Source organism: Rhizobium sp. Rhizsp82 (assembly GCF_047325115.1).
In the GTDB taxonomy this organism is placed as follows: Bacteria; Pseudomonadota; Alphaproteobacteria; order Rhizobiales; family Rhizobiaceae; genus Rhizobium.
Genome location: NZ_CP168571.1, coordinates 1,002,436 through 1,059,021, shown reverse-complemented (window position 1 = coordinate 1,059,021; position 56,586 = coordinate 1,002,436). Strand labels below are relative to the sequence as shown.

Genomic DNA, 56,586 nt, shown 5'->3' with positions numbered 1-56,586 from the left:
CAATCCGGCGATCGAAATCGCTGTCTTCCTGTGCGCAAGCAGTCGTTAACCATCGCCGGTCTAACGATTGTGCTGACAAAACGGGATGATTCGATGGATGCCTCTCCTGCGGCGCTTCTGGCCGCTCTCAAGAACAGCGAACTTTTGATCGTGCGCGACGTGACCAAGGCGGGCGATGTCGATCGCTGTGCCGAGACGCTCGATAACCTGCATGGCGAGGCAGCCGTGACATTCTGGAAGGCCGAATGCCGCCGTCTGGCAGACGAGCTCGGCCAGTGCGGCCTGTCGGAAGACGCCGTGCGCGATCGCGTTCTCGATTTCCAGGCAACGGTGCAGACGGCGCTCGTCCAGCGCCATCAGGCACGGGCTCTCTCGGCAACGCGCGCCGAGCAGCAGAAGAAGCGCCGCACAGCCTGAGCCATCACTGCCGGCGCAGGCTGATCTCGCTTGTGGTCACCGACTTGCCCGACGCCGGATCCTTGTCGATCGTCTGGATCAGCAGCTGGCTATTGCCGCGCTTGCGGATCGTCATGTTGGCATTGCGGTCGCCGTTGACGAGCCGCGCCCAGCGCACAGCGAGATTGATGACATCACCCTGGCGGCTGCCCGAGAGCTGCGACGGCGAGCCGGACGGGCCGGTATAGTTGCCGGAATAGCGCGTGCCGCGCGCCGAGAGGTCGGCGGAGATCGCCCGGTTGACCACCAGAAGGCCCCGGCAATTGCCTCGCATCGAGATCGAGGCTCCCGGCGCATCTATATTGAATTTGCAGGAAACATTGATCGGCGAGCTGCCGATCTTTCTGAGCACCTTGCCGGTGCCTGTCCAGCTGCCGCTGAGCGGCTGCAGGAACCCCGCCTCGTCGGCGGTGGCCGGAGCGGCGGCACAGAGACCGGCAAGAACTGCAATAAGACGTGCTTGACGACGCATTATCTCAATCCCCCTGAGCGGAATTGGGACAGAACGCTGTCCATCACCCACCGGTTCCGCGCCCGGCACTCAAAGCCAGTTGATGCGCTTCAGCACGTAGAGCGTCGCCACCGAAGTCGCCGCCACGAAGGCGACGATGATGATGAAGGCCCAGGTGTCGTTGACCCCTGGAATGCCGCCGACATTCATGCCGAAGAGGCCAGCCACGACGCTCGGCGGCAGGAGCAGCGCCGCAAGGGCGGCAAGCCTGTTGGAATTGCGGGCGATGCGCTCGCTGATGACGGTCGAAAGGTCGTCATGCAGGATGCCGGTGCGGTCGCGGATCGCGTCGAGATATTCGATGAAGCGCATCAGCTTGTCGATGACCTCGCGCATCCGGAGCTTGTCGCGCTCGGCAAGCCAGGGCGCATCGTCGTGCTCGATACGGTTCAGCGCGTCACGCTGCGGAGCGAGGTAGCGGCGCAGCTGAACGGCGCGGCGGCGCAGCAGCTTGAGACGCTCGCGCACTTCGGCGGCTTCGCCGTGAAAGATCAACTCGTCGAGCTCATCGACTTCCTCGTCCATCTGGTCAAGAACAGGCTCCAAGTCTCTGACAAGCTTGTCGCTGACGAGTGCCAGAAGTTCGCCGGTGCGCTTCGGCCCCTTGCCCTTTTCCAGCGCCTGGCGGATGTCGCGCAGCGCCGTGATATAGTGCCCGCTGTCGCGCAGGGTGACGACACGGTTTTCATCCACCCAGGCATGCAGCGGGACGAGATCGAGATCGACGGACGCGTCTTCGGCCTCTTCGGGTGGTGCCGCGCAGACGCCGCGCAGGATGATCAGCAAACCGTCGTCGACAGGCTCGACACGCGGGCGGGATTCGTCTTCCAGCAGGGCATCCGTCACCAGCGGATCTAGGCCGCCACGCTCGGCAACCCAGGCGGCCGCGGCAACGTGATCGCGTTCCAGGTGAACCCAGAGAATACCATCGGCAGGCTTCCAGTCGCGCAGACCGGTCGCACCGATCTCGCGACAGCCGCCCTTGCCGTCGAGTAGCACCGCAAAGCGAATGCCCGGCTCGGCGCCGTAATTCAGCTGGATCTTCGGGGCCGCAATTTCCATCCGCTCGCCATCCTCCCGTGGAATGCAAAAAGAAAGCGAAATCATACGCCTATATGCGCATGGTTTAGCACTTCGCGAGGGCAGACGGAACTACAGTTTCTGATCGGTGATTGCCCGCCCGCTACTCGGCGGCCGCAGCAAGGCAGCTGTCGATGATGGTGCGGATTTCGGCGCGGCAGGAACCGCAATTGGTGCCGGCATTGAGCGCCTTGCCGATCGCCTCGACCGAATGACAGCCATTGCGGATCGCGCCGCTGATCTGGTTGACGCCGACGCCGAAGCACGAGCAGACGGTGGCGCCGGGATCCGGCTGATCCGCTCCCGGCCGCCCGGCCGCGATCGCAAAGCGCTTGCGTAGATCGCCGTGCGAGGCGGTTAGCTGCTGCACGGCCCAGGCCCGGGCAACGGCGACCGGTTCGGGAGCGACGAAGAGGGCGGCGAGCAGCCGGGTGCCGTCAAAGAAGGCGAGCCGCGTTTCGCCGGTCGCCCCGTCGCAATAGCCGAGCGGCTCGACACCAGCAGGGATGCCGAGATGCTTGCGGCACCAGTTCGCCCAGTCGGAAATCCCGGTGCAGGATGCGAATTCCAGCCGCCATCCGCCTTCGGCCTTCGCGAGAGCCCAGTAATCGCAATCAAGGTTCTCGGGCCTCGCGGCGGAAACGGCAAAGCCGTAGTGCTCTGCCTTGAGCGGTCGTGCCCTGACGGCGACGTTTTTCGAAGCAGGCTGGCCGGAGACAGGATCGACAACCGGTGCCACGGCCGTATCGATGCGGGCGCGAGCCGAGAACTGGCCGTTCCAATGCATGGGCACGAAGATACTGCCGCGTGCCTGGCGCTCGCTGATCAGCGCGCGAACGACCGCCGTGCCATGAGGGCTCTCGATCTCGACCAGACCGGCGCCACGGATACCGAGTTCCATGGCGTCTCGCGGATGGATTTCAGCGAAGGGTTCGGCGATATGGGCGGAAAGGCGGGCGCTCTTTCCGGTGCGCGTCATGGTGTGCCACTGGTCGCGGATGCGGCCGGTGTTCAGTGTCAGCGGATAGTCCGCGCTCGTCCTGTCCGTTTCCGGAAGGTTTACGGCGATGAAGCAGGCCCGCTGGTCGGGATGGAAGAAGCCACCATCGGCGAAGAAGCGTTTGCCGCCGGGCGGAACTGGAGCATCCGCCAGCGGTGCCGGCCATTGGAAAGGGTGCAGCGCGTGATAGGCTGCGTCATCGATGCCGGCATAGGCGCCGATATCGAAATCACGGTTGCCGCTATTTTCGAAGGCCGAGAGGGCGGCATGCTCGGCAAAGATCGCTGCCGGATCGGCAAAACCGAACGCCGCCTCGTGGCCCATGCGCCGTGCGACTTCGGCAAGCTGCCACCAGTCGGCGCGCGCTTCGCCGGGAGCCGGCAGGAAGGGGCGTTGGCGCGAGATGCGGCGCTCGGAATTCGTCACCGTGCCATCCTTTTCGCCCCATCCGAGCGAGGGGAGGAGGACATCGGCATGGCGCGTCGTGTCCGTGTTCCCAACGATATCCGATACGACGACGAAGGGGCAGGCGGCGATCGCCGCCTCGACGGCATCGGCGTCGGGCATGGAAACAACGGGATTGGTCGCCATGATCCAGAGCGCCTTGATGCGGCCCTCGGCGACCGCCTTGAACATATCGACCGCCTTCAGGCCGGGCTTCGCGGCAATGGCGGGCGAAGACCAGAAACGCTGCACGCGGTCGCGATCCCCAGCGTTCTCGATTGCCATATGCGCGGCCAGCATATTGGCAAGCCCGCCGACTTCGCGCCCGCCCATGGCGTTCGGCTGACCGGTCAGCGAGAACGGTCCCATGCCGGGCCGGCCGATCCGCCCGGTCGCCAGATGGCAGTTCAGGATGGCATTGACCTTGTCGGTGCCCGATGCCGACTGATTGACTCCTTGGCTGTAGCAGGTGACGGTCTTCTCCATCGTCTCGAACAGCCGGAAGAATTCGCGCAGCTGCATGGCGGGAAGGCCGGTACGCTCCAGAAGCTCATCCCAGCTGAGAGCCGCCGCGGCTGCAAAGGCTTCGGCGAAGCCCGCCGTATAGGCGCCGATGTAATTCTGATCGATCGCCGGGCTGGTTGCCAGATGCGCGAGCAGGCCGGTAAACAGCGCCACATCGCCATCCGGACGGATCGCCAGATGCAGGTCGGCTATGTCCGATGTCATCGTCCGGCGCGGATCGATGACGACGATCTTCAGGCCGGGCCGGGCCGCCTTCGCGACGGCGAGCCGCTGGTAGAGAACGGGATGGCACCAGGCGAGGTTCGAGCCGGTCAGGATGACGAGATCGGCAAGCTCGAGATCCTCATAGGTGCCGGGAACAGTATCCGATCCGAAGGCGCGGCGATGGCCGGCGACTGAGGACGACATGCAGAGGCGGGAATTAGTGTCGATATTGCCGGAGCCGATAAAGCCCTTCATCAGCTTGTTGGCGACGTAGTAGTCCTCTGTCAGCAGCTGGCCGGAGACGTAGAAGGCCACGGCATCAGGGCCATGTTCGGCGATGGCTTCCGAGAATTTCGTTGCGACTAGGTCGAGGGCGGTGTTCCAGCTGGCGCGCGCGCCATCGACTTCAGGATAGAGCAGGCGGCCGTCGAGATCGATGGTCTCGGCGAGCGCCGAGCCCTTGGAACAGAGGCGGCCGAAGTTGGCGGGATGATCGGGGTCGCCCTTGACGGATACCGATCCGGTGTCGTCGACCTTGGCGATGACGCCGCAACCGACGCCGCAATAGGGGCAGGTGGTTTTGGTTTCAGTGGGCATGGGGGTTGGCCCTCAGTTCGCCGAGTGTGTGGCTACCCCCCTCTGTCCTGCCGGACGGCCGGGGTCGAGCCACGGGTCTCGACCCGCTCTGCGAGCCCCCCACAAGGGGGGAGATCGACTCGTGGCACGTGTCTCCCCAAACAATGAAGGTTGAGGCGAGCGGGTCCGCCCAGCCAATCTCCCCCCTTGTGGGGGAGATGCCTGGCAAGGCAGAGGGGGGTAGCTCCGAACGCATCCGTCTGATCACTCCGCCGCCATCATCAAACTTTCGAACGCAATAAACAGCGCCCCATCCTCATTCCGGACAGGGATCGTCCGCACCACCCCGTCATCGGCCCCAAGCGCCTTGCCGGTTTCCAGCGAGATCACCCAGTTGTGCAGCGGGCAGGTGACCGCCTTGCCGTGAACGATACCCTGGGAGAGTGGTCCACCCTTGTGCGGGCAGTGGTCTTCGATTGCGAAGACCTCGTTCTCGGCCGTCCGGAAGACAGCGATCTTGCCTTGCGGGGTCTTCACGCAGCGCGCGCCGCGCAGCGGGATGTCGGAGATATCGCCGATCGAGATCCAGTTCATGTCCATCTCCTCACCCCGCCGCTTCGCTGAAGCCGACGGTCGCCATCGGCTTGAACTCGTGCTTGTCCTTGCCGGAGACGCGCTCCGACCAGGGGTCGACCTGGGCAAATTTCTGCGAGAAGACGAAGCGCTCATAGTAGCCGGTGCGCTTCTCGGTATCCTCCATGATCTGCCGGCGGATTTCGTCGAGGCCGATTCGCTTGGCCCATTTGTAGATGCGCTCAAGATAGCGGCCTTGCTCGCGATACATCTGCGTCAGCGCCACGATATACTCCAGCGCTTCGTCCTCTGTCCTGACAAGGCCGAGCACCTCGGTGCCCTTGATGTCGAGACCGGCAGCACCGGCGAAATGGATCTCGAAACCGCTGTCGACGCAGATCACGCCGATATCCTTGCAGGTCGCCTCGGCGCAGTTGCGCGGACACCCTGAAACCGCCAGCTTCAGCTTTGCCGGCGTCCAGGAGCCCCACATGAATTTCTCGATGCGGATGCCGAGGCCGGTCGAATCCTGCGTGCCGAAGCGGCACCAGTCGGAACCGACACAGGTCTTCACGGTGCGCAGCCCCTTGGCATAGGCCTGGCCGGAGATGAAGCCGGCCTTGCCGAGATCGGCCCAGACGGCGGGAAGGTCTTCCTTCTCGATGCCGAGCAGATCGATGCGCTGGCCGCCGGTGACCTTGACCATCGGTATCTCGAACTTGTCGACGACATCGGCGATGGCCCGCAGCTCGTTTGCGTTCGTCACGCCGCCCCACATGCGCGGCACGACCGAATAGGTGCCGTCCTTCTGGATGTTGGCGTGGACACGCTCGTTGATGAACCGCGACTGATAGTCGTCGGCATATTCATCCGGCCAGTCGGCGACCAGATAGTAGTTCAGCGCCGGGCGGCACTTGGCGCAGCCGCAGGAGGTCTTCCATTCCAGCTCCTGCATGACAGCAGGAATGGTCTTCAGCTTCTTTGCCTTGATCAGGCGGCGCACATCGTCATGGCCGAGCTCCGTGCACGTGCACATCGGCGTGACGGCGGCTGGGTTATAGGCATCGCCGAGCGTCAGCGACATCAGCTGCTCGACGAGGCCGGTGCAGGAGCCGCAGGAGGCCGACGCCTTCGTGTGTGCGCGCACATCATCCAGTGAGGTCAGTCCCTTGGCACTGATCGTCGATGTGATCTTTCCCTTGCAGACGCCGTTGCAGCCGCAGATTTCCGCATCATCCGGCAAGGCTGCAACGGCCGCCATAGGGTCCAGCGGCGACCCTCCCTGATAGGCCTGGCCGAAGATCAGCGTATCGCGCATCTGCGAGATGTCGGTCGCCTTCTTCTTCAGGTCGTTGAACCAGGCGCCATCGGCCGTCTCGCCGTAGAGCACGGTGCCGATGATCCGGTTTTCCTTGATGACGAGGCGTTTGTAGACCCCTGCAGTCGCGTCGCGCAGGACGATTTCTTCGCGGTCGTCGCCATCGGCAAAGTCACCGAGCGAGAAGAGCTCGATGCCGGTCACCTTCAGCTTGGTCGGCGTATCAGAATGGACGAAGGCAGGCTTGCTGTCGCCCGCCAGATGCGAGGCGGCGACCCGCGCCATCTCGTAGAGCGGCGCGACAAGGCCATAGACCATGCCGCCCACTTCGGCGCATTCGCCGACGGAATAGATGTCGCCGTCCGATGTCTGCATCCCGGCATCGACGACGATGCCGCGATTGACCGCGAGGCCGGCATCCTTGGCGAGACTGACATTCGGACGGATGCCGACCGCCATGACCGCGAGCGTCGCCGGAATGATCGTGCCGTTGTCGAGCTCGATGCCCTCCACCTTGCCGTCGCCGACGATCGCCTTGGTATTGGCCTTGCAGATGACCTTGATGCCGCGTTCCTCGACGGCCTTCTGCAGCAGGTAAGCGGCCGCCGGATCGAGCTGGCGCTCCATCAGCGTCGGCATGACGTGGAGAACGGTGACGTCCATGCCGCGCTGGGCAAGACCGGCAGCCGCCTCGAGACCGAGCAGGCCGCCGCCGATGACGACCGCCTTTTCACGCGACTGGGCGGCAAGCAGCATGGCCTGCACGTCGTCGAGATCGCGATAGGTGATGACACCCGGCAGGTCCTTGCCGGGAACGGGAATGATGAAGGGCACGGAGCCGGTGGCGATGACCAGCTTGTCGTAGCTTTCGGTGACGCCATGATCCGAGGTCACGGTCTTCGCGTCGCGGTCGATGGCGACGATCTTGTGGCCTTTGTAGAGAGTGATGCCGTGGTCGATGTACCAGCCGTCGCCGTGGATGACGATCTGCTCGTAGGTCTTCTCGCCGGAGAGAACCGGCGAGAGCATGATGCGGTCGTAATTGACGCGCGGTTCGGCGTTGAAGATCGTGACTTGATAGCGGCCGGGCGCCTGTTCGAAGAGATGCTCCAGCATGCGCCCCGGCGCCATGCCATTGCCGATGATGACGAGTTTCTCGGTCATGGTGTTACTCCGCAGCTTCGACGAAGCGGTGACGTTCGTAGAGGAACTTCAGCACGGCCTCGCGGCATTTGAGGTAGGTTCGGTCGGAGGCGAGCTCGATGCGGTTGCGCGGGCGCGGGATCGGCACGTCGAGGACTTCGCCGATCTTCGCCGCCGGGCCGTTGGTCATCATCACGATCCGGTCCGAGAGAAGCACCGCTTCGTCGACATCGTGGGTGATCATCACCATCGTGTTGCCGAGCCGGGCATGGATTTCCATGACGGCATCCTGCAGATGGGCGCGGGTCAGCGCGTCGAGCGCGCCGAAGGGCTCGTCGAGCAGTAGGATCTTCGGCTCCATGGCAAGCGCCCTAGCGATGCCGACGCGCTGTTTCATGCCGCCGGAAATCTCGGCAGGGCGCTTGTCCTTCGCGTGAGCCATCTGCACGAGGTCCAGATTGGCCATCACCCAGTCATGGCGCTCCGCCTTCGTCTTGCTGCCGCCGAAGACCTTGGAGACGGCGAGGTTGACGTTCTCGTAGACCGAGAGCCAGGGAAGCAGCGAATGGTTCTGGAAGACGACGGCGCGCTCCGGCCCCGGCGCGTTCACTTCGCGGTTTTCCAGCAGGACGGCGCCCGAGGAGACGGGCGTCAGCCCGGCGATCAGGTTGAGCAGCGTGGACTTGCCGCAGCCGGAATGGCCGATGATCGAGACGAATTCGCCCTTGGCGATCGTCAGGTTGATCCCCTTCAGGACTTCGGCACGAACGCCGCCGCGATCGAAATGCTTGTCGATGTGGTCGAGCTTCAAATAAGCGGTCATCTCTGATCTCCTCAATTTGCCGAAGCGCCGCGGGTGATCAGCCGGCCGGCTGCCGCCACGAGCTTGTCGAGGGCGAAGCCGACGACGCCGATATAGGCGAGCGCGACGATGATGTCGGGCAGGCGCGACGAGTTCCACGCATCCCAGATGAAGAAGCCGATGCCGACACCGCCGGTCAGCATCTCGGCGGCGACGATCGCCAGCCACGAGAGACCGACGCCGATGCGCAGGCCGGTGAAGATGTAGGGGGCGGCCGAAGGCAGCATGATCTTGAAGAAGAACTCGATCTGGTTCAGCCGCAGCACCTGCGCCACGTTGCGGTAATCCTGCGGGATGTTACGCACGCCGACGGCGGTATTGATGATGACGGGCCAGATCGAGGTGATGAAGATCACGAAGATCGCCGAGGGATTGCTGTCCTGGAAGGCGGCTAGCGACAGCGGCAGCCACGCAAGCGGCGGCACGGTGCGCAGCACCTGGAAGATCGGGTCTAGGCCGCGCATTGCCCAGACCGACTGGCCGATGATCGCGCCGATGACGATACCGCCGACGGCGGCAAGTCCGAAGCCGTAGGCGACCCGCTGCAGCGAAACCAGCACGCGCCAGCCGAGGCCGATATCCTGCGAACCGTAGTTGAAGAACGGGAAGGCGATCAGATCGTAGCTTTCCTGCCAGACCTGATGCGGCGAGGGCAGCGAGGCCGTCGGCGACGAACAGAGGATCTGCCAGACGCCGAGCATTAATGCGAGCACGATGAGCGGCGGCACGACATTGCGGGCGGCGGCTGTCGCAAGCTGCCGGACATTGACGCGGCGCGAAGGCGCTTTGGTCAGGCGCACCACGTTTGCCGTCTTGGGTGCAGGCTGCGCTGGGGTAATCGGTTCATTCTTTGCGAGGGCTGACATGCGATCGCTCCTTAGGGCAAGAAAAGGCCGGCGCGCCCGTCACGCGCCGGAGGCGGGGAACTAGGACGCGGCCTTGATGGCAAGGCTGTCGAGATAGGCGGAGGGGTTCTCGGGATCGAAGACCTTGCCGTCGAAGAAGGTCTCCTTGCCGCGCGAGGAAGAGGCCGGAATATCGGCGGCGGCGACGCCGAGATCCTTGGCGGCCTGGCGCCAGATATCTTCGCGGTTGACCTTGTCGACCAGCGCCTTGATGTCTGTGTCGGGCGCGAACTTGCCCCAGCGGATGTTCTCGGCCATGAACCAGGTGTCGTGGCTCTTGAACGGGTAGGAAACGCCGCCCGCCCAGAATTTCATGTAGAGATCGGTGCCGTGGGCGACGCGGCCATTGCCGTAGTTGATGTCGCCCTTCAGACGGCCGAGCACGTCCTTCGGCGGCACGTTGAACCACTGGCGCTTGCCGAGGATCGTCGCCATCTCTTCCTTGTTGTCCATGCTGTCGCACCATTGCTGGGCTTCCATCACGGCCATCAGCAGGGCCTTGGCGGCGTTCGGGTTCTTCTCGATCCATTCGGTGCGCATGGCGAGCGCCTTTTCCGGGTGGCCCTTCCAAAGCTCGCCGGTGGTCGCCGCGGTGAAGCCGATGCCCTGATTGACGAGCTGCTCGTTCCAGGGCTCGCCGACACAGAAGACGTCCATGTTGCCGACCTTCATGTTCGCCACCATCTGCGGCGGTGGGACAACGATGGTCGAGACGTCCTTGTCGGGATCAATGCCACCGGCGGCGAGCCAGTAGCGGACCCAGAGATCGTGCGTGCCGCCGGGGAAGGTCATCGCCACCTTCACTTCGCCGCCCGCAGCCTTCTTCTTCTCGAAGGCCGCCTTCAGCTTGGAAGCGTCGAGTTGCACGCCGGTTTCGGCATATTCCTTGGCAACCGAGATGCCCTGGCTGTCGTAGTTCAGCCGCGCCAGGATCGACATCGCCACCGGCTGGTTGTTCTGCGTCACCTTGCCGGCCTGCATCAGGTAGGGCAGCGGCGAGAGGATGTGGGCGCCATCGATGCCGTTCGCCGCGCCGCCGAGCACGAGATTGTCGCGGGTGGCGCCCCAGGATGCCTGCTTGGCGACGTCAACATCGGGCATGCCGTGCTTTTCGAAGAGGCCCTTTTCCTTGGCGACGATCAGCGGCGCGGCATCCGTCAGTGCGATGAAGCCGAGCTTGGCGCCCGTGACTTCAGGCGTGGCAGCCGCCGCAAAGGCGCCGGATGGGAAGGCCGAGCGGACCGCGCCGATCAGGGCTGCCGTCGCTGTCGTCTTCAGAAGATTGCGGCGGTTGAAGCTGCCGGTGAGGATCTTGGTCATGCGCAGTTCCCCTTATTGTCGAGTGGTCGCCGGATTTTGGGCACAAAAAAACGCCGCTCGGAGATTGCGTCTGCGGGAAGGGAGGGTCCCGGACAGCAAAAACCTTGCGACGTCGATGTCTCTTGCAAGCGCCTATTGCGCGCTCATCTGCCTGGATCGCCGTTGATCCGGGCGCTATTAGCCTTGCAAAGGCCGTGCCAGTTTCAGATATATGCCGTCAATTGATTGAAAGCGTTTGGTATTCTGTCTGGAAATGATGGCAGGTGAATTTTTATGCGTTCTAAAATTCTGCGCATCTTTTATGCGAATGCCTGGATGGAGGCGGACCGCGCTGCTAGCAATTTGTGCAGCGCGGCAGACCCTCAGCCCTCGTCCGGTTGCCGGATGGCGATTGATGCGCTCTTCACTTCGAAGCCGTTGATGTAGGCAGCGAAGTCGCCCGGATCGAAGATGCGGCCGTCCATGAAGCGCTCGCCATCGCGGTCCCCCTCGATGCGAACATCGGCATCCTCAGGCGTGCAATCGTCGCCGAGTGCGGCGCGGTAGAGGTCCGGCCGATAGGCGGAAGCGGCGGCGCGCGCCAGCGTCAGGCTGGGCTCGGCCTGGCCCCAGCGGATCATCTGGCTGTAGATCCAGAGCGCCTGGCTCGGGCGCGGATAATTGGCGAACTGGCCGTGGAACTGGAAATAGTTCTCGATGACGCGGCGGTTGCCCTTGGCGTCGAGGCTGAACTCACCGGCAAGAACGTGGCGGATGATCTCAACGGGCGCCGCGATGTAACGTGCATCGGCGAGGACATCGGCGAGTGCGTCATGGTTTGCCGCGTCGTCGCACCAGCGCGCGGCCGCATCGAGCGCAACGATCAGCCGCGAGACCGTCTCCGGATGGCTTTCTGCCCAATCCGGCCGCATGCCGATGACCTTTTCTGGAGCCGACGGCCAGATATCCTGCTTGGCGGCGACGATGCGGCCGACGCCGCGCTCGGAGGCGACCATGTTCCAGGGCGCGCCAACGCAAAAGCCGTCGATCGCGCCCGCAGCCAGCGCATCCGATGTCAGCGGCGGCGGGACGACGACGAGCTTGACGTCATGATCGGGATCGATGCCGCCGGCGGCGAGCCAGTAGCGGAACTCGTAATTATGCGAGGAGAAGGGATAGGTCATGCCGAGCGTCGGCATGGGTTCGCCGCGTGCCCGCATATCGGCAAGCACGGCGGCAAGCGCCTTGGCATTCTCCATCGCGCTCGCGGTTTCCCCGGTGCCCGCGATCTGCTGCATGCGTTCGAAAAGCCGCGTCGAAAGCGTGATCGCATTGCCGCCGCGGCCGAGCGAGAAGGGCGTGATGGTCGGCGATGGATTGGAGCCGAGGCCGAGCATGGCGGCAACCGGCATCGGCGAGAGCATGTGGGCAATGTCGAACTGCCGGAAAGCCAGGCGATCGCGGACGTTCGCCCAGGACACATCCTTCACCAGTTCGAGTGCGATGCCCTCCCTGGCGGCAAAGCCGAACTCGGCGGCGGCGATCAGCACCGATGCATCGACAAGCGGGATGAAACCGGCGCGCAGAACTCTCGGTCCCTCGCCGTTCGACAGGGCGGGAGAGGCGATGCGGGCGCTGCCGCTGGCAATCTTGGTCAAGGCATTCACTCCAGCGTCCTCCAGGCGCTTATTGCATCGCGGGCCGGGCTCACATCAGCAGCCCCGCAGCCGTCACGACACTTTGCGCGATTTCGGACATTTTCTTTTTCTCGTTCATTGCCGTCTGGCGAAGCAACGCAAAGGCTTCCTCTTCCGAAAGGCCCCGCATCCGCATCATGATGCCCTTGGCCCGCTCGATCACCTTTCGCTCCTCCAGCGCTGATTTGGCGTCGGCGAGTTCCCGTTGCAAGCGGCTGAAGGCATTGAAGCGGCTGACGGCCATGTCGAGGATCGGCTTGACGCGCTCCTTTTTCAGCCCGTCGACGATGTAGGCGGAGACTCCGGCTTCCACGGCGGCCTCGATCGAGGCGGTATCGGAGCGATCGACGAACATGGCGATCGGGCGGCTGATCGAGCGGGTCAGCTGGAAGAGATGTTCCATCATGTCCCGGTTCGGATTCTCGATGTCGATGATGATGACATCGGGTTTCAGCGTCTCGATGATCCGCGCCACGCCCTGCACCTCATGGATGACGGTGACGCGCATATGCCCCGCCTCCCGCAATCCCTCTTCGATGATCGAGGAGCGGATCGCGTTTTCATCGATGACAAGGATCGTCAGGTCGAAGTGGCTCATGCAGCATTTATGACGCAGTGCAGCAATGCTGGCAAGCGGATGGCTATAAAAATGGGCAGTATCAACAAAAGCCTACGAAATAGGCTCTTGTTGATGCAGGAGCCAATCAGGCGATGGCGAGGCCGCCTTCATCGAACAATCGGATATCCGCCGGAGCGGCGCTGAGAAAAATCCGGTCTCCGGTGTTGATCTCCGCCGCCGAGCGATATTCGACTGTGACCGGCTGGCCGTCGGGCAGCTGGCAATAGAGATACTGCGTGCCGCCGAGATATTCGGCGAAGTCGACCGTTGCCTCCAGTCCATTCGTGCCGGTGGTGCTGACGGTCAGATGCTCGGGCCGGATCCCCAATTTCACTTTGGCGCCCGATACCAGTGCGCTCCCGGCGAGACCTGATTGGACCGCCTGTCCACCAGCCGCAACCCGGCCTGCTCCCTGCCACATGGCATCGAGCAGGTTCATCCGCGGCGAGCCGATGAAGCCGGCGACGAAGGTGTTGGCCGGACGCTCGTAGATCTCGCGCGGCGTACCCGATTGTTCGATGCGCCCGTCGCGCAGCACGACGATCTGGTCGGCCAGCGTCATCGCCTCGGTCTGGTCGTGGGTCACGTAGATCATAGTGTTGCCGAGCTCGCGATGCAGACGGGCGATCTCGATGCGCATGGAGACGCGCAGCTCGGCATCGAGGTTCGACAGCGGTTCGTCGAACAGGAAGACATCGGGCTTGCGCACGATCGCCCGGCCGATCGCCACGCGCTGCCGCTGGCCGCCAGACAGCTGGCCGGGGCGGCGTTCGAGAAGATGGTCGATCTTCAGGATCGCCGAGGCGGCCTTGACGCGCGCCTCGATCTCACCCGCCTGCGTGCGCGCCATCTTCAGCCCGAAGGCGAGGTTCTCGCGCACGCTCATATGTGGATAGAGCGCATAGGACTGAAAGACCATGGCGATGCCGCGGTCCGAAGGATCGAGATCGGTGACGTTGCGCCCCTTGATCTCGATCTCACCATCGGTGACGTCTTCCAGCCCGGCGATCATTCGCAGCAGCGTCGACTTTCCGCAGCCCGAGGGGCCGACGAAGACCACGAAGGATCCCTCGGATATCGTCAGGTCGATGCCATGGATCACATCCAGGCTGCCGAAGCTCTTGCGAACTCCGGCCAGTACGACGCCTGTATCCCCCATCTTATTCACCGCGGGCCTCGCCGGCACGAACCCAGACGAGCATCTCGCCCGGCTCGCGATTGTCCCAGAAGGGGTAGGGCACGAAGCGGGCGGTGCCCGGTTTCGCGGAGGGCGGCGCGGTCCGGTAGAGATCGGCGCCCCAATCCGAAGCATCGCGGCTGACGGGCAGGTCGAGGGCGACGGCACCGCGCAACCCCGCAATCTCGGAAACCTTCGCCTTCGACGGATCTGCCGAAAGCGAAATACCGTTCAGCCCGGCGCCATTGTCCGTTTCTTCGACGCAATAGACCAGCGGCCCGCGCATCAGTGCGGTGCGGCCGGCATCCTGGCGGACGAGCGGGTTGGCGAAGAGCTTGCGCGCTGCAAGCGGAATGACGAGATCGACGGCGTCGCCACTCTTCCAGTCGCGCTCGATCCGCGCATAACCATCCGTTGAGACGGATTCGACGTTGACGCTCTCGCCATTGACCGAAAGCGTGGCGCCGTCGGCCCATTCCGGAATACGCAGCGACAAGGCAAAGCGCGCCGGGCGGTCGAGATCGAGGTCGAAATGGATCGCTCCATCCCAGGGGTAGCGGGTCGTTTGCGCCAGCTCAACCTTCGCGCCCGAGAGCTCGAAGCGGGCCTTGCTTTCTCCATAGAGATGCACGGCGATTTCGTCTTCCGCCACCGCATACATATAGGAACCGACGGAGGCCAGCAGGCGGGCGATATTCGGCGGGCAGCAGGGGCAATGGTGCCAGACCCAGCGGTGATGCTTGCCGGCGCTTTCCAGCGGGTTCTCGTAGAAGAAGGTCTTGCCATCGAGCGAAAGGCCGGCCATGGCGCCGTTATAGAGCGCCTGCTCCATGATATCGGCATAGCGCCGGTTCGGGCCGCGGCCGAGCATCCGGTTGGCCCAGAAGACCAGACCGACGGAGGCGCAGGTCTCGGCATAGGCGCTTTCGTTCGGCAGGTCGTAATAGTCGGTGAAGCCTTCGTTGGACGCTGCCGGGCCGATGCCGCCCGTCACATACATCTGTTTGGTCGTCAGGTCGTCCCAGAGCGTTTCGAGCGCCGAGGTCAGCGTATCGTCATTATACTCGGTGGCGATGTCGGCCATGCCGGCATAGAGATACATGGCACGCACGGCATGACCGACGACCTTTTTCTGATCGCGCACCGGCACATGCGCCTGGCCATATTCATAGGTCTTCTGGTGGAAATCGGCCGCACTGCGGCCGTCGCGCACCGCTTCTTCGGTGAAGAAATGCGGCTCCTGTCCGCGCTCGTCGACGAAGAATTTCGAGAGGTCGAGATATTTCTTCTCGCCGGTGACACGCGCCAGCTTTACCAGCGCCAGTTCGACTTCCTCATGTCCGCAATAGCCGGCAAGCTTGCCCGGGCCATGGCCGAAAACGGTGATCAGGTAGTCGGCATAGCGGCACATGATATCGAGCAGCTTGCGCTTGCCGGTCGCCTGGTAATAGGCGACTGCGCCCTCGATCAAATGTCCGGCGCAATAGAGCTCGTGGTGGTCGCGGAGGTTCGTCCAGCGGCGGCCGGGCTGCACGCGCTGAAACCAGGCGTTCAGATAGCCGTCCTTGTCCTGCAGCTTCTCGTACATATCGATGATTTCGTCGACGCGTGCCTCAAGCTTCGGATTGGCGCGGCGATAGAGCGAATAGGCAACGGTCTCGATCGATTTGCCGAGATCGCTGTCCCAGAACATCTGCGTTGAGCCACCCCAGGGGCCGATCGGGATGACGACGCCGGGGCTTGGCTGGCTGACGTCGATCGCCTGGATCATGCCGGCCTCGACGCAGCGGTCGAGCAGCGTTTCGGCCGTTGAATCGCAGATCGCATCCTGGCGATCGCCGAAAAGGCCGGCGAGCTCGACGCTCGGGACGGGCAGGGGGCGGAACTGGCGGTCTCTCTTCAGCTTGTTCATGGCTTCATCCATTTCGTTGAAAGATCATCATTTCACCGCGCCGGCCATCAGCCCGCGCATGTAGTAGCGTTGCAGAAGCAGGAAGACGATCAGGCAGGGGATCGTCATGACGACGACACCGGCCTGGACCGCACCCCAGTTGATGGCGCCGAGGCGCCCGGCGCGCACCGCCGTCATCAGGACGGGCAGCGTGTATTTCTCGTTGCTGGAAAGCAGCACGAGGGCGGCAAGGAACTCGTTCCAGGCGTTCAGGAAGGCAAAGATCGCGACGGTCGCGACGCCGGGCAGGACGAGCGGCAAGAGCACCCGGATCAGCAGCTTCAGATCCCGCGCGCCATCGATCCGCGCGGCTTCCTCGATCTCCTTCGGCACGGCGTCGAAGGCATTGCGCATCATGAAGACCGAGAAGGGCAGCTGTAGCGTCACATAGACGAGCGTCAGCCCGAGCAGCGAATTGTTGAGGCCGAGCTTGGCGAGAATAATGAAGAGCGGCGTCAGGATCGACTGGAACGGGATCATCAGCGTGGCGATGATCAGCACGAAGAGCACGTTCTTCAGCGGGAAGCGGTAGCGCGAGAAGCCGTAGCCGGCCAGCAGGCTGACGGCGACCGTCAGCACGACGGTGGCGAGCGACACGAAGAGCGAGTTGATCATGTGCTGCCAAATGCCGGCGCCGAACGTGTCGAGCAGCGCGTAGGCATCGAAGCTCACACCCGTCGTCGGCCATGGCGGCAGCGGCGGCAGGCTTGCCTCCGTGCCGTGACGGAAGGATGAGAGGAGCGCGATGACGAAGGGCGCCAGGAAGAAGACCGACACGGCAATGCCGGTGACGTGATAGGCCGATTGCGACCGGAAGCGCTTGCGGGCGCGACGTTCTCTCGAGGAGATCATGCGCGTTCCTCCCCGACCCTGAGCAGCCACAGCTGGACGATGGAGATCGCCACAAGGATCGCCAAGAGCGCGATCGAAAGCGCTGCGCCATAGCCGAGATTGAAGGACACGAATGACTGGTTGAAGATGTAGTAGACCACCGAGATCATCTTGTTCTGCGGTCCGCCTGAGGTCATGATGTAAAACTGGTCGAAGGCGAGAACCGAGCCGGTGACCGAGACGACCAGCGCCAGCGCGATCGTGCGGCGCATCAGCGGCAGTGTCAGATGCCGGAAACGCTGCCAGCGCCCGGCGCCATCAATGCGCGCGGCTTCCGTGAGTTCGGAGGGGATCGCCTGCAGGCCGGTCAGCAGGATGATCATCGTGAAGCCGGCAATCTTCCAGACGACCATGACGATGATGGTGGCGAAGGCCGTATCGAAGCTCGCCATGATATTCGGGCTGCGCTCGACAAGGCCGAGCGCCCGCAGCGCCGGGCCGAAAAAGCCGCTATCGACATTCGCCAGCCACACCCAGAGCAGCGAGGCAGTCGCGAGGCCGACGACGACGGGCAGGAAGATGATCGTCCTGTAGGTGCTGACAAGGCGCCGCTCCTTCTCGACGAAGATCGCCAGCGGGAATGCAACGGCAAAGATCGCGATCGTGACGATGACGGTGTAGTAGGCGGTGAAGTTTAGTGCGGCCATGAAGCGGCTGTCGTTGAACATGCGGGTATAGTTGGCAAAGCCGATCCAGCGCTGAGCGCCCATCAGCGGCCAGTTGTGCAGGCTCATCCAGCCGGTGAAGATCACGGGCATCACGAAGAAGACGATGACGAGCGCCATGGCCGGCGCGATATAGAGAAGCCCGCGCCATTGCGATCTGCGCCGCCGCTTGCGGCTGCCGGCAGGGCGCTGGGGACCTGAAACGGTCATCGAAATGCTCCGCATCTTTCATTGCTGCATGGAATGGATCGGCCGGAGAGCTGCCACTGCTCCCCGGCCGCGGCCGGGAGAGATTATTGGCCGCTGTCTATGATCGACTGCATCTCGGACTGGGCGCTCGAAAAGGCTCCGTCTTCGTCGTCACCGAAGATCGCGGCGTTGGTGAAGGTCGCCCAGGGGCCGTTGGCGCTGTTGATCAGGTCGTTGAACTGCAGCGTGTAGGGCGTCTTGGCAATCGAGATCGCCTTCAGGCCCACCTGCATGCGCGGATCGAGTCCGGCAAGCACCTGATCGGCAATGTCGCCGCGGGTCGGAAGGCTGCCATACTTGGCCATGACCTTCTGGCCGTCCATCGAATAGATATATTCGAGGAACTCCTTCACCGCATCGATCTTTTTCGTGCCCTTGGTGATGACGAAGTTATCGCCACCGGCAAAGGACGACGGCTTGCCATCGACGCCGGGGATCAGCGTCACGCCGAAATTGATATCGGGATGGCTGGTGACCAGCGTGCCGATGGCGAAGGCGCCAAGTGACTGCTGGCCGATCTTGCCGTTGGTGAAGCTCAGGAAGTTCGAACCGTTGTCGCTGGCCGCACCTGCCGGAACCAGGTCCTTCTTGACCATGTCGCGATAGAAACCGACGGCCTTGCGCATCTGTGGCGTATCGAGTGTCGCGGTCTTGCCGTCTTCCGAGAGGATATCCGCACCGGCGCCCCAGACGAGCGGCGTGAAGGTGAAGATCATGCAGCCGCCACAGCCGCCGCCGGAGAAATAGAAGCCATAGGTGTCGTCGCCGAGCTTGCGGATCTTTTCGGCATTCGCCGAAATCTCTTCCCAGGTGGTGGGCGCCTTCTCGGGATCGAGCCCGGCCTTCTTGTAGAGGTCCTTGTTCCAGGCGAAGACCGAGGTCTCGACCGAGAGCGGCAGGCCGTAGATCTTGCCGTCATAGGTGCCGAGGCGGACATGCGACGGCGACAGAGAATTGAAGTACGGCAGGCTCTTCGCCCAGTCCGAGAGATCTTCGAGTTGGCCGGCCGCAGCAAATGCCGGCGTATAGATCAGGTCCATCGACAGCGCATCGGGCGCCTGACCACCGGCGATCGCCGTCGCATATTTCTGCACCAGTTCGCTGAACGGCACTTCGGTGGCGACGACCTGGTTTTCGTGGCTGGAATTATAGGCTTCGACGACCTTCTTGAAGGCGTCGCCGATGCCGGAACGGACCCACATTTCAATTTTTTCGGCAGCCGAAGCTGTCGATACGAGGCTAAGGGTGGCAATGCTCGTTGCCACCAACAGACGCTTCATCATGGCATTCCTCCCAATATGGCGCGTCTCCTTCGCGCCGTTTCTAAATCCCGAGGGCGTCGCCCCCGCATGTCTGCCGCACGACGAGGCGGCACGGCAATTTCCGCACGCCGGGCTCCACCGGGCGCCCCTCCGCAAGCGACAGGATCGTCAATCCCGCCTGGCGCCCGAGCTCCTTCAGCTCCATATCTACCGTCGTCAGCGGCGGCCGGGTCTGTGCTGCGACAATCTCCCAATTGTCGAAGCCGACCACCGACACATCCTGCGGCACCTTGATGCCGCGCTCGCGCAACGCATCGATGACACCACGGGCGATCTGGTCGTTGCCGCAGAAGATGCCGTCGGGTTTGGAACCCGCTGCACTCCACAGCCTCGCCACCGCATCATGCCCCCAGCTCTCCGACCAGACGCCGAAGAGAACCGGCACAGCGTCGCCTGCCACCTCGCGATAGGCATTGGCGCGCTCGCGAACCGAGACGAAATCCTCCGGCCCGGTAATATGGGCGATCCGTCTGCGCCCAAGTTTCCGCAGCCACTCCGTCGCGAGCCGCGCGCCATGCCCATCATCGGAACTGAACGTGACGCTGTCAGGCGCACCTTCGGTGAAGGCGTAGACGACGGGCACGTTCAGGTTCGACAGATCGACTGGCAACCGTCTGTCCAGACGCTTTCCTGTCGCGATGATGCCGTCCACCTGCTTGTCGAGCATCGCATCGACATGGATCTGACCGAGCGCCGGATCATCCTCGATCGCGCAGAGGAAAACCGAGACGCCGTGGTCGACCAGTGCCTCCGAAACACCGGCCATGACAGGCAGCGTAAAACGGCCGTAAGTGTCGTTCGTCAGCAGCCCGATGGTGAAACTGCGCTTGCTCAGAAGGCCGCGCGCCAGAGCATTCGGCCTGAACCCAATCTCCGCCGCGATGCGCTTCACCCGCTCGCGGGTCTCGGCGCCCATGCGGCCGGTATCGTTCAACGCCTTCGATGCCGTCGATATGCTGACGCCCGCGGCCGCAGCCACGTCATGAATGGTAATCCGCCCGCGTTTTCCTCCCGAGATATTCAGCTCTTCCTCCTAAGCTTTGCGGTGAGAAAACCTTTTACCAAGTGTCGTGTCAAGTGAGAAAAGGTTTTCTCTCACGCAAATGTTGGCCGATGGCGAGAACGAAATTGTGGTGGTCGCTGTCGCATTCCAACGGAGGGCGTTCTTGGCAAATTGTCCTTGTGGTGGTAATTTTTACTACCAAGATGGAGGATGCTTCATGGCCAATGTCGAGAAAATCAGCGTTTCAATGACGCCGCAGCAGGCGGAGTTGCTGAGAGACGCCGTCAGCAGTGGCGCCTATGCGAGCAGCAGCGAAGTCATCCGCGAGGCGATGCGGGACTGGTCCGCAAAGTGGGAGAGCCGGAAAGGCGACATCGAACGTCTGCGGCGCCTCTGGGCTGAGGGCAAGGCCAGCGGAGAGCCTGTCTCGGTTGACTTCGAGACGCTGCGTGATGAAGCACGCCGGGAGTTGAGCGCGGCTCGCAAAAATGCCGGTTGATCTGGTCTGGCTGCCGCAGGCTCTCAAAGATGTGCGCGACATCTACGTGCGTATCGGCTTGGAGCAACCCCAGGCGGCCGAGCGCTTCTTCGACAGTTTTGAACGCAAGGCGAAGCTGCTGGCCGAACAGCCGCGTATGGGAGCGCGCCACCCGGAGATCGGACCGGGTGCGCGGATGCTGGTCGATGCGCCGTTTCTGATCCTCTACGAAACCATCCCTGATGACGATGACATGCCGGTTGAACGCGTTCAGATCGTTCGCGTCGTCGATGGCCGCCGCGATCTTCGCGGCCTGTTGACTTAGGTGCAGGCAATCGCCGCCCACTCAATCCGCTAATAAAGCAGCAGTTTACGAAGTTTCGGCAGCGATCCTTAACGTCTGGGGCGTAGAGAGGTCGGATGATGGTGCTGCGTGGGGATCCGTCGTCTGCGATGAGAGAGAGACTTTACTATGTCGATCGCCTGAGGGTCTCCGCCTTCGGCCTGCTGATCCTTTATCATTCCTCGGCTGCCTTTTTCCCCGATATGGGCTGGTTGCTGCATAGCGAGAATACCAGCCGCGGCTTGTCGCTGGTCATGGATTTCCCGCGTGCCTGGCGCCTTGCGCTTCTGTTCTTCATCTCCGGCATGGGCGTCGCCTTCACCTTCAAGCCGGAGCAGGGGCTGACCTTCATCTACAAGCGCACGGTGCGGCTGCTCATTCCGCTGCTCTTCGCCATGGCCGTCATCGTCGTGCCGCAGGTCTGGTACGAGCGGATGTATGAGAACGGCTATACCGGCTCGTTCCTCGAATTCTGGCTGACGCGCTATTTCACCGAGGGAAAATATCCTGCGGGCAATTTCACCTGGGCGCATATGTGGTTCGTCGCCTATCTGCTGGTGATGTCGGTGATCTGCTATCCGATCTTCCAATATCTGCTGCGGCCCGGAAATCCGATCTTCGCCTGGTTCGAGCGCGTCGCCAAAACGGGCGCCATCTACCTCTTCTTCCTGCTGCCGCTCGGCCTCAATCTGGCGCTGTCGCCGATCTACCCGCGTGAGACCAATGCGCTCTATAATGACGGCGCATGGTTTGCTGTCTGGGCCAGCTGGTTCGGCCTCGGTTTCCTGATTTCCCGCCATCACCGGGCGCTCATCGGTACGCTGATCGCGCGCCGCTATGTCAGCGGCGGGATTGCGCTTGCGACCACCATCTGGCTCTACCTGGCATCCTGGACCGTTGCGCCGGAGCAGGCGATCGGCAGCTACGATGTCAATGAGACCCTGCTTTTCAAGACCAGCGTCTTCCTGCTCGCCTGGAGCATGATCCTCACTCTGATCGGCTTTGCGGCGCGCTATCTCAATCAGCCGAGCGAGCGGCTGGTGACGATGAACCGGCTGGTCTTCCCGCTCTATATCGTCCACCAGACGGTGACCGTCGGAGCGCTCTACTATGTCCTGCCGCTCGATCTGCCGGCGATCCAGAGCTTTGCGCTCGTCGCCGCGGCAACCGCCGTCATCTCGATCGCCTTCGCGGTTGCCGTCGATCAGCTGCCGAGCCCGCTGCGTCAGTTGGTCGGCCTGACGGAGAAGCCGCAGCCTGCGCGTGACGGCGAAGCTTTGGAGCGCTCGGTGCGGCGTGGATAATCGCCGCTCTGGCGGGTTCCAGCGCGCCGATGGCGTCAATGCGCTTGCCTAATCTTCGGGGCAAATCCTATCGTGCATGATGTCGCCGAACCGAACGGATTGCATCATGACCGCTACGCGCCCGATGCCTGAAGAGAAGGGCATTCTCGAATTTCTCAAAATCTGCAGCAGCGTCTATTCAGATGACGCCGTGTCGCAATCGATCGAGGCGCAGCGAGCGCAGTATGATGCGCTTTGCGCCCGCTTCAGCCCGCCGCTCCCGGATGGTCTGACATTCGCCGATAGCCGTATTCGCGATGTCCCGACGCGGCGCTATCGCCCCGCGAAAATTACGACGCCGTCGCTGCTCCTTTATCTGCATGGCGGCGGCTTCGTCGTCGGCTCACTGGAAAGCCATCATGCGATCTGCGCCGAGCTCGCCGATTTCGCGGGCGCCGAGCTCGTTGCTGTCGACTACCGGCTGGCACCCGAGCATCGCTGGCCGGCGCAGACCGATGATTGCTTTGCCGTGCTGGAAGCGCTGGCTGCAGGCGGCAATCCCATCGTCCTGATCGGCGACAGCGCCGGCGGAAATCTTGCCGCCGGGCTTGCTTTGCAGGCGCGGGACAAGGGGATCGCGGGCATTGAAGCACAGGTGCTGATCTATCCGGCGCTCGGCGGCGATCTGACAACAGGCTCCTATATCGAGATGGCCGATGCGCCGGGGCTGACGACAGCCGATGTCGCCTACTACCGCGAAGTGCTCCAGGCTCCGGCCGGTGATCCCGTCGCCGGTGCGCTCGCAGCCAGGGATGTCAGGGGCTTGCCACCCTCCTATATCACCGGGGCGGCCTTCGATCCCTTGCGTGACGATGCCCGCCATTACGCGGCGCGGCTGGCGCAGGCGGGGATCGAGGTCTGGTTCCGCGAGGAGCCGCACATGGTTCATGCCTGGCTGCGCGCCCGCCATATGAGCGAGGGCGCCAAGCAGGGCTTTCGCGCTGTCTGTGAAGCCGTCCGCCGGTTTGCGGCCGGTTGACGCTTACATCAGGTCACGGGGAATGCGCATTTCCGCAAACACCTTCTCGAAGACCTGCACCTCACCCTCATAGGCAGTCACCACGGCGCTGATGATCCAGTCGCTGGCAGTGCAGGCGATCTTTGCCGTCGCCACCGTCCGCACGAACCAGTCCGGGCGGCGCATGTCGCAGGTCCAGGTCGAAATACCGGTCATCGACAGGGGGGCGCCCGGCGTGATCGACCAGACTTCTTCGCGCAGCTGCCGGGTCGAGAGGCCGGTATCCGGATGTTCGAACAGCCCGGTATCCTCGTGGATGCGGTAGTCGGTGCGATTGGCCGAGAGGTCCTTCAGGACCTGCCGCTTGGTGACGCCAGGCGCATGCTCGATATATTTCGGCAACGGATCGGGGTTTTCAGGCTCGGGGATCGCAATCTTCTCATGCGCGCCGAGCAGCGGCAGGCCGAGGCCGAGCGAGGCGATGTCGATCTCGACACCGGCATCTTCGGGCGGCGGCAGGATCATCGGCCAATACGCGGTCGAGATCGCCAGGCGGATCCGGTGCCCCTTGCGGAAGCGATAGCCGCAGGCATCGAGTTCGAGGCGGATCGAGACCTTCTCACCTGATGTCAGTGCCTCCGGCTCCGCATTGCCGTCGCGATGGGTGAGATTGATCACCCCGAAGGTGACGCGGGTTGCCGTCCCATCCGGATGCACATCGACGAGACGGGCGCAGAGATTGCCGGTCCTTGCCAGCGTGCGTAGCGCAAGCGTCAGCACCGGGCGGCCGAGATAGTCGTGATCACAAGCAAGCGGCACGGTCTCGAAAGTCAGCGAGCCCGCATCGTCGGAGCGCTGGTCGAGCGCCATTTCGGCATCCGGCTTCAGCGTGAAATATTCGCCCGACGACGTGCCGGTATCGAGTGGCGAGCGCAGATAGACGGCATGTTCCGGCGCCTGCGGGATCGGCATGCCCTCGGTCAGCTTGCCGAATTGCTCGACACAGAAGCACTGCATCTCCGGCTTCGACCAGGAGTCCTTGGCGATCCAGAAGCCGGGATCGAAATCGCGGCGCGGGGCAGGGCGGATGGCGTCGAGAATATAGGCACGCGTTTGAGGGAGCCGGTCGATGCCGTTGTCCTCGCCGCGCAGCCACTTGTTCCACCAGGCAATTGCCTCGCCATGAAAATCGGTGCGAGGCTTCGGCCAGGCGAAGTGCGGGTATTTGTGCACCCAGGGGCCGATCAGCGCCTTCGCCTTGTCGCCCAGCCCCTCGACCGCCATCAGCGGGGTGTTGCGATAGCCGTCGGCCCAGCCGGCGATCACGAGCGCCGGAATCTCGACCTTGGAGAAATCCTCGGAGATCGAGCCATGCTGCCAGAAGCCGTCGCGGCGCTGGTGGCTCAGCCACTCTTCCATGAAGAAGGGTTCGTGTTCCAGCCGCTCCAGCCACATCTCCTTCCAGCGCGCGCCGACAAGGGCGGGATCGGGCGACCGCGACTGATAGCCGAGCATGGTTGCGGCCCAGGAAAGCTGTGCCGAGAGATGGCAGCCGTTCTTGTAATGGATATCGTCGTTATAGCGATCGACCGTGGAAGCGATGGAGATGACCGCCTTCAGCGCTGGCGGGCGCAGTGCTGCCACCTGCAGGCTGTTGAAGCCGCCCCAGGAAATGCCCATCATTCCCACGGAGCCGTTCGACCAGGGTTGCGCCGCAATCCAGGCGATCAGTTCGCAGGCATTGGCAAGCTCGAGCTCGGTATATTCCCCGTCGATGACACCGTCGGATTCGCCGGAGCCGCGAATATCGACACGCACACCGGCAATCCCTGCCGCGGCAAAGACCGGATAGGTCGACTCGTCACGCAGGCAGGTCCCGTCGCGCTTGCGATAGGGCAGGAACTCGAAAACCGCGGGGACGGGATCGCTCTCCGCCTCATCCGGCATCCAGATGCGGGCGGCAAGCCGCGTCCCATCCTTGAGCGTGATCAATTGGTTCTCGATCGTCGTGAAGCCGCGCGCGGTCATGTCTTTTCCTTCATGCACTGTCATGGGAACGAGGCGGCTTGCGCCGCCCCGAAATCTCAGTTGCCTGCGCTTTCCATCCGCCGCGTCGCCAGCACGCGCTCCAGCCAGCCGATCTCCATCTCCGGTACCGACTTCAGAAGCAGGTCGGTGTAATCGTCGAAGGGCGGCGAAAGCGCCTTAGACTTCGGCCCGAACCGCACCAGCTTGCCACGGTGCATCACCGCAACGCTATCGGCAATCGCCCGGACGATGGCGATATCGTGGGTGATGAAGATGTAGGAGAGCTGCTCTTCCTCCTGAAGCCGCATCAGAAGCTTCAGGATGCCCTCGGCGACCAGCGGGTCGAGTGCCGAGGTCGGCTCGTCGCAGAGAATGAGCTCCGGCTTTGCCGCAAGTGCTCTGGCGATCGCCACGCGCTGCTTCTGCCCGCCGGAAAGCTCGGCCGGATAGCGGTCGATGAAGCCGTTGCCCATCTCGATCTGGTCGAGCAGTTCCTTGACGCGCGCCGTCTTCTTCGCGCCGCGCAGGCCGTAATAGAAGGTCAGCGGACGGCCGATGATATCGCGCACCGTCTGGCGCGGGTTCATCGCGGTATCGGCCATCTGGTAGATCAGCTGGATCCGCCGCAAGTCGTCGTTCGGGCGGTTGCGAAGGCTCGGCGTCAGCGGCTTGCCATCGAAGACGATCTTGCCTTCGTTCGGCGGAAGCAGCCCGGTGATCACCCGCGCAAGGGTGGATTTCCCCGAACCGGATTCACCGACGACGGCGAGCGTCTGTCCTTTGGGCACGTGAAGAGAAACCCCGTGCAGAACCTTGAAACCGTTGGAATATTCGGCGCTGATATTCTCGACCTTCAGCAGCGCGCCGGATTGATCCAGCGCTTCGTCGCGCGCCGCCTGCCGGACGTTCACCAGGGCGCGCGTATAGTCCTGCGCCGGCGCCTCGATGATCTGTTGCACGCTGCCATATTCCACCGTCTTGCCGTGGCGGAGAACCATGATGTCGTCGGAGATCTGGGCGACGACGGCAAGGTCGTGGGTGATGTAGAGGGCCGCCGTATGCGTCTCCTCGATCGCATGCTTGATCGCCGCGAGCACGTCGATCTGCGTCGTCACGTCGAGCGCCGTCGTCGGCTCGTCGAAGACGATCAGCGACGGATTGGAGCAGAGCGCCATCGCTGTCATGGCGCGCTGCAGCTGGCCGCCGGAGACCTGATGCGGGAAGCGGTCGCCAAAGGTTTCGGGACTCGGGAGACCCAGCACCTGGAAGAGATAAAGTGCGCGCTTGCGCGCCTCTTCCTTGGTCATCAGGCCATGCTTGACGGAGGCTTCGATCACCTGATCGCCAAGCTTGTGCGCCGGATTGAAGGCTGCTGCCGCCGACTGCGCGACGTAGCAGACGCGGGCGCCGCGGATCTGCCTGATGCCGCCCTTGCCGAGCGCCAGGATGTTTTCTCCGTCGAGCAGAACTTCGCCGCCGGTGATCTCGGCGCCGCCACGCCCATAGGCGAGAGCCGAAAGGCCGATCGTCGATTTGCCGGCGCCGGATTCGCCGATCAGGCCGAGAACCTTGCCCTTTTGCAGATCGAAGGAAACGCCATCGACGATCGTCACCCGCTTCGGCGGCTCGCCCGGCGGATAGCTGGTGGCCTCGATCTTCAGATTGCGAACTGAAAGAAGCTCAGGCATCGCCGCGCCCTCCCTTGAGGCTGGATGTGCGTTTCAAAAGCCAGTCGACGACGAGATTGACGCATACCGCGAGCGCGGCGATCGCCGTGCCCGGAACCAGCGCTGCGGAAATCCCGAAGATGATCCCGTCCTTGTTGTCCTTGACCATGCCGCCCCAGTCTGCGGCCGGCGGCTGGATGCCGAGGCCGAGGAAGGAGAGGGTGGAGAGAAAGAGGATGGAGAAGGCGAAGCGCAGGCCGAATTCGGCCAGCAGCGGTGAAAGCGTATTCGGCAGGATTTCGCGGAAGATGATCCAGAGCTTGCCTTCGCCACGCAGCTTGGCGGCCTCGACGAATTCCATGACCGCGACATCGAGCGCTACGGCGCGGCCTAGGCGGTAGACGCGGGTGGAATCGAGGATCGCCATGACCAGGATGAGGATGACGATGTTCTGCGGCAGCACGGCGAGAACCACGAGCGCAAAGATCAGCGTCGGGATCGACATCATCAGGTCGTTGAAGCGCGAGAAGACGGTGTCGATGATCCCGCGCGACACGGCGGCCGTGAAGCTCAGAAGGATGCCAAGCGAGAAAGAGATCAGCGTTGCGCCGAGCGCCACGAAGAGCGTGGTGCGGGCGCCGTAGATCAGCCGCGAAAGGATATCGCGGCCGAGATTGTCGAGGCCGAAGAAATACTGGTTGTCGGCGACCTGCCAGACATTGCCGACGACCTCGGTCTCGCCATAGGGGGCGATCCAGGGCGCGAAGATCGCGAAGATGAAGGCAATGACGATGCCGATGATGCCGATCCAGGCGGTGATGGGGATATCTCTCAATCTCATCGCGGATGCCTCAGTCTCGGGTTGGCGACGATCGCCAGAATGTCGGCGATCATGTTGAGGAAGATGTAGACGGCGGCGAAAATCAGGCCGCAGGCCTGGACGACCGGCATGTCGCGCACGGTGACGGCGTCGACCATGTACTGGCCCATGCCGGGATAGACGAAGACCACCTCGACGACGACGACGCCCACCACCAGATAGGCCAGATTGAGCGCCACGACGTTGATGATCGGCGCCAGCGCATTGGGTGCCGCATGCTTGACGATCGAGCGGAAGGCGCCGAGACCCTTGAGTTCGGCGGTCTCCATATAGGCCGACGACATGACGGAGAGGATTGCAGCCCGCGTCATGCGCATCATGTGCGCAAGGACGACCAGCACGAGAGTTGCTGTCGGCAGCGTGATCGCCTTCAGCCGCTCGACGAAGCCCATGCTGTCATAGACGGTCGCCGGGAAGGTCGCGACGCCGAGCTTCACTGCGAAGAACATGATCAGCAGGTAGCCGATGAAGAACTCGGGCAGCGAGATCGCCGCGAGCGAAATGACGTTGATGATCTTGTCCGGCATCCGGTTTCTGAAATGCACCGAGAGCATACCGAGCGCGACGGCGAGCGGTACGGAGATCAGCGCGGCGAAGCCGGCCAGGAACAGCGAGTTGCCCAAGCGCTTGCCGATCTGCTCGCTGACCGAGTTCTTGCTGGCCCATGAGGTGCCGAAATCGCCCTGGACGGCATTGCCGAGCCACTCGACGTAGCGGGTCGTCACCGGCCGGTCGAGGCCGAGATCCTGGCGGATATTGGCGACCGCCTGCGGCGTTGCCGACTGGCCAAGATAGGTCGTCGCGAAATCGCCAGGCAGCGCTTCGAGGCCGCCGAAGATCAGGATCGATACGGCAAAGAGCAGGACGAGCGAGAGCACGAAGCGCTCGATGATGAGGGCGAGCAGCGGAAAGCGCTGTCGGAATCTGAGACCCGGCAAAGGGTTGCCGGTCGATGAACTGGGCATGGCGAAGGCCTCGCGCTGAAACGTCAGGGGGACCGCAAGCCTTGCGCTTGCGGTCCTGGTTCAGTCAGAGATGGCGGGGAAGCCCCCGGCCGTCAGGCATCGAGCCAGACGCGGGTGGCGACATAGCCGTTCGACATGTCGTTGCCGATATCGTGGACATATCCCTTCACCTGCTTGGAGCAGGCGTTCACGAAGTCGTTGAACATCGGCAGGATCAGGCCGCCTTCATCGCGCACCATCATCGCCATGGTGCGGTACATGTCCTTGCGCTTGGTCTCGTCGAGTTCCGAGCGTGCTTCAAGGAGCAGCTTGTCGAAGTCGGGACGCTTGAACCGCGTGTCGTTCCAGTCGGCCGTCGAGAGATAGGCCGTGGAATACATCTGGTCCTGCGTCGGGCGGCCGCCCCAGTAGGAGGTCGAGAAGGGCTGGACGTTCCAGACGTTGGTCCAGTAGCCGTCGCCCGGCTCGCGCTTGACCTCGATCTCGATGCCGGCCTTCTTGCAGCTTTCCTGGTAGAGAACGGCGGCATCGACGCCGCCCGGGAAGGCGACTTCGGAGGTGCGCAGCAGCACGGAGCCGCTGTGGCCTGATTTCTTGTAGTGGAAGGCCGCCTTGTCGGGATCGTAGGCGCGCTGTTCGATCCCCTCGGGGAAGAGGGCGTATGTATTGTTGATCGGGAAGTCGTTGCCGACCTTGCCGTAGCCGCCGAGGATCTTCTTGACCATCGTCTCGCGGTCCATGGCGTATTTCAGGGCAAGCCGCAGGTCGTTATTGTCGAACGGCGCCTTGTCGCAATGCATGATGAAGACGTAGTGGCCGCGGCCCGAAGTCGAAAGAATCTCGACGGTCGGCGCGCGCTTCAGGAGATCGACAGTCTTCGGATCGACGCGGTTGATATAGTGCACCTGACCCGAAGAAAGCGCGGCGATACGGGCGGTCGCGTCGTTCATGCCGATAATTTCGATCGAATCGACATAGCCGCGGTCCGAACGCCAGTCGTCGGCATTCTTCTCGAAGGTGGCGCGAACGCCGGGCTCGAAGCTCGTGAGCTTGTAGGGGCCGGTACCGATAGAGGCGAGCGGATCGTCATTGCCGCCATTCGGCTGGATGACGAGGTGGTAGTCCGTCAGCAGCAGCGGCATATCCGCATTGCCTTCGGTCAGCGTCAGAACGAGGTTGCCGCCGTCGGCCTTGACGTCCTTGATCGAACCGAGAACGCCGAGCGCACCGGATTCCGACTTCTTGTCGGTGTGGCGCTTCAGGGTTGCGACGACGTCGTCGATCGTCAGTTCCTTGCCATTGTGGAACTTCACGCCCTTGCGGATCTTGAAGGTCCAGGTGGCGGCGTCCTTCGACGGTTCCCAGGATTCGGCAAGCGATGGAACGGCGGCACCGGTCAGCGGATCGGATTCGACCAGCATGTCGCCCCAGCAGCGGCCGACGCAGAACATGAATTGCGAGAGAAACTTCGCCGGGTCCTTGGAGTCGGTGGCGGCACCACCTTCAAGGCCGAGCTTCAGATGGCCGCCACGCTTCGGTTCGGCGGCTTCGGCGCTTTCGGTGAAAAGCTTGTCGGCGACGGCAAGCGTCAGGCCGGCAGCCATGGCGCGTCCCAGAAATTCGCGGCGGTTCAGCCCGCCTGCGGTGACGCGGCTTGCGAGATATTTGGTGTAGTCGTTCATTCCCCTGTTCCTTCTTGTCTCGATTGAAGAATTGGCAAGTGGACCGCAGAACCGGTTTCCTCTTCCGGTGCCAGGTCCATGTTCGTTCGGGAAAACGTCGCGGTTGGTGCCGCCCTTATCTTCCTTTCTCGGTTCGACGATTGCGCGTGGGTTTGGGCGCCAGCTTGATGGCGCGGCGATCGGGAATGCCGGCGGTTGTTTTTGTCCGGCTTGTTTCCTGAAGATCGGAATTCTGGGTAAGGATGGCGCCCGCGATGGCGAGACGACAGCGTGCCGCATGCGTTTTGGCTGCGGCGGAGGGCAGGGAAGTCAGCAGCTCAAAGGTGGTCAAGCTACGTCCGTTCAACCTAGGCTACCTCCGCTCTTTCTGCGGGGGAGCCTTTGAGAGCCGCCCCGGCAATGAATATGCATAGGATCGAATTAAGGGCCACTTTGACCGGCCGGGGGGCCGGTGAAACGACATCATATACATCGTCTGCGACATATCGAGCATATGCTCGCCCGAAGGGCGATTTTGCATTGACGGTTACAAGCTGTGCTGAAGTCGAATAGCAAGAGGCCGATCCTGCAGATGAGGATCGGCGCCTATCTCTCTGGTTGTATTGAGTGATTTCTGTGCTGCTGCTGGCCGCCCATTCCGAAGCTCCGCAAGGCGCAGCCTTGCGGGATCTGCTTTCGGAGATGGAGGCCGGCAGACAGATCATCGTCTCATCCCTGCTTTCTCTGCCCGACATGGCGGCCGGCGCCATCCGGGGCGGGGAGCGAGGCGTGAGCCTCGGCGATCGCCTTCGCCTCCGCCAGGATTTCCGGCGGCGCCGGAACGGCCTTGCCGGCGTTGGAGTCGACATGCAGCAGCATCTGCTCGCCGGTCGCGAGCACCTCGCCGCTTGCCGCATCGCAGATGCTGTGGAAGACGTGCAGCCGCTTTTCATCCACCGACAGCAGCTGGCAGGTCGCATAGATCGCCTGGCCAAGCTTGGCCTCGCCGAGATGCCGGATATGGGTCTCGACGGTGTAGTAGCTGTGTCCGGCCTCGACATAGGAAAGACCGGCACCGATCAGCCGCAGCAGCGCATCCGTGGTGTCGCCGAAGACCTGCAGGTAGCGGTGTTCGGTCATGTGGCCGTTGTAATCGACCCAGGCGGGGCTGACCTTCGTATCGACGAGCCGCAGCGGGCCGGAGGTCTTCGGTTGCTCGGCCGCTTTCGCGCCCGCCCAGAGCGAGTGCTCGAAATCTTTCAGCAGCTTGCCGGCGCCCCAGCCCTTGCCACCGTCGCCGGCTTTCAGCGCCTGCAGGATGCCGGTCAGGTTTTCGTCGCGAATGCGTTCCAGCTCGCGGATCGACCGGCCTTCGGCCTGATCATCGGACTGCTGGCCGATCTTTTCGACGAGCGCATCGTCGAGGTCGACGACATCGGTGAGCTTCGTCCAGGGCCAGGCGAGGCAGGGGCCGAACTGCGCCAGGAAGTGGCGCATGCCCGCTTCGCCGCCGGCGATCCGGTAGGTCTGGAACAGGCCCATCTGCGCCCAGCGCAGGCCGAAGGAATAGCGGATGACATCGTCGAGTGTCTCGACCGTGCAGATGTCGTCGTGGATCAGCCATAGTGCCTCGCGCCATAGCGCCTCCAGAAGACGATCGCCGACGAAGGCCTCGATCTCCTTGGCGATATGCACGCCCTTCATGCCGATCGGCGGCAGCTTTTCCATCGCCGCCTTGATCGTCGCATGGCTGGTCTTCTCGCCGCCGACGATCTCGACGAGCGGCAGCAGATAGACCGGGTTGTAGGGGTGGGCGACGAAGAGCCGGTCGGGAAACTGCATGTCGCGCTGCAGATCGGTCGGGAGCAGGCCCGAGGTCGAGGAGCCGATCAGCGCGTCCGGACGGCATGCGGCGTCGATCTGGGTCAGCACGTTGCGCTTGAGATCGAGCCTTTCCGGCACGCTCTCCTGGATCCAGTCGGCATCGACGACGGCTTCTTCCAGCGTCTTGCAGAACGTGAGTTTGCCGCGCGGGGGGAGGGGGGCGCCCGTCAGCATCGCATAGGCGCGCTCGGCATTGGCGATCACCTCGCCTACGATGCGGCTCGCTTCCGGATGCGGGTCGAATACGTCGACATCGATGCCGGCAAGCAGGAACCTGGCGATCCATCCGCCACCGATGACGCCGCCGCCGACACAGGCTGCCTTGTTGATCTTGATCATGCAGCCCTCAACGCTTGCTGAGCTTCAGTTTTTCGCGAACGGCATCCGGCCCGATGATGCGCGCGCCCATGCCTTCGATGACCTGCACGGCCTTCTCGACCAGCTGCGCGTTGGTGGCGAGCAGACCCTTGCCGGCATAGAGATTGTCTTCGAGGCCGACACGCACATTGCCGCCGGCAAGCACCGCGGCAGCCGGGTAGGCCAGCGCATTGCGGCCGATCGAGAAGGCCGAGAAGGTCCAGTTCTTCGGCACGTTAATCACCATCGCCATGAAGGTATTGAGATCATCCGGCGCACCCCACGGAATACCCATGCAGAGCTGGATCAGCACCGGATCCTCGATCAGCCCCTCCTCGGCGAGCTGCTTCGCAAACCAGAGATGGCCGGTGTCGAAGGCCTCGATTTCGGGGCGCACGCCGAGATCGGTCATCTTCTTCGCCATCGCCCGCAGCATCGAGGGCGTGTTGGTCATGACGTAGTCGCCGAGACTGAAGTTCATCGTGCCACAGTCAAGCGTGCAGATCTCGGGCAGGCATTCGGCGATATGGCTGACACGCTCGCTGGCGCCGGCCATATCGGTTCCGGCGGGGTTAAGCGGCAGCGGCCTTTCGACATCGCCGAAGATCAGGTCGCCGCCCATACCGGCCGTCAGGTTCAAGACGACATCGACATCGGCGGAGCGAATGCGGTCCGTCACTTCGCGGTAGAGATCGTTGCGGCGGCTGGCGGCGCCGGTCTCCGGATCACGAACGTGACAGTGAACAACGGCCGCCCCAGCCTTGGCGGCGTCGATCGCGGAATCCGCGATCTGCTTGGGAGTAATGGGAACGTGGCTGGATTTGGAAACCGTGTCACCGGAGCCGGTGACGGCGCAGGTGATGAAGACATCGCGGTTCATCGCAAGAGGCATCGTGTTCTCCCTCGTATTGCACCCATTACGCGGCAATCGGGACGCCCATGCTTTGCATTAACGGAAGTGATTGATACAGTATCGGTAATCTGGAGACTTCATGCTCACCCGCTCTAACGACCGCCTCGATCTCGATCTTCTCGTCCTGCCGGAGACGAACCTCATTCTGCTGGCCTCCGTCATCGAGCCGATGCGCGGCGCAAACCGCATCGCCGGTAGCGAGCTCTATCGCTGGCGGCTGCTGACGCCAGATGGCGCTCCGGTGCTGACGACGAGCGGCATTCCGGTGCCTGCAGCCGGTGCATTCAGCGCCGCGCGGGAGGACGCGCCGCTCTTCGTTCTCGCGAGCTACAACTGGCGGCAGAGCGCCACGGCCACGCTGAAGATGCAGCTCTCGCAGGCGGCGCGCCGTCGCAGCGTCATCGCCGGGATCGAATCCGGCACATGGCTGCTCGCCGAATCCAGCCTTCTCGACCGCCTGACGGCGACGATCCATTGGGAGGATTTCGAGGATTTTTCGCTGGCCTACCCACAGGTGAAGGCCGTCAAGGACCGCTTTGTCATCGACGGAAAGCGGCTGACCACGGCAGGGCCGCTGCCGACCGTCGACCTGATGCTCGAGATCATCCGCCAGCGGCAGGGCTATTCGCTGGCGCTCGAGGTCAGCCGTCTGTTCAGCTACGAGCAGGTGTCGTTCCACAACGAAAGCCAGCTTTCGCCCTCCGCCGCGGGCCTCAGCATGCGCGATCCGCGCGTGGCGTCGGCCGTGCGGCTGATGGAAGAGCATATCGAACAGCCGGTGATGCTCAGCCGCATCGCCAAACGCGTCGGCGTCAGCGCCCGTCATCTGCAGGGATTGTTCCAGGAGAGCATCGGCGCACCGCCGCATGTGCATTATCTGGCGCTGAGGCTCAATGCGGCGCGGCGCAAAGTCATCGAGACCAAGGCCTCCTTCGCCGATATCGCCGCCGCCACCGGCTTCAACTCAGCCTCCGCCTTTGCCCGCAGCTATCGCGCCAGCTTCTCGGAAAGCCCGTCCGACACCCGCAGGCGCCTGCGCCGCCCGGTTACACCAGCGCCTGATAGCCGATCGGCTTGAAGGCGTCACGCACCATGTCGGCCAGTTCGCGCACGGCCTCGGTCGAGTGATAGGGGTTGCGCCGCAGCACGACCTTGGACGTATCGACCGGCGCAAAGCCGTCATCGGCCGTCAGTTCGCGGCAGCCCGGCGGAATGTGGCTGCGCGACAGCGTCGTCACAGCAAGCCCGGCCACGACGGCATTCTGCAGGCCCGAGCTGGTGTCGGCAATGAAGGCGATGCGGTAGCGCCGCCCCATCTGGTCGAGGGATCGTAGGGCGAAATCCCGGCACCAGTTCGAATTCCTGTAGATGGCGATTGGCATCGGGTCGAGATCGTGCAGGCGGTGGACCTGCGACGTCACCCAGACGGTCGGATCGATACAGAGAACCTCGCCGCTCGACTGGTTGCCCCAGTCGAAGACGACGGCGAGATCGAGTTCGTCTCGCTCCAGTGCCGCGAGGTTCCTGACGGTGTAGTCGCAGGAGACCGTCACCTCGACGGCCGGGTGGCGGACGGCGAATGCCGCAAGCGCTGCCGGCAGCACCGTCTGGCTGTATTCTTCGGGGATGCCGATACGGACGGGGCCGTCCAGCTCCTTGGTGCGGATCGTTGCCGCCGCTTCATCCAGGAGGTCGATGACGCGCTGTGCGTAGGGGAGAAGCTGCAGCCCCCAGCGCGTCGGCACGACGCCGCGGGCGCCGCGCTCGAACAGCGTCTCGCCGATCGTTTCCTCGAGCTTCTTGATCTGTGCGCTGACGGCCGATTGCGTCCGGCCGATCGCCTGCGCAGCCGACGAAAAATTCGACGTCTCGACGACGACAAGGAAGGTGCGCAGCAGATCGCTTTCGATGGGTTGACGCATTCTCAAGCCACAAAAAAATCAGATGGCAGCTATCTCAACTATTCGTTTGCTTAATGTCAAGAACGGTAGCAAACAGAGCAAATCAGACCTCTGGTTCGGGAAAACCAATGTCACTCCATACAGACGTCCGCCCGCTCGGCCTGAGCGAGCACGAAAAGGGCGTCATTCTGGTAGTTGCCGCCACGCTGGCTTGGAGCGCGAGCGGCATCTATTCACGTCTCCTGTCCATCGACGCATGGACGACGATCGCCTGGCGTTCGCTGTTCGGCGGATTGTTTCTCTTGATACCGAGCTTCTTCCTCGAAGGCGGATTGTCGAGAAAGCAGTGGGCCTCGATCTTCCATCCCTCGGGGATCGCGATGATCGCCTGCCAGACCTTCTGTCAGGCCTGCTTCATCGGCGCGCTCTACACCACGAGCGTCGCCAATGTCGCCGTCATCTATGCGACGGCTCCCTTCATCGCCGCACTCCTCGGCTGGGTCCTCCTCAAGGAGCGGGTCGGCAGCCGCACGATGATTGCCGGCGGCGCCTGCCTTCTCGGCGTCATCATCATCGTTGCCTCGTCGATCGGCGGCGGAACCGGCTTCGGCGATCTGCTGGCGCTGGGGATGACGGCATCGTTCGCGCTGATCATCGTCATCCCGCGCATCAGCCCCGGCGTGCCGAGCCTGCCGCCGACCATCGTCAGCGCCTTCCTGACGCTCGCCATCTTCTCGCCCTTCGGTTCGGTCGGCTCGATCGATACCTATAACTGGGTGGTGTTGGCGGCCTTCGGCGCTACGAATTTCTCGATTGCACTCGTCCTGTTCCTGGCTGGCGCCCGGCGCATGCCGCCGGCTGAGGCGGCGCTGATCGGCACGATGGAAATCGTGCTGACGCCCTTCTGGGTCTGGCTGTTCTTCGCCGAGCAGCCGCCGCTGGCGACGCTCCTTGGCGGCGCCGTGATCGTCGCGGCCGTCGTCTGGCATACGGCGGGCGACCTGCGGTCGAGCCGGCGCGCGTTGGCGAAAGGCTGATGCTCCGCAGGAGTTTTCGCCAGCCGTCTTGACCGCGCTTTCGCATTGGTGTTGATCCGATGCCTTCGCGAAACTATTTGCGCTCAGGTTGCGCCGCCTTTGGGTGGCGCGAAGCGCTCCGGAATATACCCGATGTCGAAATCCAAGCTGAGGAGAGATGCCGATCTCCTCTTGCACCGAGGAACCAGAACCGAGGAGGCCTACCCGGCGAGCCGCGCCCGCAGGCCGGCCGAGGTGCAGCGGCTGATCGGCGCGATCGGCAGCCTGATGCTTGCCGATGGCACGCCGATGATGGAAAAATTCGTCGCCGGCAAGATCTTCCACCTGCTGCAGCAGCCGGGCGCGGTCTCGACCCGTCCCGCAACACCGCTGAAGCTGGTGCCGCAGCTGCAATTCGCGCTGCGCCAGATTGCTTCCAAGGGCAAGGCCTTCGCCGAGGTGGCGGCCGCCATCAACGACGTCGCCAAGAACCTCGACTGGGTCTCCAGCAAGACCGGCCCCTTCGCCAGCATGAATATCGAGACCGCGCATGCCCATGCGATCATCGCCGGTGCGTCGGGCCTCGAAGAGCGGGAAGACGTGACACTCGGCCTGACGATCATGGAGCCCTACAGCCGCTTCCCCGATCACGTGCAGTATCGCGCCCGCGTGTTCCTGGCGCTCTCCGATTGCGAATTCCTCTGCGACGACCGCGGCTGGCAGCAGGCGACGCCGGGCTCGGCCTTTTATAACGAGGCAGGTCACACCGTCGCCATGCGCTGCACTGCGCGGCCGCTCCTGGCGGCCTGGTGCCAGATGGAGCGCTGAACTCTTTCACTGTCGCAAGCCGCACCAGCAGCCGATTTTCGCTGTCCTGAGTATAGGCAACACGGTTCGACAACGCCGCAGGAAAATCAAATTCCTCAGAGCCTATGAGAACAGCATAGTTATTCTAGTAAATCTGTAGACATAAATTACTTTGCTCGACGAGATCTTTCGGAGGGCTATCATGGACATTTCAAGACGCACTTTTACGGCTGCACTCGCGGGCGCTGCCGTTACCCTGCCATTCATCAAAGCCGGTACGGCCGCCGCAGCCGACAAGGTCGTGCGCATCGGCTATCAGAAATACGGCACGCTGGTGCTCTTGAAGGGGAAGGGCAGCCTGGAAGCCAAGCTGCAGGTGATCGGCTATTCGGTCGAATGGACCGAGTTTCCCGGCGGGCCGCAGCTGCTCGAGGCGCTGAATGCCGGCGCCGTCGATTTCGGCTCCACCGGCGAGACACCGCCGATCTTCGCCCAGGCGGCCAGCGCGCCGCTGGTCTACGTGGCCCATGAACCGCCCGCGCCGCGCGGCGAAGCGATCCTCGTTGCGAAGGACAGCCCGATCAAGGCGGTTGCCGATCTGAAGGGCAAGAAGGTTGCCTTCAACAAGGGCTCCAACGTCCACTACCTGCTGGTCAAGGCGCTTGAGGAAGCGGGCCCCACCTATGCCGATATCGAGCCCTCCTTCCTCGCCCCGGCCGATGGCCGGGCGGCCTTCGAGCAGGGCGCCGTCGATGCCTGGGTGATCTGGGATCCGTTCCAGGCCGCGGCAGAAGAGGCGATCGAAGCGCGCGAGCTCAGAAACGGCGAGGGCATCGTCCCCAACCACCAATTCTATCTCGGCACCAAGACGCTGGTCGACGGCCACGCCGAAGCCGTCGATACGGTTATCGCCGCGATCGCCGAGATCGACGAATGGGCCAAGGCCGACGTTTCCGCCGCCGCGAAGGAACTCTCGCCGCTGGTCGGCATTCCCGAGCCGGTGCTCGTCAAGGCGCTGGAGCGCCAGTCCTATGGCGTGAAGAGCCTCGACGATACCGTCGTAGCCCAGCAGCAGGCGATCGCCGACACCTTCTTCGAACTGCAGCTCATCCCGAAGAAAGTCACGATCGCCGACGCCGTGCGCCGCGCCAAGGCGTGAAGGCTGCTAGTCACAGGTCACCGCGTTCCAGCCTTGGGGGACGCCCTGTTCCTCGCGGACGAACTCGAAATTCTCGAAGTCGGCGGCCATCAGGATGACGTTTCTGTCGGGTTGCCCATCGACGCCACGCAGATAGATGCGGCGGCGGGTCGGGAAGACCAGTCCTTCGAACGTCCGGTGATCATAGGAATAGTGAGCGGCGATACCGCCGCCCGCGATCTCCACCGCATAGTCCTGGCGCCGGATCAGGGCGTTGCTGTCGAAGTAGAGCACTTGTTCGGTGGAATGCGTGACGTAGGAAGCCGGGAACCGGACTTTTACGGCCCGCCAGATTTCGCCGTCCTCATGCCACGGCTCGACCTCTTCGCAGCTGACGCCATCGGTCAGCAGCGAGAAGGGCAGTGTCAGGTAGGTCCACATCGCGTATCCGGCGAAATAGACGAGCTGCGAAGCGCTCCATGGCACATTCGGCGTGAATGACTGGCGCGGATTGTCCAACCATTCGAGCGTCGCGCCTGCGGCGCTTTCGACGGCAGTCCGGAAGGGTTCGTAGATGCCGATCTGTTCTGGTGCCAGAAATGGATCGAAGGCCGTCTTCTGCAGGTGCGTATCGATTGTCACCCGCGTCGGCCTTTTCGCAAAGGCCTCCTGTCCGCGGGCCTTCAGCGCCAGACCATCCGGCGTCATCGTCGCGGTGATCTTGCGGATGCGCTGCCATCTGTCGAGGCCGCCATGGGCCTCGATGGAGGATTTGATCAAGTCGAGCATTGTCAGACCTTTCTGTATTGCAGAGGTTTGGCCTCAGGCTGCCTTCTGGCGCTGATCGGGTGCGCTGCGGCTACGCGAAGCGGCAATCGCCCGGTCGGTGAGCTCGGAGGCAATCAATGCGGCGGCGACCAGACCTGCGGCGACGAAGCCGAGATTTTGGCTGCCGACGATGTCGATGGCCGTTGCGCCGATGATGCCAGCCGCGGTGGTTCCGAGAAACACCGCAGAGTTGTTGAGGCCGAGCACGATCGGCGCAATCTGCGGCGCGATGCCGACGATGCGGTGCTGCTGCGGCACCGTGCTGCCCCAGCCACAGGCGCCCCAGAGCAGGACGGCGGGCACGGCAGTCCAGAGGCTGGCGCCGCTCCACTGCAGAAGCAGGAAGTTCACAAGCACCATACCGAGCATCGTGATCAGCACTTTCCGCGAACCGATCGCGTCGATCAGCCGCCCGGCAAGCAGGTTGGAGACCGTTCCGGCCGCGCCCCAGAGCACCAGAAGCCCGGCGAGGATCGCCGTGTCGCCACCGATCGTGCGGCCGAAGACGACCGAGAAATAGGTGTAGATGGTAAAGGCGGCGCTGAAGAACAGGAAGGTCGTGGTCAGCGCCAGACCGATCCTGGCATCGGCGAGCGGCGCCAGACGCTTGCCGAGCGAGACGGCAGGCGGCATCGGAATATGCGGCAGGAAGACAAGCACGCCGGCGCCTGCGATGGCCGCCAGTGCCGAGACGAAGACCATCGTCCAGTGCCAGTCTCCGAGACCGCCGATCAATGTGCCGATCGGAGCGCCAAGGGCGGTTGAGACGGTCATGCCAGTGGCGACGACCGAAAGCGCAAAGCCGCGCTTCTCGGGTGCCACGATCGACGCGGCCGAACCGGTTGCCGTCGGGGCGAACATGGCGGCTCCGAGACCGGCGAGTGCGCGGGTGGCAAGCGCCATTTCGAAATTGGGCGAGAGCGCCGTTGCGAGATTGGCGATGACGAAGATGCCGAGGCCGGCAAGCAGCAGCCTGTTGCGGGGCATATGTGCCGCAGCCGCCGCAATGACAGGCGCCAGCACGGCGATCGTGGCCGCATAGATCGTTGTCATCTGCCCGGCAGCGCCGATGCTGACGTTGAAGTCGCGGGCGATTTCAGGCAGCACGCCGGCAACGACGAAACTGTCGGTACCGAGCGCAAACATGCCAAGGGCAAGAACGAGAAGTCGTCTGTCCATCAAAGAATGATCCGTTTTGAAGATATGTCACGGCAAGGCAGTGGCGCCGGCGGCCAAGTGGGAGAATGGCCGCCGGAACCAGGCTGCAGTTACTTGCCCTGAATGAGCAGGCCGAGCGGCGCCAGCGGGCCGACCGGAATGAACTGGTAGGAGGCAAAGCCGCCGGTCACCAGCGGAAGGCCCTCGACTTCGGCCTTCGCCTGCTCGATGGAATCCACGTTCATCAGGAAGATGACGCCCGGGGCGTCCTGGCGAGCCCAGAACTGCTCGATCTTGCCATTGAGATAGTGCTGCAGCGTTGCCGGCACTTCCTTCGGCATGATCTCGCGGCGCTGCTCGTCGGTGACGGGCTTGATGATCGATCCGATAGCTAGAACTTTCATGATTTTTCTCCGCAGAAGGCGTTGAGTTGCGAGAGGGAAACTAGCGATCGGCGGCCTCAGTCACTATCGGCGTAAACGCCAACTTTAGCATGGTTTACGCCAGAGGTGTCTGTGCTCGGATCGGCATCGGGAGGGGCGCCTGATCTGCTGACGCTGACCAGACCGGCCGAAATTTTGTCGCACTTATTGAAGCGAACGGGGCGAGCGGTACCTTGAGCGGAGTTACTCGCTGCTCCACGGAGGGTTAGACAGTGGAAAAACGTCCTGCGCCGTCGCTCAAAACGCCTTCAGACCTGAAATCGAATGCCATAACCGACATATCGGCGGCGATGACCGCGATCCTTGCCGATGTCTTCACCCTGTATTTGAAGACCAAAAACTTTCACTGGCACATGTCCGGCCCGCATTTCCGCGACTACCATCTGATGCTTGATGAACAGGCCGAGCAGATCTTTGCGATGACCGACGATATCGCCGAACGGGTCCGCAAGATCGGCGGAACGACGCTGAAGTCGATCGGCCAGGTGTCCCGCCTGCAGCGGCTTTCGGACAATGACGCGGATTACGTGACGCCCGACGACATGCTGGCCGAGCTCAGGGACGACAACAAGCGGCTCGTCGAGATGTTCCGGGAGGTGCACAACCTGACCTCCGAGCATAATGATCACGCAACGACCAGCCTGATCGAGAACTGGATCGACGAGACCGAGAGGCGCGTCTGGTTCCTCTTCGAAACGACACGCACCCGCTAGAAAGACGGTTACCCAATTTCAAAGGCCCGGAGCTTAGCTTCCGGGCCTTTTCATCAAGCCAGAACCGACGACAGAAATTCCCGCGTCCGCTGCTCGCGCGGTGCGCCGAATATCTCCTCGGGTGCGCCTTGTTCGCAGATCCGGCCCTTGTCGAAGAAGCAGACCCGGTCCGAAACTTCCCGGGCGAAGCGCATTTCATGGGTGACAAGCAGCATGGTCAGGTCGTGCTCATGCGCCAGGCCGCGGATGACGGAGAGCACTTCGCCGACCAGCTGCGGATCGAGCGCCGAGGTCGGCTCGTCAAAGAGAAGCACCCGCGGGCGCATCGCCAGCGCCCGGGCGATCGCCACGCGCTGCTGCTGTCCGCCGGATAGCTGTGAGGGATAGAAGTCCTTCTTGTCGGTGAGACCCACCATGTCGAGCAGTTGCAGCGCCCGCGCCTCGGCTTCTGCCCGCGCGATGCCGAGCACCCGCAGGGGGGCTTCGACGATATTGCGCAGCACCGTCATATGCGGGAACAGATTGAAGCTCTGGAAGACCATGCCGACATGGTTTCGGATCTGGCGCAGATGGTTTTCCGAGGCCTTGAAAGGGCCTTTGCCGTTCGGCTCGTGATAGGAAATGTCCTGCAGTGTCAGCTTGCCGTCCTGAAACGGCTCTAGTGTCATCAGGATGCGCAGCACGGTAGATTTGCCCGACCCGGACGGGCCGATCAACGTCACCTTCTCGCCCTTCTTGACGCTGAAATTGAAGTCGTCGAGCACCGTCAGCGGGCCGAAGCGCTTGGCGACATTGGAAAATTCGATGATGGGCGGATTGTTGTTCTCGGTCATCGCAAGGGGATTCCTGCTTTCGGAAGGGCTTTCTGCAGGCGGTGGAGACCGGCCGAGCAGATCAGCGTCAGGAGGAGGAAGATCAGGCCGACGAGTGTCAGCGGCACGAGATATTCGAAGGTGCGTTCGCCGATCATGTTGGCAAGGCCCATCATTTCCATGACGGTGACGACGGAAAGGACCGGCGTTTCCTTGATCATGGCGACGAGATAATTGCCCATGGCCGGCACGATCCGTGGGATGGCCTGCGGGATGATGATGTCGCGATAGGCCTGCATGCGCGTCAGATTGAGCGCCGTCGCCGCTTCCCACTGGCCGCGGGCGACGGCCTCGATGCCGCCACGATAGACCTCGGATGTGTAGGCGGCATATTGCAGGCCAAGGGCGATGGCACCGGTGAGGAAGGCCGGAAGCACGACGCCGAAATCGGGCAGCACGTAATAGAGAAAGAAGAGCTGCACCAGAAGCGGCGTGTCGCGCAGGAATTCAACGACGAAGGCAGTCGTCCAGGAGATCGCGATCACGCGACTGCGGCGCAGCAGCGCGAAGACGAGGCCGAGAACGAGCGCGATGGCAAAGCCTGCCGCCGCTGCCTTCAACGTCACCGTCAGGCCGATCAGGATGATCGGCAGGATCGAGCTCGTATAGGTGAGCCAGGTCGTCGTATCCCATTCGTATCCATACATCATGTGAACATATCCTCACGAACGGGGCATCTGCGGGAAGGCGTGGCCGCGCCGCACGAAATGCTCGATCACCCGGATCGCCACCATCAGCACCAGCGACATGGCGAAGTAGCAGAGGAGCGTGATCGAATAGATGCTGGCGCTATCCAGTGTGATGTTGCGGATCGATTGGGCCGCGAAGGTGAGATCGGCAATCGATATCAGCGACACGAGCGACGAGAGCTTGAGCGTCTCGATCGCCAGATTGCCGAAGGCCGGCATCATCTCGACGATCGCCTGCGGCAGCGAGATGCGAAACAGCGTCTGGAAGCGGCTGAAATTCAGGGCGCGCGCAGCTTCCAGCTGCTGCACAGACACGGATGACAGCGCCCCGCGCACGATCTCGGCGCCATATCCGCCGGCATGGGCCGCCAGCACCAGGATGCCCGTGGTGATCGGATCGAAGCTCAGGCCGACGAGCGGCAGCGCGTAGTAAAACCAGAAAAGCTGAACGAAGAGCGAGGTGCCGCGGAACACTTCCGTGTAGCACAGCGCGATAGCGGAAAGGATAGGTCCTCCCTCGACGCGCAGGATGCCGAAGAGGAAAGCGAGCACCGCGCCGACGGCAATCGACGCCAGCGTGATCGTCATCGTGATGAATGCACCATGCCAGAGCATCGGCAGGTAGGCTGTCCAGTTCATACGGAAGTCTCCTGATCGTTAGGAGCGGCGCCCGACCGGTGCGATCGGGCGCCTTCTGCCGTTACTTGCCGGCGCAGAGGTCGTCGACCTTCTTGTCGGCCGCTGCAGCGATACTCTGTTCGGACAGGCCGTACTTGGTGAGGATCGCCTTGTACTCATCCGTCGTGCGGAACTTGACGAGGGCGGCGTTGAAGGCGTCGCGCAGTTCCTTGTCTTCCGGGCGGAAGGCAAAGCCACCATAGTTGCGAACCGGCGCATCCTTGACGATCGGGTCCGTGAACGGCGCGACCTGCTCGACCTGGGCCTGGCCCTTTGCGAGTGCGGCAACGGTCAGTTCGGTCGCCGCATAGGCGTCGGTGCGGCTCTGCACGGTCGGGATAGCATCGGCATTGGCCGGAATGAAGACGATCTGCTCATCCTTGACGCCGACGGCGCGCAGGAAGTCGACATTGTTGGCGCCGGAGACGACGGCCACCGTCAGCGACGGATCCTTTGCAATGTCGGCATAGGTCTTCAGGCCCTTCGGATTGCCCTTCTTGACGAGCAGGCCCTCGCCATAGGACGAGTTCGGCTCGGTGAAGGCAACCTGCTTGCAGCGTTCCGGCGAGATGTTCTGCTCGGCCGCGGCAAAATCGAAGCGCTTTGCCTTGAGGCCCGGGATCAGGGTGCCGAAAGGCGTGACCGTCCAGTTGATCTCTTCGATCCCCATGGATTTCAGCACGGCGCTGGCGACATCGGGACCGATGCCGGCAGAGGTGCCATCGGGCTGCATGTAGGAATAGGGCACTTCATTGGCGGTCGCGGCGCGGATGTAACCCTGCTGCTTGACCTCCTCGAGTGTCAGTGCGCTGGCAGACGTTACGCCCAGCAGCAGTGCAAGGGCCGAAAGGCCGGCGATTGTCTTGATTGGCATGCGAATTCTCCTCTGGTTAGGGTTTTGCTGTCCGTTTTCGGATCTCGCGTGGTTCTCTTGGGTTAGGTCTCCTCCGTGATCGTGGCGATCACGGAAAGGCAGTCGCCGGCCTTGATCAGGCCGGGTACGTGGCGAGCCGCGAGCACGCCATCCATGGCGGCGCGGTACTCGATTGGTGCAATGCCGGTTTTGCCGACGGGGTAGACACGGGCGATGACCTCGCCTGTCCTGACCGGATCGCCGAGATCGGCGGCGAAGGCGATCAGTCCCTCATCCTGCGCAAAGGTGAAGCAATCGCTCGATGGCATATCCAACCAACGAGTGGGCGCGGCATTCGGTTCACCCGAAAGGATACCGGCATGCCGCAGGAGGTTAAGGCTGCCCTTGCGGGCGATCTCGATCGACCGCGCGGTCGCCGTCCCGGCACCGCCGAGTTCGGTGGTGACGAAGACCTTGCCCATCTCCTCGACGGTCGTATCCAGCATGCCGGCCGCATCGATCTCCAGCATCTTCATCGAGAAGGGTGCGGCGAAGGCCGCGACGGCATTGAAGCAACGCGCTTCCTGATCCTTGTCCGGCAGTTCGTGGGCGGCGGCATAGGGCAGGAAATCCAGTGTCCTGCCGCCGGAGTGGAAGTCGAGCACGATATCGGCGAGCGGTATCAGATGACGCGTGACGTAGTCGGCGATCTTCTCCGTCACCGTGCCATCCGGACGGCCCGGAAAGCTGCGGTTCAGGTTTCCCCGGTCGATCGGCGAAGTCCGCGTGCCGGCACGGAAGGCAGGATAATTGAGCGCCGGAACGATGATGACGCGTCCGTTTATCTCGGCGGGATCAAGCGTCTGCGCCAGTTCGAAGAGTGCCGCCGGCCCCTCATATTCGTCGCCATGATTGGCCCCGGTCAGAAGCGCGGTCGGGCCGTCGCCGTTGGCAATGACGCAGATCGGGATCATCACCGAGCCCCAGGCGCTGTCATCGCGGCTATAGGGCAGGCGCAGATGTCCGTGCTGCACGCCCTTGCCGTCGAAATCGACGGAGGGCGTGATCGGCGAGGGACGGAGCGCGGCGCTGGTCAGCATTGCCTCACCCCTTCACGAACAGCTGGCGCGGCACATTCGACAGGCATTCGACGCCGGTCTCGGTGATCGCGATGCTTTCTGTGATCTCCAGCCCCATATCCTCGAGCCAGAGGCCGGTCATGAAATGGAAGGTCATGCCGGGCTTCAGCTCCGTCCGGTCACCGGGGCGCAGGCTCATGGTGCGCTCACCCCAATCCGGCGGATAGGAAAGCCCGATCGGGTAACCCGTGCGGTTGTCCTTGATGATCCCGTATTTCTTCAGCACGGCAAAGAAGGCGTTGGCGATGTCCTCGCAGCTGTTGCCCGGCCTGGCCGCGGCAAGGCCGGCTTCCATGCCTTCGAGCGTCGCCTTCTCGGCGTCGAGAAAGGCCTGCGTCGGCTTGCCGAGAAAGACGGTGCGCGACAGCGGGCAATGATAACGCTTGTAGGCGCCGGCGATCTCGAAGAACGTGCCCTCGCCAAGGCGCATTGGCTTGTCGTCCCAGGTGAGGTGAGGCGCGGAAGCGTCGGCGCCCGACGGCAGAAGCGGCACGATTGCCGGGTAATCGCCGCCGAACTCCGGCGTTCCCCTGATGCCCGCATCATAGATCTCGGCGACGAGATCGCATTTGCGCATGCCGGGTTCGACGACCTCGACGATGCGCTTGTGCATCAGCTCGACGATCTTGCCGGCCTTGCGCATATAGTCGAGTTCGGTCGGGCTCTTGACTGCGCGCTGCCAGTTCACGAGGCCGGCTGCGTCCTCGAAGCGGGCGTTCGGCAGGTTTTTCTGCAGCGAGGCGTAGGCTGCCGCGGAGAAATAGTAGTTGTCCATCTCGACGCCGACGGTCAGGCCGGACCATTTGCGCTCGTCGATGATCTGCGAGAGCAGATCCATCGGGTGGCGCTCGGTCGACTGCACATAGTGGTCCGGGTAGCCGATGATGTTGTCGTGGTCGAGGTAAGCGGTGCGCTTGGCGCCGTTGGCATCCTGCTTGCGGCCATACCAGATCGGCTCGCCTGATGGCGGCACCAGAACGCATTGATGCACATAGAAGGACCAGCCATCGTAGCCGGTGAGCCAGTGCATGTTGGACGGGTCGGTGACGACAAGCAGATCAATCCCGGCCTTTTCCATGGCATGACGGGTCTTGGACAGGCGCTCGGCATATTCCTCACGCGTAAAGTTCAGCGTCACGCTCACGCGGCATCTCCCATTTCTCTTTTGTTTTCGATTGTCTGACCGCTGCCTGCCGCTGTTGCGCGGCTGACGGCCAGATTGGCGATCGCAGTGTCCTGCACGCCGGTCCCGGTCAGGTCGGCAAAGGTTATGTCCCCGGCGCTGACGCGACCCTTCGCCGTACCGGCGATCACCGCACCGAGCTCCGCGAACTCTTGTTCCGGCCTAGCCGAACCTGCCTTGATGGCGTGGTGCAGTTCGCCCAGAATGCGGGTCTGCGACAGGCGGTCGGCAATGTAGGTGGCGCGGGCGAAGACATCAGGATCGATCTCGTTCTTGTATTCGGAATCCGATCCCATTGCGGTCAGATGCTGGCCGGGTTCCAGCCAATCGGCCATCAGGATGGGCTTTTCAGCCGGTGTGGTGGTGACGACGATGTCGCTGCCGCGCATCGCCTTCCGCGGATCGGAGAAGGCGGTAACGTCGATGCCGAATTGCCGCGTGCATTCGGCCGCGAGCTTTTCCGCCTTGGCGTTGTCACGTGCCCAGATGCGCGCCGATTTGATCGGGCGCACCAGCATCAGGGCCGAGAGCTGCAGCTGCGCCTGCATGCCGGCACCGAAGATCGTGGCGACCGACGCCTCTGTGCGCGACAGATGCCGGGCGGCGACCGCGCCGGCTGCGGCGGTGCGCACGTCGGTCAGATAGCCGTTGTCGAGAAGCAGGGCTTCGACCAGACCCGTCCTGGCGCTGAACAGGATCATCAGCCCGTTGAGGCTGGGCAGTCCGAGCTTCGGGTTGTCGAAGAAGCCGGGGCTCACCTTGATCGCGAAGCCATCAAAACCCGGCACATAGGCCGTCTTGACATCGACTTCACCGCGGAATTCGGGAATGTCGAGCCGCAGGATCGGCGGCATTGCCACCGGCTGCGTCGCCAGCGCCAGGAAGGCCTGCTCGATGCAGTCGACGGCCGAAATATCAAGGCTGACGACGGCGCGCAAGTCCCGTTCCGTCAGGATGCGAATGCGGCTCATGCAGCACCTCCCTCGATGATATCCCGGTGAACCCTGGCGTCGATATTGCCGCCCGAGAGGATCACGGCCGTGGGGCCGGTGAGCTCCACCTTGCCCGCGAGAATGGCGGCAATGCCGACCGCTCCGGCGCCCTCGACGATCTCGCCTTCTTCATGCGAGGCATGACGGATTCCCGCGGCGATCTCCTCCTCCGTCAGCAGCACGATCTCATCGAGCAGATCGCGGCACAGCGGGAAAGTCACACGGTTTGAAAGGCCGATGCCGCCGCCGAGTGAATCCGCCAGCGTCTCCTCTTCGCGGACTGCAACGGGCCTGCCGGCGGCAATCGATGCATACATGGCGGCGCCGCGCTCCATCGAGATGCCGATGATCCGCGCCTGCGGCTTCAGCGCATTGACCGCGACAGCGATGCCGCCTACCAAGCCGCCGCCGGAAAGGGGGATGAGAACCGTCGCGAGATCAGGCAGGTCCTCGACGATTTCGAGGCCGATCGTGCCCTGACCGGCAACGACGTCAGCATGATCGAACGGCGGGATCGGCGTCAGGCCGCGGCTTTCGACCAGCCGCTCGACCTCATCCTGCGCATCGTCCTGCGAGACGCCGACAATGCGGATTTCCGCGCCGAGCGCCCTGATAGCCTCGACCTTGTTGGCTGGTACCAGCGATGACATGCAGACCGTTGCGGGAATGCCGAGCGCCTGCGCGGCATAGGCAACGGCACGGCCGTGATTGCCGGTCGAGGCGGTGACGAGGCCGCGCTCGCGGGCTGCAGGATCGAGCGCGAGAATGGCATTCGTCGCGCCGCGCAGCTTGAAGGCGCCGATCGGCTGGCGGGTCTCGAGCTTGAGATAAACGGGTTGGTGAGCCTGCCTGGAGAGGGAAGCGGAGTGAGTGAGCGGCGTGCGCGTCACGCGTCCGCGGATGCGATCGGCAGCGTGCTCGATGTCAGCCAGGCTGACCGGCAGCGTCTCGTTTTCTGTTGATCTCGGCTCGCTCTTCATGATTGTCATGTTGAGAGCGAAGTAAAATCATGTCAATTATTATATTGTAATGATTCAATGATTGTCCTGAACCGGACATCAGCCGATGGAGCCGACGTCGTAGACGGGCGGCAGCTGTTCGAACGCCTGGCGCACTGTCGTCAGCGCTTTCCGGAGTGTCGCGTGGCTCATCCGCCCGCCGAGGCAGATCCGGATGCCGCCGCCGTGGCCGGGACCGGCGATAAACGGTTCCGATGGTGTGACTGCGACATTCTGGTTGGCAAGTGAGCGCACCAGGCCATCTTCGGTCCAGTGCTGCGGCACTTTCAGCCAGGCGCAGAGTGACAGCGGGTGGCTGGAGGCGAAATGGTCGCCGAGGATTTCGGCGGCAATGCCTTGGCGCGAGCGCGCCTCATCGCGCTGTATCGCCAGCAATTCCTGCGCCGTGCCATTCTCGACCCAGCGCGTGGCGATCTCGGCGGTCAGATAGGTGCCGCTCCAGCTGGACACCCGCAGGATAGAGGCAGCGCGGATCGAATAGGCGGGCGGGACGACGAGGTAGCCGACACGCAGGCCGGTCAACACCGTCTTGGTGAAGCTTGTGGCAAAGAAGCCGAGATCGGGCAGCAGCTCGGTGATGGACGGCAGGTCGTCCTCGATCATGGGCCTGTAGACCTCATCCTCGATGACGAAGATGCCGTAGCGCTGTGCGATCTCGGCGATTGCGCGCCGGCGCTCTGCACCGGCGACGTGGCTCGTCGGGTTGTTGAGCGTCGGAATGAGCACCAGCGCCCTGACACTGCCCACGGCGCAGGCCGCTTCCAGCGCGTCAGGCAAGATACCCTCAGCATCTGTCGGCACTCCCTTCAGGCTGAAGCCGAGGATATTGGAGAGCCCGATGATGCCGTGATCGGTGAGGTTTTCGCACAGCACGACATCGCCGGAGCGGATGATGCAGCTCAGGGCGAGGAAGATGCTGTGCGCTGCTCCGTTGGTGACGAGAATGCGCTCGGCGCCAGCCGTCACACCGATCGGCTGCAGCCAGAGCCGCGCCGCCTCGCGATGACGGTCGAGCCCGGCGATCGGCCGGCAAGGCCGCATGAAGCTCGCAATATCGCTCTCGGCAAGCTCGCGGAAAATCTCGCGGGAAGCATCCTCATGCGCATCGAGATAGACGGCGCGGATGATCGAGAGGTCGAGTACCTCGTTCTGGCTGTGGTCGAGCATCATCCGGCCCGCGCGGTCCGTTACGCGCGCCTTGACGAAGGTGCCGCGGCCGATCTCGCCGCTCAGATAGCCGAGCCTTTCCGCTTCCTTGTAGGAGAGGCTGACGGTCTGGACCGACAGGCCGAGTTCCCGCGCCAGGTCGCGATGCGTCGGCATCCTGTCCATCGGCTTCAGGATGCCGGAATCGATATCGGCAATGATCCGCTCGGTCAAAGCCGCATGCTTCGTCTCGCCTTTCTGTTTCGCTACGCTCGGCCGCCAGACGACCGGCTTTGTCGCGGGAGTCGGATCTGTGGCGAAGGGATTGGCTTGGCGGCGCATGAATTGTCTCGTTTTGAAGGCGATAATTTCATGACATTATGCACGCTTCGAGCAAAAAGATGAAGCGCCCCGCGCTGCCGATCGCGATCAGCCCGCAAAAACCACTCAAAGCGTTACGCCGCCGCTATCTTTTTGGCTCTCAGATCCCGGAGCCGTCGAGATTCTGTTCGTCCTCGCCTTCCCAGGGTGTGGGCATTGCGGCGCGGCTCACGTCCACCGTTGGAAGCGGCATCCAACACTTCAGTTCCGGTTCGGCATATTCGATGATCTGCCCCGGCGAGGAATCCGATGCCCGCCAGCCCTCGGCGCCAAACCGGTCGCCATTCGACCAATAGGCAAGATCGACCTCGGCAGGCCCCTGTTCGACCGCGCGGATCGTCACCAGGATCCGGCTGCCGTCTCTCGGTGCGCTTGCCATGTGGCGCCAACGGTCTGGTTCGGCCATTTTCTTCCTCCCATGTTGATCTTCGTCAGTCTCACACCTCGAAGAGCGCTCGCTCATCAGCAAACTTCCGGGCGATGAAATCGCAGACCGCTCGTATTGGCGTCTCCTTGCGATCCTGGCGCCGAGTGAGCAGTCAGATCTCGCGCGGCGGCGGAACCGGCTCGAGCCGGCAGAGCCTGAGGGAGCGCTCGGCGCGTCCGATATAGTGGGGCAGAAGCGCCAATCCGGCGCCCGATCTGGCGGCGGTTGCCTGCGCGACCTGATTGTTGGCGCGAAACACCAGCCGTTCATTCGGGAACTCCCGGGCAAGCCATGCGGCTTCCGGGAGGTAGGAATTCGTCTCGTCAAACCCGATGAATTTCGGCGCAGCACCTTCCTCCACCTCTTGGCAGATGGCCGGCGTGCCGTAGAAGCCGAACGCCATCGGCAGCAGCAGCTTTGCCATCAGGTCTCCATCCTGAGGCCGGCCGAGACGAATGGCAATGTCTGTTTCATGACGCTCGAGGCTCACCGAGCGAAGATCGGTAGCGAGATCGATGTCCAGCCCCGGAAACTGAAGCGGGATTTCGGCAAGGCGCTCCGCGAGGAAACCCTGCGCAAGCGCCGGAGGGGCATTGATGCGAACCAGCCCCCGGGGGGCGCCATCAGTGCCGCCGCGTACCAGCGTCTGAACTGCCGTCTCCATGTCGCTGGCAACCGCGAGCGCCTGCGTGCCCGCTGCTGTCAGGACGTAACCGTCCGGCCGTCTCTCGACCAGCTTCTCGCCGAGCGTCGCCTCGAGCGAGCGGATCCGCCGCGCGATGGTCGCGTGATTGACCGACAGGGTGCGCGCCGCCGCCGAGAGGCTGCGATGCCGCCCGAGCGCCAGGAAGACGCGGATGTCCTGCCAGTCAGGCTCTGTGCGTTTTTTCTCAGCCACTGAGAATCAATAGCCAATTTCACACAAGAAGTCACCAGCCTACCTCTGGTGGGCAAGACAATCAGCCCGCCGGCTGACTGCAGTCAGCGGCCGACAAGGAAGGAAATCATCATGAGCAGCGAACAGAAAGTCGTCATCGTCACCGGCGCCTCGCAGGGCCTGGGTGCCGGTATCGTCAAGGCCTATCGCGAGGCCGGCTATGCCGTCGTCGCCAATTCCCGCAATATCAAGCAATCCGCCGACACCGGCATCGTCGCGGTACCCGGTGATATCGGCGAGCGCGCCGTCGCGCAGACAGTCGTCGATGCCGCCATCGAGCGCTTTGGCCGCATCGATACGCTGATCAACAATGCCGGCGTCTTCATCGGCAAGCCCTTCGTCGACTATACGACGGACGAGCTCGCCAATGTGCTGAAGGTCAATATCGAGGGCTTCTTCCATATCACGCAGCTGGCGCTGCCCCATCTGGAAAAGCATCGCGACGGGCATATCGTTCAGATCACCACCACGCTTGTTCATCAGGCTCTTAGCGATGTGCCATCGGGTCTCGCCCTGCTGACAAAGGGCGGCCTTGATGCTGTCACCCGCGGTTTGGCGATCGAATATGCAAAGCGTGGCGTGCGGGTGAATGCCGTGGCACCCGGCATCATCAAGACGCCGATGCATCCCGCCGAAACCCACGAATTCCTCAAGGGCCTGCATCCGGTCGGCCGCATGGGCGAGATCGTCGATGTCGTCGATGCCGTCCTCTATCTCGAGCGCGCCCGCTTCCTGACCGGCGAAACCATCAATGTCGATGGCGGCCAGCACGCCGGACGCTGGTAACTCACGCTTGCCCGCGTTCTGCGCGGGCAGCTCTCCACGTTCATCAACCGCCGCGTCGGATCAGACGACCGGCATAGCGAAGGTAAGAACCATGCCTTATGTGAATATCAAGGTGACGCGTGAAGGAACGGCGCCAGGCGCGCAGGCTACGACGCCGGAGCAGAAGAAGGCGCTGATCAAGGGCGTCAGCGATCTGCTTTTCGAAGTGATGGGCAAGCCGCATGCGTCGACATTTGTCGTCATCGACGAGGTCGAATTGGAAAACTGGGGCGTCGGCGGGGTGACCACTCCGGAATTTCGCCGGAAGCAGGCTGAACAAGACGCCAAATCCGAATAGGGTTGCCGGCGGGCGCCACAGAAAAGGAAGTCGTGACCATGGAATCCCGGAAAGACAGCCGCATCACCGATCTCTTCGGCATCGATCTCCCCATCATCCAGGCGCCGATGGCGGGAGCCACGACGCCGGAGATGGTGATCGCGACGAGCGAGGCCGGTGGTCTGGGCTCGCTGCCCGGGGCGATGCTGACGGTCGAACAGATGCGAAGCGCGCTGGACCAGATCCGCGCCGCGACGCGAAAGCCTGTCAACGTGAACTTCTTCGCCCATGCCGCTCCTGAGCCAGATCCGTCCGCGCAGATGCTGTGGCGGGCGGCGCTGTCTGCCTACTACGTCGAGCTCGGTCTCGATCCGGCCGATGCTGTTCCATCGTCCAATCGCGCGCCGTTCGACGCGGCTTTCTGCGAGATCGTCGAGGAGTATCGTCCCGAGGTCGTCAGCTTCCATTTCGGCCTTCCGGGCGACGCGCTGCTTGCAAGGGTGAGGGCGACGAATGCCAGGATCATCGCTTCTGCCACCACGGTAGCCGAGGCGCGCTGGCTCGAAGAGCGGGGCGTCGATGCCGTCATCGCCATGGGATACGAGGCGGGTGGTCATCGCGGCAACTTCCTGAGCATGGATATGGCAACCCAGGTCGGCACTTTCGCGCTCGTTCCGCAGATCGCCGATGCCGTCTCGGTGCCGGTCATCGCTGCCGGCGGAATTGCCGATCAGCGCGGTGTGCGCGCCGCCTTCGAACTCGGCGCATCCGCGGTCCAGGTGGGCACGGCCTATCTGCTGACGCCGGAAGCAAAAGTTACGGAGTTTCACCGCCAGGCGCTACGCGCCGGGGGCGCAGACAAGACGGCGCTGACCAATGTCTTCACGGGGCGGCCGGCCCGCGGCTTCATGAACCGGCTGATGCGCGAGATCGGTCCGCTCTCTGATATCGCTCCGGCGTTCCCGACAGCCGGTGGCGCCCTGATCCCGCTGCGCACGGCCGCCGAAAAGACGGGCAGCTCCGATTTCTCGAGCATGTGGTCCGGGCAGGCCGCGGGGTTGGCAAAGGAGAGATCCGCTGCCGAACTCACCCGCTATCTTGCGGCGGCGATCAAGGAGTAGGGCAGCCCGCTCCCTAGTGCTCCGAACTCAACGCATGCTTGACGCGCAGGATCGTCAGGCAGACCGTGCCGATGACGATCGGGATCGAGACGAGCATCACCAAGGGATCGATGTGATATCCCGCATGGTCTGCGGTTTCGAACACGACCTTCAGCAGGCTGAGCAGGTAATAGCTGATCGCGATGATCGAGAAGCCCTCGACGGCGCGCTGGATCTTCACCTGTGTCGCCGCCCGTTCGGCCATGGCCTGGATCTGCACGGCGTTCTGGTGCTCGATCTCCACCTGAATGCGCGTCTGCAGAAGGTCGATCAGGTGGGTGGTCGCCTGTGACAGCTGTTCCAGCCGCAGTGCCGTCGCCTGGCAGGTGCGGACGGCGGGCTTGAAGCGGCGCGCCACGAAGGTGCCGTAGCGCTGGAAGCCGGGCACATGGGTTTCGCGCAGCAGCGCGATGCGTTCCTCGACAATGGTCGTGTAGGCGCCGGTGGCGCTGAACCTGTTGCGGGTCTCGGCGGCTGCCGAGATGATTTGCGAGGAGAGCACCGTGATGTCGGCCAGCAGTTCCTTGTGCTCGTCTGCCGGGATCAGCAGATTGCGGTTCGTCAGCTCGATCAGCTTCCGGTCATAGGCGCCGATCATCGGGGCCAGACGATGAGCGACCGGCAGGCCGAGCAGGGCCATCGCCCGGTAGGTCTCGATCTCAAAGATGCGCCGCACCATCCGCCCAAGCCGATGGGCGTTCAGATCCCTGTTGAAGAGCAGGATCCGGCTGGAACCATCCTGCCGCACCTTGAAATCGGAGCAGACAAGGGCGGAGCCGCCACCGATGAAGGAGGCCGCGGTGTCGCCGAAACCGAACCTTGCGAGATGCGGCGGGAGGTCCTCGGCGGTTTCGTCGACGACCAGGATTGCTACTCGGCAGATCTGTTTTGGCGATGCGATGCCGGTCAGTTCCACCACTTCGCTATCCGATAGTTCGGAGGACGGCCATTCCGCTGCGTCGGCAGAGAGTTTTCGAAGCCGTGTCACCGTTACGAATTCAGTGTGGCGCTCGACGCGGACCGCGACATCCGCTTCATTCGACAGGGTGTCGTGAAATCCCATATGGCTCGCCGCGCTGCCTTCGCCCGGCATGATGGCGACGTGTTCGACGAAAGCCGGGCCATCGAAATAGATCGACGGCCGCGCATGTAGTTCTGCATTGAAATCCGACGACGATCCCATCTCTGCTCCATCCCCAAGGTGGGAGGACGCTACAAAGGGAGATTTGAGAAGAAAAGCGGTAACCGCGGCTCGAATTAGGTTTGCCGCATAAATATCGATTTAACTCAAGGACGAGACGGCGGAGCGCCGAATCCGCGCTATTCGAACAGATCCGGATGGTCCGCTTCGATCTGCGGCAGGTCGGAAAGAATGCCGTTCAGATGCGCGCGCATCGCCGCATCCGCGGCATCGGAGTTGCGCGTATCGATCGCCGCGATGATCGCCTCGTGCTCGGCGATCAGCCGCAGCATGGAATCCGGGTGGCGGAGCTGCAGGTTGCAGACGCGGTCCATGTGCGCCTTGATATCGGAGATGGCGTTCCAGGCGAGGCTGCAGCCGGCGCCCTCGGCGATCGCGATGTGAAACTGTTCGTCCTCGCGGCGGAAGGCGTTGTGGTCCTCCGCCTCCATGGCGGCGCGCTGGCGCGTGAGGATCGTGTCGATCCGCCGCCGCGTCCAGGTGTCGAAGCTTTCGCTGGCGCGGCGGGCTACGGCGGTCTCGAGTGCCTCGCGCACGAAACGCGCTTCCATCATCTGCCGCGCTGAGATGCGGACGACAACAGTTCCGCGATTGGGGCGGATGTCGACGAGCTTGGATTTCCCGAGCGCGATCAGCGCTTCGCGCACCGGCTGGCGCGATACGCCCATGCGGGTGGCGATGTCCTGTTCCGAAAGCCGCATGCCGGGGGCAAGTTCCAGCTGGATGATCAGCTCGCGCAGATCCCGCTCGACCTGTGCCGCGGCGGTTTCGCCGGTCTCAACCTTTAAAGTTTCGAGGTGCATATCTCGTGCCGCCGTCATGCGTTGACATCCATTTAAAACCACCATACAGTACC

Annotated in this window: 54 protein-coding genes; 13 read left to right on the top strand and 41 right to left on the bottom strand. The window is 63.0% G+C overall.

Going from position 1 to position 56,586, the window contains the following annotated elements; translation table 11 throughout:
* The first annotated feature begins 93 nt into the window (after positions 1-93).
* On the top strand, positions 94-417 hold the full coding sequence (locus tag ACEN84_RS29050) for a DUF6074 family protein (protein WP_354541143.1): 324 nt from the start codon (positions 94-96) through the stop codon (positions 415-417).
* 4 nt (positions 418-421) lie between these two features.
* On the opposite strand, the gene ACEN84_RS29045 is transcribed toward ACEN84_RS29050, so the two are convergent.
* From ACEN84_RS29045 to ACEN84_RS28970, 16 genes are all read right to left on the bottom strand, one after another.
* On the bottom strand, positions 422-928 hold the full coding sequence (locus tag ACEN84_RS29045) for a hypothetical protein (RefSeq protein WP_413711481.1): 507 nt from the start codon (positions 926-928) through the stop codon (positions 422-424).
* 69 nt (positions 929-997) lie between these two features.
* Positions 998-2,029, bottom strand: coding sequence for a CorA family divalent cation transporter (locus tag ACEN84_RS29040; RefSeq protein ID WP_413711480.1), 1,032 nt, complete (start codon positions 2,027-2,029; stop codon positions 998-1,000).
* Between the two features lie 121 nt (positions 2,030-2,150).
* On the bottom strand, positions 2,151-4,817 hold the full coding sequence (locus ACEN84_RS29035; protein WP_413711479.1) for a molybdopterin-dependent oxidoreductase: 2,667 nt from the start codon (positions 4,815-4,817) through the stop codon (positions 2,151-2,153).
* 243 nt (positions 4,818-5,060) lie between these two features.
* Positions 5,061-5,396, bottom strand: a complete 336-nt coding sequence (nirD, locus tag ACEN84_RS29030) for a nitrite reductase small subunit NirD (protein ID WP_112717658.1) — start codon at positions 5,394-5,396, stop codon at positions 5,061-5,063.
* 4 nt (positions 5,397-5,400) lie between these two features.
* The gene (nirB, locus tag ACEN84_RS29025) at positions 5,401-7,851 is read right to left on the bottom strand and encodes a nitrite reductase large subunit NirB (protein WP_413711478.1); all 2,451 of its coding nucleotides are present in this window, start codon (positions 7,849-7,851) and stop codon (positions 5,401-5,403) included.
* A 4-nt stretch (positions 7,852-7,855) separates the two neighbouring features.
* The gene (locus tag ACEN84_RS29020) at positions 7,856-8,653 is read right to left on the bottom strand and encodes an ABC transporter ATP-binding protein (RefSeq protein WP_203430939.1); all 798 of its coding nucleotides are present in this window, start codon (positions 8,651-8,653) and stop codon (positions 7,856-7,858) included.
* Between the two features lie 11 nt (positions 8,654-8,664).
* On the bottom strand, positions 8,665-9,558 hold the full coding sequence (gene ntrB, locus ACEN84_RS29015; protein ID WP_413711477.1) for a nitrate ABC transporter permease: 894 nt from the start codon (positions 9,556-9,558) through the stop codon (positions 8,665-8,667).
* A 60-nt stretch (positions 9,559-9,618) separates the two neighbouring features.
* Positions 9,619-10,917 (bottom strand): CmpA/NrtA family ABC transporter substrate-binding protein, encoded by a 1,299-nt coding sequence (locus ACEN84_RS29010; RefSeq protein WP_413711476.1) that lies wholly within the window; start codon positions 10,915-10,917, stop codon positions 9,619-9,621.
* Between the two features lie 362 nt (positions 10,918-11,279).
* The gene (locus tag ACEN84_RS29005; RefSeq protein WP_413711475.1) at positions 11,280-12,554 is read right to left on the bottom strand and encodes a CmpA/NrtA family ABC transporter substrate-binding protein; all 1,275 of its coding nucleotides are present in this window, start codon (positions 12,552-12,554) and stop codon (positions 11,280-11,282) included.
* A gap of 49 nt (positions 12,555-12,603) precedes the next feature.
* Positions 12,604-13,191, bottom strand: a complete 588-nt coding sequence (locus ACEN84_RS29000) for an ANTAR domain-containing response regulator (RefSeq protein WP_112717670.1) — start codon at positions 13,189-13,191, stop codon at positions 12,604-12,606.
* Between the two features lie 106 nt (positions 13,192-13,297).
* Positions 13,298-14,371: an ABC transporter ATP-binding protein gene (locus ACEN84_RS28995; RefSeq protein ID WP_413711474.1), complete on the bottom strand. Its 1,074-nt coding sequence runs from the start codon at positions 14,369-14,371 to the stop codon at positions 13,298-13,300.
* A gap of 1 nt (position 14,372) precedes the next feature.
* The gene (locus ACEN84_RS28990; RefSeq protein ID WP_413711473.1) at positions 14,373-16,301 is read right to left on the bottom strand and encodes a glycoside hydrolase family 127 protein; all 1,929 of its coding nucleotides are present in this window, start codon (positions 16,299-16,301) and stop codon (positions 14,373-14,375) included.
* A 27-nt stretch (positions 16,302-16,328) separates the two neighbouring features.
* The gene (locus tag ACEN84_RS28985; RefSeq protein WP_130281007.1) at positions 16,329-17,192 is read right to left on the bottom strand and encodes a carbohydrate ABC transporter permease; all 864 of its coding nucleotides are present in this window, start codon (positions 17,190-17,192) and stop codon (positions 16,329-16,331) included.
* Positions 17,189-18,106 (bottom strand): carbohydrate ABC transporter permease, encoded by a 918-nt coding sequence (locus tag ACEN84_RS28980; RefSeq protein ID WP_413711472.1) that lies wholly within the window; start codon positions 18,104-18,106, stop codon positions 17,189-17,191. The genes ACEN84_RS28985 and ACEN84_RS28980 overlap by 4 nt, the downstream gene beginning before the upstream one ends.
* A gap of 83 nt (positions 18,107-18,189) precedes the next feature.
* Positions 18,190-19,428, bottom strand: a complete 1,239-nt coding sequence (locus ACEN84_RS28975) for an ABC transporter substrate-binding protein (RefSeq protein WP_112717678.1) — start codon at positions 19,426-19,428, stop codon at positions 18,190-18,192.
* A 40-nt stretch (positions 19,429-19,468) separates the two neighbouring features.
* Positions 19,469-20,491, bottom strand: coding sequence for a LacI family DNA-binding transcriptional regulator (locus ACEN84_RS28970; protein ID WP_112717680.1), 1,023 nt, complete (start codon positions 20,489-20,491; stop codon positions 19,469-19,471).
* 196 nt (positions 20,492-20,687) lie between these two features.
* Here ACEN84_RS28970 and ACEN84_RS28965 point away from each other — a divergent pair, with 196 nt between their 5' ends.
* From ACEN84_RS28965 to ACEN84_RS28950, 4 genes are all read left to right on the top strand, one after another.
* Positions 20,688-20,969, top strand: coding sequence for a type II toxin-antitoxin system ParD family antitoxin (locus ACEN84_RS28965; protein ID WP_199625256.1), 282 nt, complete (start codon positions 20,688-20,690; stop codon positions 20,967-20,969).
* Entirely contained in the window at positions 20,959-21,273 is a 315-nt protein-coding gene (locus ACEN84_RS28960) for a type II toxin-antitoxin system RelE/ParE family toxin (RefSeq protein WP_199625255.1), read from the top strand. Before ACEN84_RS28965 ends, ACEN84_RS28960 begins: the two co-directional genes overlap by 11 nt.
* A gap of 128 nt (positions 21,274-21,401) precedes the next feature.
* Entirely contained in the window at positions 21,402-22,595 is a 1,194-nt protein-coding gene (locus ACEN84_RS28955; protein WP_413711471.1) for an acyltransferase family protein, read from the top strand.
* Between the two features lie 106 nt (positions 22,596-22,701).
* Positions 22,702-23,613 carry an alpha/beta hydrolase gene (locus ACEN84_RS28950; RefSeq protein WP_413711470.1) on the top strand — a complete coding sequence of 304 codons (912 nt, stop codon included), beginning with the start codon at positions 22,702-22,704 and terminating at the stop codon, positions 23,611-23,613.
* A gap of 3 nt (positions 23,614-23,616) precedes the next feature.
* Here ACEN84_RS28950 and ACEN84_RS28945 read toward each other — a convergent pair whose 3' ends face one another.
* From ACEN84_RS28945 to ACEN84_RS28910, 8 genes are all read right to left on the bottom strand, one after another.
* The gene (locus tag ACEN84_RS28945; protein ID WP_413711469.1) at positions 23,617-25,620 is read right to left on the bottom strand and encodes a CocE/NonD family hydrolase; all 2,004 of its coding nucleotides are present in this window, start codon (positions 25,618-25,620) and stop codon (positions 23,617-23,619) included.
* Between the two features lie 56 nt (positions 25,621-25,676).
* On the bottom strand, positions 25,677-27,308 hold the full coding sequence (locus tag ACEN84_RS28940; RefSeq protein ID WP_413711468.1) for an ABC transporter ATP-binding protein: 1,632 nt from the start codon (positions 27,306-27,308) through the stop codon (positions 25,677-25,679).
* Positions 27,301-28,128: an ABC transporter permease gene (locus tag ACEN84_RS28935; protein WP_130281027.1), complete on the bottom strand. Its 828-nt coding sequence runs from the start codon at positions 28,126-28,128 to the stop codon at positions 27,301-27,303. Before ACEN84_RS28935 ends, ACEN84_RS28940 begins: the two co-directional genes overlap by 8 nt.
* Positions 28,125-29,132, bottom strand: coding sequence for an ABC transporter permease (locus ACEN84_RS28930; protein ID WP_413711467.1), 1,008 nt, complete (start codon positions 29,130-29,132; stop codon positions 28,125-28,127). The genes ACEN84_RS28935 and ACEN84_RS28930 overlap by 4 nt, the downstream gene beginning before the upstream one ends.
* A 92-nt stretch (positions 29,133-29,224) precedes the next feature.
* Positions 29,225-30,814, bottom strand: a complete 1,590-nt coding sequence (locus tag ACEN84_RS28925) for an ABC transporter substrate-binding protein (protein ID WP_112717696.1) — start codon at positions 30,812-30,814, stop codon at positions 29,225-29,227.
* A gap of 115 nt (positions 30,815-30,929) precedes the next feature.
* Positions 30,930-31,145, bottom strand: coding sequence for a hypothetical protein (locus ACEN84_RS28920; protein ID WP_199625247.1), 216 nt, complete (start codon positions 31,143-31,145; stop codon positions 30,930-30,932).
* A gap of 377 nt (positions 31,146-31,522) precedes the next feature.
* Entirely contained in the window at positions 31,523-33,016 is a 1,494-nt protein-coding gene (locus ACEN84_RS28915; RefSeq protein WP_413711466.1) for a carnitine 3-dehydrogenase, read from the bottom strand.
* A gap of 7 nt (positions 33,017-33,023) precedes the next feature.
* Complete coding sequence (locus ACEN84_RS28910; RefSeq protein WP_413711465.1) at positions 33,024-33,926, bottom strand: 3-keto-5-aminohexanoate cleavage protein; 903 nt, start codon at positions 33,924-33,926, stop codon at positions 33,024-33,026.
* Positions 33,927-34,026: 100 nt separating this feature from the next.
* On the opposite strand from ACEN84_RS28910, the gene ACEN84_RS28905 reads away from it, so the two are divergent.
* Positions 34,027-35,025 (top strand): GlxA family transcriptional regulator, encoded by a 999-nt coding sequence (locus tag ACEN84_RS28905; protein ID WP_413711464.1) that lies wholly within the window; start codon positions 34,027-34,029, stop codon positions 35,023-35,025.
* Here the strand turns inward: ACEN84_RS28905 and ACEN84_RS28900 are convergent.
* Complete coding sequence (locus tag ACEN84_RS28900) at positions 34,994-35,869, bottom strand: LysR family transcriptional regulator (protein WP_199625243.1); 876 nt, start codon at positions 35,867-35,869, stop codon at positions 34,994-34,996. The genes ACEN84_RS28905 and ACEN84_RS28900 overlap by 32 nt on opposite strands.
* A 107-nt stretch (positions 35,870-35,976) precedes the next feature.
* On the opposite strand from ACEN84_RS28900, the gene ACEN84_RS28895 reads away from it, so the two are divergent.
* The 3 genes from ACEN84_RS28895 to ACEN84_RS28885 all read left to right on the top strand — a co-directional run bounded on the left by ACEN84_RS28895 (position 35,977) and on the right by ACEN84_RS28885 (position 38,830).
* Positions 35,977-36,885: a DMT family transporter gene (locus ACEN84_RS28895; protein ID WP_112717708.1), complete on the top strand. Its 909-nt coding sequence runs from the start codon at positions 35,977-35,979 to the stop codon at positions 36,883-36,885.
* Between the two features lie 132 nt (positions 36,886-37,017).
* Entirely contained in the window at positions 37,018-37,692 is a 675-nt protein-coding gene (locus tag ACEN84_RS28890; RefSeq protein WP_130281039.1) for a dimethylsulfonioproprionate lyase family protein, read from the top strand.
* A gap of 181 nt (positions 37,693-37,873) precedes the next feature.
* Positions 37,874-38,830: a sulfonate ABC transporter substrate-binding protein gene (locus tag ACEN84_RS28885; RefSeq protein ID WP_413711463.1), complete on the top strand. Its 957-nt coding sequence runs from the start codon at positions 37,874-37,876 to the stop codon at positions 38,828-38,830.
* A gap of 6 nt (positions 38,831-38,836) precedes the next feature.
* Here the strand turns inward: ACEN84_RS28885 and ACEN84_RS28880 are convergent, their stop codons facing one another.
* From ACEN84_RS28880 to ACEN84_RS28870, 3 genes are all read right to left on the bottom strand, one after another.
* Positions 38,837-39,598, bottom strand: coding sequence for a hypothetical protein (locus ACEN84_RS28880; RefSeq protein WP_413711462.1), 762 nt, complete (start codon positions 39,596-39,598; stop codon positions 38,837-38,839).
* Between the two features lie 33 nt (positions 39,599-39,631).
* On the bottom strand, positions 39,632-40,816 hold the full coding sequence (locus ACEN84_RS28875; protein WP_130281046.1) for an MFS transporter: 1,185 nt from the start codon (positions 40,814-40,816) through the stop codon (positions 39,632-39,634).
* A gap of 89 nt (positions 40,817-40,905) precedes the next feature.
* The gene (locus tag ACEN84_RS28870; RefSeq protein ID WP_199625238.1) at positions 40,906-41,199 is read right to left on the bottom strand and encodes a hypothetical protein; all 294 of its coding nucleotides are present in this window, start codon (positions 41,197-41,199) and stop codon (positions 40,906-40,908) included.
* 251 nt (positions 41,200-41,450) lie between these two features.
* Between ACEN84_RS28870 and ACEN84_RS28865 the strand changes: the two genes are divergently transcribed.
* A complete protein-coding gene (locus ACEN84_RS28865; RefSeq protein WP_246777637.1) occupies positions 41,451-41,951 on the top strand; it encodes a Dps family protein in 501 nt (166 codons plus the stop codon).
* Positions 41,952-42,004: 53 nt separating this feature from the next.
* Here ACEN84_RS28865 and ehuA read toward each other — a convergent pair whose 3' ends face one another.
* From ehuA to ACEN84_RS28810, 11 genes are all read right to left on the bottom strand, one after another.
* Positions 42,005-42,784 (bottom strand): ectoine/hydroxyectoine ABC transporter ATP-binding protein EhuA, encoded by a 780-nt coding sequence (ehuA, locus tag ACEN84_RS28860; RefSeq protein ID WP_413711461.1) that lies wholly within the window; start codon positions 42,782-42,784, stop codon positions 42,005-42,007.
* A complete protein-coding gene (ehuD, locus tag ACEN84_RS28855) occupies positions 42,781-43,473 on the bottom strand; it encodes an ectoine/hydroxyectoine ABC transporter permease subunit EhuD (protein ID WP_199625236.1) in 693 nt (230 codons plus the stop codon). The genes ehuA and ehuD overlap by 4 nt, the downstream gene beginning before the upstream one ends.
* Positions 43,474-43,485: 12 nt before the next feature.
* A complete protein-coding gene (gene ehuC / locus ACEN84_RS28850; RefSeq protein WP_413711460.1) occupies positions 43,486-44,151 on the bottom strand; it encodes an ectoine/hydroxyectoine ABC transporter permease subunit EhuC in 666 nt (221 codons plus the stop codon).
* 61 nt (positions 44,152-44,212) lie between these two features.
* On the bottom strand, positions 44,213-45,064 hold the full coding sequence (ehuB, locus tag ACEN84_RS28845) for an ectoine/hydroxyectoine ABC transporter substrate-binding protein EhuB (RefSeq protein WP_413711459.1): 852 nt from the start codon (positions 45,062-45,064) through the stop codon (positions 44,213-44,215).
* Positions 45,065-45,126: 62 nt separating this feature from the next.
* The gene (doeB, locus tag ACEN84_RS28840; protein ID WP_413712513.1) at positions 45,127-46,140 is read right to left on the bottom strand and encodes a N(2)-acetyl-L-2,4-diaminobutanoate deacetylase DoeB; all 1,014 of its coding nucleotides are present in this window, start codon (positions 46,138-46,140) and stop codon (positions 45,127-45,129) included.
* Between the two features lie 7 nt (positions 46,141-46,147).
* The gene (gene doeA, locus ACEN84_RS28835; RefSeq protein ID WP_413711458.1) at positions 46,148-47,326 is read right to left on the bottom strand and encodes an ectoine hydrolase DoeA; all 1,179 of its coding nucleotides are present in this window, start codon (positions 47,324-47,326) and stop codon (positions 46,148-46,150) included.
* A complete protein-coding gene (gene eutC, locus ACEN84_RS28830) occupies positions 47,323-48,336 on the bottom strand; it encodes an ectoine utilization protein EutC (protein ID WP_413711457.1) in 1,014 nt (337 codons plus the stop codon). The genes doeA and eutC overlap by 4 nt, the downstream gene beginning before the upstream one ends.
* Positions 48,333-49,346 (bottom strand): hydroxyectoine utilization dehydratase EutB, encoded by a 1,014-nt coding sequence (gene eutB, locus ACEN84_RS28825; RefSeq protein WP_413711456.1) that lies wholly within the window; start codon positions 49,344-49,346, stop codon positions 48,333-48,335. The genes eutC and eutB overlap by 4 nt, the downstream gene beginning before the upstream one ends.
* Before the next feature lie 69 nt (positions 49,347-49,415).
* Entirely contained in the window at positions 49,416-50,864 is a 1,449-nt protein-coding gene (locus tag ACEN84_RS28820) for a PLP-dependent aminotransferase family protein (protein WP_413711455.1), read from the bottom strand.
* Between the two features lie 139 nt (positions 50,865-51,003).
* The gene (locus ACEN84_RS28815; RefSeq protein ID WP_112717736.1) at positions 51,004-51,309 is read right to left on the bottom strand and encodes a hypothetical protein; all 306 of its coding nucleotides are present in this window, start codon (positions 51,307-51,309) and stop codon (positions 51,004-51,006) included.
* Between the two features lie 133 nt (positions 51,310-51,442).
* A complete protein-coding gene (locus ACEN84_RS28810) occupies positions 51,443-52,228 on the bottom strand; it encodes a LysR family transcriptional regulator (protein ID WP_413711454.1) in 786 nt (261 codons plus the stop codon).
* 111 nt (positions 52,229-52,339) lie between these two features.
* Between ACEN84_RS28810 and ACEN84_RS28805 the strand changes: the two genes are divergently transcribed.
* The 3 genes from ACEN84_RS28805 to ACEN84_RS28795 all read left to right on the top strand — a co-directional run bounded on the left by ACEN84_RS28805 (position 52,340) and on the right by ACEN84_RS28795 (position 54,490).
* Positions 52,340-53,053 carry an SDR family NAD(P)-dependent oxidoreductase gene (locus ACEN84_RS28805; protein WP_413711453.1) on the top strand — a complete coding sequence of 238 codons (714 nt, stop codon included), beginning with the start codon at positions 52,340-52,342 and terminating at the stop codon, positions 53,051-53,053.
* A gap of 91 nt (positions 53,054-53,144) precedes the next feature.
* Complete coding sequence (locus ACEN84_RS28800) at positions 53,145-53,390, top strand: tautomerase family protein (RefSeq protein ID WP_112717742.1); 246 nt, start codon at positions 53,145-53,147, stop codon at positions 53,388-53,390.
* A 38-nt stretch (positions 53,391-53,428) separates the two neighbouring features.
* Positions 53,429-54,490: an NAD(P)H-dependent flavin oxidoreductase gene (locus tag ACEN84_RS28795; protein ID WP_203430908.1), complete on the top strand. Its 1,062-nt coding sequence runs from the start codon at positions 53,429-53,431 to the stop codon at positions 54,488-54,490.
* Between the two features lie 13 nt (positions 54,491-54,503).
* Here the strand turns inward: ACEN84_RS28795 and ACEN84_RS28790 are convergent, their stop codons facing one another.
* Positions 54,504-55,712, bottom strand: a complete 1,209-nt coding sequence (locus tag ACEN84_RS28790; protein WP_413711452.1) for a DUF3422 domain-containing protein — start codon at positions 55,710-55,712, stop codon at positions 54,504-54,506.
* 137 nt (positions 55,713-55,849) lie between these two features.
* A complete protein-coding gene (locus ACEN84_RS28785) occupies positions 55,850-56,551 on the bottom strand; it encodes a GntR family transcriptional regulator (RefSeq protein ID WP_413711451.1) in 702 nt (233 codons plus the stop codon).
* Between the last annotated feature and the right edge of the window lie 35 nt (positions 56,552-56,586).

Coding starts and splice junctions, on each gene's coding strand:
- ACEN84_RS29050 (WP_354541143.1), top strand. CDS start 94: ATGGATGCCTCTCCTGCGGCGCTTCTGGCCGCTCTCAAGAACAGCGAA.
- ACEN84_RS29045 (WP_413711481.1), bottom strand. CDS start 928: ATGCGTCGTCAAGCACGTCTTATTGCAGTTCTTGCCGGTCTCTGTGCC.
- ACEN84_RS29040 (WP_413711480.1), bottom strand. CDS start 2,029: ATGGAAATTGCGGCCCCGAAGATCCAGCTGAATTACGGCGCCGAGCCG.
- ACEN84_RS29035 (WP_413711479.1), bottom strand. CDS start 4,817: ATGCCCACTGAAACCAAAACCACCTGCCCCTATTGCGGCGTCGGTTGC.
- nirD (WP_112717658.1), bottom strand. CDS start 5,396: ATGGACATGAACTGGATCTCGATCGGCGATATCTCCGACATCCCGCTG.
- nirB (WP_413711478.1), bottom strand. CDS start 7,851: ATGACCGAGAAACTCGTCATCATCGGCAATGGCATGGCGCCGGGGCGC.
- ACEN84_RS29020 (WP_203430939.1), bottom strand. CDS start 8,653: ATGACCGCTTATTTGAAGCTCGACCACATCGACAAGCATTTCGATCGC.
- ntrB (WP_413711477.1), bottom strand. CDS start 9,558: ATGTCAGCCCTCGCAAAGAATGAACCGATTACCCCAGCGCAGCCTGCA.
- ACEN84_RS29010 (WP_413711476.1), bottom strand. CDS start 10,917: ATGACCAAGATCCTCACCGGCAGCTTCAACCGCCGCAATCTTCTGAAG.
- ACEN84_RS29000 (WP_112717670.1), bottom strand. CDS start 13,191: ATGAGCCACTTCGACCTGACGATCCTTGTCATCGATGAAAACGCGATC.
- ACEN84_RS28995 (WP_413711474.1), bottom strand. CDS start 14,371: ATGGGGGATACAGGCGTCGTACTGGCCGGAGTTCGCAAGAGCTTCGGC.
- ACEN84_RS28990 (WP_413711473.1), bottom strand. CDS start 16,301: ATGAACAAGCTGAAGAGAGACCGCCAGTTCCGCCCCCTGCCCGTCCCG.
- ACEN84_RS28985 (WP_130281007.1), bottom strand. CDS start 17,192: ATGATCTCCTCGAGAGAACGTCGCGCCCGCAAGCGCTTCCGGTCGCAA.
- ACEN84_RS28980 (WP_413711472.1), bottom strand. CDS start 18,106: ATGACCGTTTCAGGTCCCCAGCGCCCTGCCGGCAGCCGCAAGCGGCGG.
- ACEN84_RS28975 (WP_112717678.1), bottom strand. CDS start 19,428: ATGATGAAGCGTCTGTTGGTGGCAACGAGCATTGCCACCCTTAGCCTC.
- ACEN84_RS28965 (WP_199625256.1), top strand. CDS start 20,688: ATGGCCAATGTCGAGAAAATCAGCGTTTCAATGACGCCGCAGCAGGCG.
- ACEN84_RS28960 (WP_199625255.1), top strand. CDS start 20,959: ATGCCGGTTGATCTGGTCTGGCTGCCGCAGGCTCTCAAAGATGTGCGC.
- ACEN84_RS28955 (WP_413711471.1), top strand. CDS start 21,402: ATGAGAGAGAGACTTTACTATGTCGATCGCCTGAGGGTCTCCGCCTTC.
- ACEN84_RS28950 (WP_413711470.1), top strand. CDS start 22,702: ATGACCGCTACGCGCCCGATGCCTGAAGAGAAGGGCATTCTCGAATTT.
- ACEN84_RS28945 (WP_413711469.1), bottom strand. CDS start 25,620: ATGACCGCGCGCGGCTTCACGACGATCGAGAACCAATTGATCACGCTC.
- ACEN84_RS28940 (WP_413711468.1), bottom strand. CDS start 27,308: ATGCCTGAGCTTCTTTCAGTTCGCAATCTGAAGATCGAGGCCACCAGC.
- ACEN84_RS28935 (WP_130281027.1), bottom strand. CDS start 28,128: ATGAGATTGAGAGATATCCCCATCACCGCCTGGATCGGCATCATCGGC.
- ACEN84_RS28930 (WP_413711467.1), bottom strand. CDS start 29,132: ATGCCCAGTTCATCGACCGGCAACCCTTTGCCGGGTCTCAGATTCCGA.
- ACEN84_RS28925 (WP_112717696.1), bottom strand. CDS start 30,814: ATGAACGACTACACCAAATATCTCGCAAGCCGCGTCACCGCAGGCGGG.
- ACEN84_RS28915 (WP_413711466.1), bottom strand. CDS start 33,016: ATGATCAAGATCAACAAGGCAGCCTGTGTCGGCGGCGGCGTCATCGGT.
- ACEN84_RS28910 (WP_413711465.1), bottom strand. CDS start 33,926: ATGCCTCTTGCGATGAACCGCGATGTCTTCATCACCTGCGCCGTCACC.
- ACEN84_RS28905 (WP_413711464.1), top strand. CDS start 34,027: ATGCTCACCCGCTCTAACGACCGCCTCGATCTCGATCTTCTCGTCCTG.
- ACEN84_RS28900 (WP_199625243.1), bottom strand. CDS start 35,869: ATGCGTCAACCCATCGAAAGCGATCTGCTGCGCACCTTCCTTGTCGTC.
- ACEN84_RS28895 (WP_112717708.1), top strand. CDS start 35,977: ATGTCACTCCATACAGACGTCCGCCCGCTCGGCCTGAGCGAGCACGAA.
- ACEN84_RS28890 (WP_130281039.1), top strand. CDS start 37,018: ATGTCGAAATCCAAGCTGAGGAGAGATGCCGATCTCCTCTTGCACCGA.
- ACEN84_RS28885 (WP_413711463.1), top strand. CDS start 37,874: ATGGACATTTCAAGACGCACTTTTACGGCTGCACTCGCGGGCGCTGCC.
- ACEN84_RS28880 (WP_413711462.1), bottom strand. CDS start 39,598: ATGCTCGACTTGATCAAATCCTCCATCGAGGCCCATGGCGGCCTCGAC.
- ACEN84_RS28875 (WP_130281046.1), bottom strand. CDS start 40,816: ATGGACAGACGACTTCTCGTTCTTGCCCTTGGCATGTTTGCGCTCGGT.
- ACEN84_RS28870 (WP_199625238.1), bottom strand. CDS start 41,199: ATGAAAGTTCTAGCTATCGGATCGATCATCAAGCCCGTCACCGACGAG.
- ehuA (WP_413711461.1), bottom strand. CDS start 42,784: ATGACCGAGAACAACAATCCGCCCATCATCGAATTTTCCAATGTCGCC.
- ehuD (WP_199625236.1), bottom strand. CDS start 43,473: ATGATGTATGGATACGAATGGGATACGACGACCTGGCTCACCTATACG.
- ehuC (WP_413711460.1), bottom strand. CDS start 44,151: ATGAACTGGACAGCCTACCTGCCGATGCTCTGGCATGGTGCATTCATC.
- ehuB (WP_413711459.1), bottom strand. CDS start 45,064: ATGCCAATCAAGACAATCGCCGGCCTTTCGGCCCTTGCACTGCTGCTG.
- eutC (WP_413711457.1), bottom strand. CDS start 48,336: ATGAGCCGCATTCGCATCCTGACGGAACGGGACTTGCGCGCCGTCGTC.
- eutB (WP_413711456.1), bottom strand. CDS start 49,346: ATGACAATCATGAAGAGCGAGCCGAGATCAACAGAAAACGAGACGCTG.
- ACEN84_RS28820 (WP_413711455.1), bottom strand. CDS start 50,864: ATGCGCCGCCAAGCCAATCCCTTCGCCACAGATCCGACTCCCGCGACA.
- ACEN84_RS28815 (WP_112717736.1), bottom strand. CDS start 51,309: ATGGCCGAACCAGACCGTTGGCGCCACATGGCAAGCGCACCGAGAGAC.
- ACEN84_RS28805 (WP_413711453.1), top strand. CDS start 52,340: ATGAGCAGCGAACAGAAAGTCGTCATCGTCACCGGCGCCTCGCAGGGC.
- ACEN84_RS28800 (WP_112717742.1), top strand. CDS start 53,145: ATGCCTTATGTGAATATCAAGGTGACGCGTGAAGGAACGGCGCCAGGC.
- ACEN84_RS28795 (WP_203430908.1), top strand. CDS start 53,429: ATGGAATCCCGGAAAGACAGCCGCATCACCGATCTCTTCGGCATCGAT.
- ACEN84_RS28790 (WP_413711452.1), bottom strand. CDS start 55,712: ATGGGATCGTCGTCGGATTTCAATGCAGAACTACATGCGCGGCCGTCG.
- ACEN84_RS28785 (WP_413711451.1), bottom strand. CDS start 56,551: ATGACGGCGGCACGAGATATGCACCTCGAAACTTTAAAGGTTGAGACC.